Below are 57671 nucleotides of genomic sequence, written 5' to 3' on the forward strand. Positions count from 1 at the left end.
GGGGGGGTTTGGGTGGGGGGGGGGGGGGGGGGGTTGGGGGGGGCCGGGGGGGGGGGGCTGGGGGGGGGGGGGGGGGGGGGGGGGGGGGGGGGGGGGGGGGGCGCCGGCGGGGGGGGGGGGGGGGGGGGGGCCCCCCCCCACCCCTCGGCCGTTTTCTTTCTACGATGCGGACATGAGCGAAGAATCGGCGCAGGCCCGTTGGGAGCTGCGTACCCAGCGGCCCCTGCTCGTCCTCGCGATGGCGTTCGCCCTCGGGTACGCCGTGCCGATCGTGGACAGCGACGCCGGCCGTCCGGTGACGCTGACCTGCACGCTGGTGGAGTGGATCGTGTGGGGGGCCTTCGCCACGGACTATCTCGTCCGGCTCGCCCTCTCCCGGGAGCGGCGCGTCTTCGTCCGCGGCCACTGGCTGGACCTGTGCGCCGTGATCCTGCCGGTCCTGCAGCCGCTGCGGCTGCTGCGGCTCGTCTCCACGCTGATGCTGGTGGGGCGGCGCGCCCGGATGGCCTCGCAGATCCGGCTGACGACCTACGTCGTCGGTTCGGTCGTCGGCCTGCTGATGTTCGGTTCGCTCGCCGTGCTGTCGGTGGAGCGGGACTCGCCGAACGGGAACATCAGGACGCTGGGTGACGCGGTGTGGTGGTCGTTCACGACGATGACGACCGTGGGGTACGGCGACCACGCCCCGACGACGGGGATGGGCCGCGTGCTCGCGGTCGGCCTGATGCTCTCCGGGATCGCGCTCCTCGGTGTGGTCACCGCGAACATCGCCGCCTGGTTCATCTCGCGGTTCGAGAAGGACGACGTGGAGGAGCGGCGGCAGACCGCGGCGATCGAGGCGCTCACGGCGGAGGTACGGGCGCTGCGCGCCGAGGTCACCGCCCTGACCGGCGGCCCGGGAATCCTGCCGCACCCCTTGTCGCCGGGCGCGGAGGAACACTCCCCCACGTAGCCGGGGCCGAAGCGCGGCCCGAAACGGCGAAAGCCCGCCAGGGGAACCCGTACGGGTTCCCCTGGCGGGCTCGCACGGCCCTGGCGGGCTCGCACGGCGGTCGGACGGGTCGTCCGGCGTCCGTCAGATGTGACCGACCCCCGCGCCTGCCTCCGCGTTCTCGCCGCGCTTGGTCAGCAGCGCGACGAAGACGGCCACGACGGCGACACCCGCGGCGACGAGGCAAGCGAGGCTCATGCCGGAGATGAAGGTCTCGTGGGCGACGTCGGTGATCTGCGCGGCGATGGCGGCCGGAGTCTCCTTGGTGACCGGTGCGACACCGACCCGGACCGCCTCGGAGGCCTGGTCGAGCTGGGCCGGGGTGAGCGGCGGCAGCTTGGCACCGGTCCAGTTGCCCGCGAGGTCGCTGTCGACCTTGGAGGCCATCACGGCACCCAGGACGGCCGTACCGAGGCTGCCGCCGATCTGCATGGCGGCCTGCTGGAGACCGCCGGCGACGCCGGAGAGCTCCATCGGGGCGTTGCCGACGATGACCTCGGTGGCGCCGACCATGACCGGCGCGAGGCCGAAGCCGAGGAGGGCGAACCAGATGGACATCAGGCCGCTGGAGGTGTCGGCCTCCAGCGTCGACATGCCGTACATGGCGATCGCGGTGGCCGCCATGCCGCTGGCGAGCGGGATGCGCGGGCCGAGCTTGGTGATGGCCAGGCCCGCGAGCGGGGAGCCGACGATCATCATGCCGGTGAGCGGGAGCAGGTGCAGGCCCGCGTCGACCGGGCTCATGCCGTGCACGTTCTGGAGGTAGAACGTCACGAAGAACAGTCCGCCCATGAAGGCGATGGCCATGAGCACCATCAGCACCACACCCGCCGAGAGCGGGACGGAGCGGAAGAGGCCGAGCGGGATCAGCGGTTCCTTCACGCGCGTCTCCCAGAAGGAGAACAGCGCGAAGCCGAGGACCGACAGACCGATGAAGAGCCAGGTCTTGCCGTCGCCCCAGCCCCAGGTCGGAGCCTTGATCAGGGCCCACACCAGGCAGAACATCGCGCCGGACAGCAGCACGATGCCAAGGGCGTCGAAGGAGCGCGGGGCGTTCTCGGCACGGTGGTCCCGCAGGATCAGCAGGCCGAGCGTGAGGGCGATCAGGCCGACGGGCACGTTGATGAAGAACACCGACTGCCAGCTGACGTGCTGGACGAGCAGACCGCCGAGGATCGGGCCGCCCGCGGTGGAGGCGCCGATGACCATGCCCCAGATGCCGATCGCCATGTTCAGCTTCTCGGCCGGGAAGGTCGCCCGGAGCAGGCCGAGCGCGGCCGGCATGAGCAGCGCGCCGAACAGGCCCTGGAAGACGCGGAAGGTGACCACGAAGGCGATGCTGTGCGACAGGCCGATCGCGCCGGACGCGGCGGCGAAGCCGGTCACGCCGATCAGGAAGGTCTGCCGGTGGCCGAAGCGGTCGCCGAGCTTGCCCGCGGTGATGAGGGAGACCGCGAGGGCGAGGAAGTAGGCGTTGGTGATCCACTGGACGTCGGCGAAGGTCGCGCCGAGGTCCTTGGCGATGGCCGGGTTGGCGATGGCCACGATGGTGCCGTCGAGGGCCACCATCATGACCCCGACGGCCACGGTGATGAGGGTGAACCACGGATGGCCGCGCAGGCCCGTGGACGGAGCCTGGTCCGACGGGGAGAGAGGGGTCTCGTCCTCCGGGCCCGTCTTGTCGATGGTGGTCTGACTAGTCATTTTTCGAGGCTAGTGACAGTCGCTGACAATTGACAAACCGATTCACAAGTCGGTAACTGTCACGTCACTCACAGATAGGCTGAACTGGGCGAACAGTTCGGTTGGGAGAGATCGCGACACCATGACGGAAACGGTGGACACGGCCGGGACGGCCGGAACGACCGGGGCGGCCGGAACGACCGGGACAACCGGGGTGGCCGGCACGGCCGCGCCCGCGGAGCCGGTGGCGGCGCCGCGCCCCGGGCTGCGGGAGCGCAAGAAGCGGCGCACCCGGAACGCGCTGCTGCGGGCCGCCCTCGAACTGTTCACCTCGCAGGGGTACGAGCGGACCACCGTCGACGAGATCGCCGAGGCCGTCGACGTCTCCCAGCGCACCTTCTTCCGCTACTTCGCCGGCAAGGAGGACGCCGCCCTGTTCCTGCAGCGGCTCGCCGAGTCGCATTTCATCGCGGCGGTGCGTGAACGACCGGCCCACGAGGCCCCGTTGGAGGCACTGCGCCGCGCGGTCCTGGAGAGCTGGGACACCATCGGCGAGGCGATCGAGGAGGTGGTGCCGATCGAACTGCACATGCGCACCTACCAGTTGATCGAGTCGACGCCCGCTCTGCTCGCCGCGCACCTGCGCCGCTCGGAGGAGATCGAGGAGGAGATCGCACGGCTCATCGCCGAGCGCGAGGGCCTCGACGTGGACACGGACCCGCGCCCGCGCATCGCGGTCGCGGTGTTCGGCGGGGTGATGCGGGTCACGGGCCGGCTGTGGGGCGCCGGCGAGGACACCAGCGTCGAGGCGATCCGCGAGCTGACCGCGTCCTATCTCGACCATGTGGGGCCCGCGTTGGCTCAGAAGTGGGGCCCCGCGCCACGGTGACGGCCCGGTGATGCCTCGCGACGTCGCGCCGCCCGAGGAACCCCGGCGCGACACCCGGCACACACCTGCACACCCGCGCACCCGCACGCGGGACCGACACACCCCCGTGCAGGACCGGCACACACCCGCGCACGGAACCTCGCGCACGCTCGCGCTCGTTGTACGGACGACGCCCGCGCGCCGTTCCGTGGAGGCCCCGGGGGAATCACAACACCCTTATACGGAGCGTCACATATCGCACACGCGTCGCAGGGCAAGCGCGCACAGAGTGTCACCATTTAACTCAAACTGAACCCGGTTTGCCCTAATCGCCCCATGAGAAACGTGATCCCAGTCACTCGTTTAACGGGAGGCTCCTCACTTCTCCTAGGGTGTCCTCTCAGTGACTTCCTTCGACACCACCCCCCAACTCAACGTCTGGCGCGCACTGCTCGCGCTGGCCGTGGTCTTCGTGATGCTGGCCACCAGTGGCTGGACCGCGCTCCACAGCCATCGGGCAGCCTCGGCGCTCCAGGCGTCCCGCTCCGCGTGGGAGCACGGCAGCCTCGCCGGACACAAGCTGCCCGACCCGGACTCCGCTCCGGGTCTGCTGACCCACTTCTTCGGCACGCTCGACGCGCAGCAGCGCTCGGAGCTCGCCCACCGCTATCCGCTCGCGGTCGGCAACATGAACGGTGCGCCCGTGACCCTGCGTTACGCGGCGAACCGTCTGGCGCTGAAGCACGAGCGCGCGGTCGAGCGCAAGCGCATGCACGACAACCGGCTGTCCTCGGTCGGCCAGTACGACGCGGGCCGCCGCATGCACCGCTACGAAGCGCTGATGGACAAGGACCGCAAGATCCTCGCCTTCGACCCCAACGGCTCGGGCCGGGTCGCGGAGGTGTTCGGCGACCTCGACACGGCCCGCCGCGTCTCGGTCGTGGTCCCCGGTGTCGACACCGACCTGCTCACCTTCCAGCGCACGTACAAGCAGTACTCCGCGCCGGTCGGCATGGCGGGTTCGCTGTACCGGGCGGAGCGCGCGGCGGACCCGGGTACGCGTACGGCCGTGATCGCCTGGGCCGACTACACGACGCCCAGCGGACTCGGCATCGACTCGGCCACCGCCATGCGGGCCGAGGAGGGCGCGGTGCGGCTGAACGCCCTGGTGCGGGCGCTGCCGGGCAGCTCGGAGGTGGCGCTGTACTGCCACAGCTACGGCTCGGTCCTGTGCGGGGTCGCCGCTTCCTCGCTGCCCTCCCGGGTCTCCGACATAGCGGTGGCGGGCAGCCCCGGCATGCGGGCGGCGAAGGCGGCGAACCTGCACACCACCGCCCGCGTCTGGGCCATGCGCGACGCGGACGACTGGATCCAGGACGTGCCGCACGTGGAGGTCGGCGGTCTCGGGCACGGCGCGGACCCGGTGTCGAAGGGGTTCGGGGCGCGCGTCCTGTCCGCCGAGGGGGCGAAGGGTCACGCCGGCTACTTCGAGCCGGGCACGGAGAGTCTCCGCAACTTCGCGGAGATCGGGATCGGCGCGTACCGCGCCGTCAGCTGCGCGCGCGACGATGACGCATGCCGGACGGGTTTGTCCGCCGGTGCGTCGGTCTGACGCGCGTAGAGGACGAAGAACTGCGGTACGTCCAGAGAGGCGACGGAGGCTTGCGTGCCGCATACGATGGCCCGCATGGGTGACGTACTGGCCGGTTTTCATGCCGCCTGGGAGTTCGAGTCCGACTCCGTGCTCATCCGCTTCGAACGGGGGATCCGCACACCGAAGCTGTTCCAGGCGCTCGGTGAACGCCGTATCCCCCTGGAGGCGATCGCGGCGGTGACGCTGACGCCCGGGAAGCGAGGCACGGTCGTTCTGCGTGCGGTGCCGAGGCCCGGCGCCGATCCGCTGATGGAGGCGGCCGCGGGACAGCTCAAGGAAGGGTGCGACCCCTATCGGCTGGTGCTGCCGGCCGACCGCGAGACGCTAGCCGAGTACTACGCGGACGAGCTGCGCGGACGGCTCACCACGGACGAGGAGCCCGCCGAGCGCTTTCTCGTGAAGCCGCCCGAGGGACCGCTGACCTTCAAGGCCTACGACGGGAAGGCGTCCTTCGACGGCAAGACGGTGTCCTTCCGGTGGTTCTGGACGGGCGCGTCCTCGGCGAAGTGGAAGGCCGGCGACCAGACCTTCCCGGTCTCCGCGCTGTGCGGGGTCGAGTGGCGCTCCCCGGAGGTGTTCGAGGGTCACCTGCGGCTGCTGCGGCGGGAGCCCGCGCCGGCGCATCCCGCGCAGGCGGACCAGGACCCGGCGGCGGTCGTCTTCGGGCTCGGGTACGGGCCCGTCCACGAGTCGCTGCCGTTCGCGGCGGCCGTGCTCGCCGCCACCCGCTCCGGGAGTCCCGCGCCGGTGGTCGCGGCCCCGGCGCCGCACCGCGACCCGGCCGACATCGCCGACCGGATCCGCCATCTCGGGGAACTGCACGAGGCCGGGCTCGTCACGGACGAGGAGTTCTCGGTCAAGAAGGCCGAACTGCTCGCCCAGCTGTAGGGACGCGGCACGCCCTTCCGCCCGGGCCGGGCGGCACGCCCTGGGCGGCGAGCCCCGCCCGGCCCGCGACCGGGCCGGGCGCCGTCAGGACCGCTCCGGCGCGGGGGAACGGAACCGTCAGGAGTGCTCCGACGCGAGAGCGCGGCCCGCGTCCCCGTAGAAGGCGATCTTCCGGTCGAGCACGGCCAGGGTGTCCTGGAGCTCCGTGATCCGCTCCCGGACGTCCCGGCGGGTCGCCTCCAGGAGTTCGTAACGCTCCGTGTACGTGTGGTCGCCGGCGCGCACCATCTCCGCGTAGCGGACCATGTCGGCGACCGGCATCCCGGTGAGCCGGAGCTTGCCGACGAGGTCGAGCCAGTCCAGGTCGCCGTTGTTGTAGCGGCGCTGACCGGTGTGCGAGCGGTCGATGTGCGGCATCAGCCCGATGCGCTCGTACCAGCGCAGGGTGTGCGCGCTGAGGCCGGTGAAGGCGACGACCTCGCTGATCGTGTAGTTGTCCCGGCCGTCCGGACGCCGCTGCTCCCGCTCGGGAAGAGCGACGCAGGCGTCGGTCCCGGTGGCCTCGGCCGTGGTCTCCATCACCGTCATGCCTTCCACGCTAAAACGTTGGAGTGCACTCCAGGCAACCCGAACCGGCCGAAAATGCCAGGACGTGGCCGGGAGGCGACGGCTACCGTGCGGATCATGACTCTCGTACGCCGCGCCGTGCCCGAGGACGCCCCCGAAGTGCTGCGCCTGCGCCAGGTGATGATCGACTCGGTCTTCGAGGCCTCCTCCAGCACGTGGCACGCCGCGTCGCTGCCCACCGTCCGCGCGAAGCTCGCCGATTCCGGGGGCTCCTTCGCCGCCTTCGTGATCGACCACCCGGACCGGCCGGGCGCCCTCGCGGCGCTCGTCGCCGGGACGGTCGAGTACCGCATCGGGCGGGCCGGCAATCCGCACGGCCTGGTCGGGTACGTCTTCAGCGTCGCCACCGATCCGGACGCCCGGCACCGCGGCTACGCCCGCGCGTGCATGGAGACGCTCCTCGACTGGTTCCGTGAGCGCGGTGTCGCCCAGGTCGACCTCAACACGTCCGCCGAGGCCGAGCCGCTGTACGCGGCCCTCGGGTTCGTCCGCAAGCCCGACCCCTCGATGCGACTGACGTTCCAGTCCGCTTAGGCTCGGGGCATGTCCTTGCAGAGTCTGGCGCTGATCTCGAACTGGCCCGTTCCCACCGCGGCCGCCGCGGTCGTCCGCGCGGACGGCACCGTGGCCGGCTCGCACGGGCCGGGCGGGCACCGGTTCGCGCTGGCCTCCGTCACCAAGCCGCTCGCCGCGTACGCCGCGCTCGTCGCGTACGAGGAGGGGGCGATCGAGCTCGACGAACCCGCCGGACCCGCCGGTTCGACGGTCCGCCATCTGCTCGCGCACACCTCCGGTCTGGCCTTCGACGAGCACCGGGCGACCTTCACGCCCGGGCAGCGGCGGCTGTACTCCAACGCCGGGTTCGAGGTGCTCGGGGACCACATCGCCAAGGCGGCGGACATGCCCTTCGCGGAGTATCTGCGCCAGGCGGTCCTCGAACCGCTCGGCATGACCGCGACGACGCTGGACGGTTCGCCCGCGAAGGACGGTGTCTCGACCGTGGACGACCTCGTCCGCTTCGCCGCCGAGCTGCAGGCGCCGCGACTCCTCGACCCGCGGACGGTCGCGGAGGCGATGACCGTCCAGTACCCCGGCACCAAGGGCGTCCTGCCGGGCTACGGCCACCGGAACCCCAACGACTGGGGGCTCGGCTTCGAGATCCGCGACTCCAAGTCGCCCCACTGGACCGGGACTTCGTCCTCCGCGCGCACCTTCGGCCACTTCGGGCAGGCCGGTACGTTCCTGTGGGTCGACCCGGTCGCGGGCGCCGCCTGCGTCGCGCTGACCGACCGCCCCTTCGGCCCCTGGGCGATCGAGGCGTGGACCCCGTTCACGGACGCGGTGCTGGCCGAACTCGCCTCCTGACAGGGGCCGGCCGGGATCAGCCGGCCGCCATCTCCCACACCAGCAGCTCCGCCGGTGCCCCCGCGACCAGCTCCAGGTCCTTCGTGTCGGAGAGCCGGGCCGCGTCCCCCTCCCCCAGTTCCACGCCGTCCAGCCGGACCTCGCCGCGCACGACGTGGACGTAGACGTAGGGCGCGTCGGGGACGGCGGTGCGCTCGCCCGCCGTCAGCCGGCGCACATGGAGCATGGCCCCCGCCTCGGGGACGGCGTACGGGGTGGCGTCGGCGATGCCGCGGACGGTCTCGTACGCGGGGTCGCCGCCCGGCTCCATCGGCGCCAGCCACATCTGGACGAAGACCAGCGGCAGCTCGCCGTCGTTGCGCTCGACGTGGCGGACGCCGCCCGCCGAACTCAGCCGCTGGACGTCGCCGTGCCGCAGCACCGACTCGTTGCCCGCCGAGTCGCGGTGGGTCAGCTCGCCCTCCACCACCCAGGTGACGATCTCGGTGTGGCTGTGCGGGTGCTCGTCGAAGCCCGCGCCGGGGGCGAGCCGCTCCTCGTTGCAGGCGATCACCGCGCCGAAGCGGAGGTTGTCGGGGTCGTAGTGCGGGCCGAAGGAAAAAGCGTGGAGCGAGGAGATCCCGGCCGCCGGGTCCCCTCCGCGGTAGCGCTCGTCGGCGCGGCGGACGTCCATCACCTCACCACCGTAGCCCCGGCCCGGCGGCGGCCCCTCGCTTACTTGCGACCCACCGCCGCACAGCTCCGTCCGGATAAGGCAGTCTTGTCCCGTGCCCGAACCCGAATCCAGCAACACCGAGCGCCCAGCCCACGACGTCGACGCGCACACCGCGACCCTCAAGCGGCTGGAGAAGTCGGCCGGCAGTCTCGCCGCCCAGGCCATCACGCGGATGGACGAGACGCTGCCGTGGTACCGGGCCATGCCACCGGAGAACCGGTCGTGGATCGGACTGGTAGCCCAGGCCGGTATCGCGGCCTTCACGGAGTGGTTCCGGCACCCGGACGCGCCGCAGGCCATCTCCACCGATGTCTTCGGGACCGCGCCACGCGAGCTGACCAGGGCCATCACGCTGCGCCAGACGGTGGAGATGGTGCGGACGACAATCGAGGTCATGGAATCGGCCATCGACGAGGTGGCGGCACCCGGCGACGAGTCGGTGCTGCGCGAGGCGCTCCTGGTCTACGCCCGCGAGATCGCCTTCGCCACCGCCCAGGTGTACGCGCAGGCGGCGGAGGCACGCGGCGCCTGGGACGCCCGGCTCGAGTCGCTCGTGGTGAACGCGGTGCTCTCCGGCGAGGCCGACGAGGGCGCCGTCTCCCGGGCCGCCGCGCTCGGCTGGAACTCGCCCGACCATGTCTGCGTGGTGCTGGGCACGGCGCCCGACGGTGACAGCGAGCTGACGGTCGAGGCGATCCGGCGGGCCGCCCGGCACGCCAAGCTGCAGGTGCTGACGGGGGTGCTCGGGGACCGGCTGGTCGTCATCGCGGGCGGCAGCGACAACCCGCTCGCCGTCGCCAAGTCGCTGATCGGCCCGTACGCCGCCGGATCGGTCGTCGCCGGACCGATCGTGCCCGATCTGCTGGCCGCGACCCGGTCCGCACAGGCCGCGGCGGCCGGACTGAAGGCGTGTTTCGCCTGGCAGGACGCCCCGCGCCCGGTTCTGGCGGACGATCTGCTGCCGGAGCGCGCGATCGCAGGAGACCCGTCCGCCCGTGAGCAGTTGGTGGAGGAGATCTACAGACCGCTGGAGGAGGCGGGCTCGGCGCTCCTGGAGACGCTCAGCGTCTATCTGGAACAGGCGAGCAGCCTCGAGGGCGCGGCCCGGATGCTGTTCGTCCATCCCAACACCGTGCGCTACCGGCTCCGACGTGTGACTGACGTCACCGGCTGGTCGCCCTCGGATGTCCGGTCGGCGTTCACGCTGAGGATCGCGCTGATCCTGGGGCGTCTGGCCGATGGAGATCCACAAACATAGGCTTTTGTCGGGGACCTACAATTCCCCCTCGTGTTCTTCGTCCCTGTCCCCACGGGCGGCCGTGGCCGTCCACAAGAGAGAGTGTGAGAGTGCTCGTACTCGTCGCTCCCGGCCAGGGCGCTCAGACGCCCGGCTTCCTGACTCCTTGGCTCGACCTCCCCGGTGCCGCCGAACGCCTCGCCGCGTGGTCGGACGCCATCGGGCTGGACCTTGCCCACTACGGCACGCAGGCCGACGCGGACGCGATCCGTGACACGGCTGTCGCGCAGCCCCTCCTGGTCGCCGCCGGCCTCCTGTCCGCCGCGGCACTCGGTGACGTCACCCCCGGTGCCGTCGCCGGTCACAGCGTCGGCGAGATCACCGCCGCCGCGTTCGCGGGAGTGCTCGACGACACCGCGGCGCTGACCCTCGTACGCAAGCGCGGCCTCGCGATGGCCGACGCCGCCGCCATCACGCAGACCGGAATGTCGGCGCTGCTCGGCGGGGACCCGGACACGACGGTCGCGCACCTGGAGAAGCTGGGGCTGACCCCGGCGAACGTGAACGGCGCGGGCCAGATCGTGGCCGCCGGCACGCTGGAGCAGCTGGCCGCCCTGGAGGCGGACAAGCCCGAGGGTGTCCGGCGTGTCGTGGCCCTGAAGGTGGCGGGCGCGTTCCACACGCACCACATGGCCCCCGCGGTCGACGCGCTGGCGAAGGCCGCCGAGGACCTGACGCCGGCCGACCCCCGGGTCACGTACGTCTCGAACCGTGACGGCCGGGCCGTCGCCTCCGGTGCCGACGTCGTCTCCCGCCTGGTCGGCCAGGTCGCCAACCCGGTCCGCTGGGACCTGTGCATGGAGACCTTCCAGGAGCTCGGCGCGACCGCGCTGATCGAGGTGTGCCCCGGCGGCACGCTGACCGGTCTGGCCAAGCGCGCGCTGCCGGGCGTCACGACGCTGGCCCTGAAGACCCCCGACGACCTGGACGCGGCTCGCGAGCTCATCGCCGAGCACGGCGCGGCCTGAGGAGCCCGAGAGCATGTCGAAGATCAAGGCACCCAAGGGCGCTCCGTTCGCACGCATCCTCGGCGTCGGCGGTTACCGCCCCGTCCGGGTGGTGCCCAACGAGGTGATCCTGGAGACGATCGACTCGTCCGACGAGTGGATCCGTTCGCGTTCCGGCATCGAGACGCGGCACTGGGCCTCCGACGAGGAGACCGTCGCCGCGATGTCGATCGAGGCGTCCGGCAAGGCCATCGCCGACGCCGGGATCACCGCCGAGCAGATCGGCGCCGTGGTGGTCTCCACCGTGTCGCACTTCGCCCAGACCCCGGCCATCGCCACCGAGATCGCCGACAAGCTCGGCACGAACAAGGCCGCGGCCTTCGACATCTCGGCCGGCTGCGCGGGCTTCGGCTACGGCCTGACCCTCGCCAAGGGCATGATCGTCGAGGGTTCGGCGGAGTACGTCCTCGTCATCGGCGTGGAGCGGCTGTCCGACCTGACCGACCTGGAGGACCGTGCGACGGCCTTCCTGTTCGGCGACGGCGCGGGCGCGGTCGTCGTGGGCCCCTCCGAGGAGCCGCACATCGGCCCCACCGTCTGGGGCAGCGAGGGCGACAAGGCCGGCACGATCAAGCAGACCGTGCCGTGGGACCGCTTCAAGGTCGGCGACGTCTCCAATCTCCCGCTCGACTCCAAGGGCGAGATCAAGTTCCCTGCCATCACGCAGGAGGGCCAGGCGGTGTTCCGCTGGGCCGTGTTCGAGATGGCGAAGGTCGCACAGCAGGCGCTGGACGCGGCCGGGATCAGCTCGGACGACCTGGATGTCTTCATTCCCCACCAGGCCAACGAGCGGATCATCGACTCGATGGTGAAGACGCTGAAACTGCCGGGACACGTCACGGTCGCGCGTGACGTGCGCACCACCGGCAACACCTCGGCCGCCTCGATCCCGCTCGCGATGGAGCGGCTCCTGGCGACCGGTGAGGCGAAGAGCGGCGACACCGCGCTCGTCATCGGCTTCGGGGCGGGTCTCGTGTACGCCGCGACGGTCGTTACCCTCCCCTAGGCACTCCGTACCGGATCATCCGGTCCGTACGGATAATCGCCACCCCTCTGGAAACACACCGAAGGAGCGCCTGACATGGCCGCCACTCAGGAAGAGATCGTCGAAGGTCTCGCCGAGATCGTCAACGAGATCGCCGGGATCCCCACCGAGGACGTCCAGCTGGACAAGTCCTTCACCGACGACCTGGACGTCGACTCGCTGTCCATGGTCGAGGTCGTCGTCGCCGCCGAAGAGCGCTTCGACGTCAAGATCCCGGACGACGACGTCAAGAACCTCAAGACCGTCGGCGACGCGACCGACTACATCCTCAAGCACCAGGCCTGATCTTCCGATCACCTGGGCCGACCGTCCGGGTCCGCCGGGGCCGCGTGCCCTGGTTCCCCCGGGCTGATGCCCCGCCACCCGGCGGTGGCGCCGCTGAATCCTCGTATCCGTTGGAGAAAGAATTCCCGTGAGCCCGACCAATCGCACCGTGGTCGTCACCGGTATCGGCGCAACCACACCGCTGGGTGGCGACGCAGCCTCTACCTGGGAGGGCCTGATCGCCGGACGTTCCGGCGTCCGCCCTCTCGAGCAGGAGTGGGCCGCCGACCAGGCTGTCCGTATCGCGGCGCAGATCGCCGTGGAGCCGGGCGAGGTCATTCCCCGCCCGCAGGCCCGCCGACTGGACCGCTCGGCGCAGTTCGCGCTGATCGCGGCCAAGGAGGCCTGGGCCGACGCCGGTTTCACCGACAAGGCGGGCGAGGACCAGAGCGTCGACCCCGACCGGCTGGGCACGGTCATCGCCTCCGGCATCGGTGGTGTGACGACGCTGCTCGACCAGTACGACGTGCTGAAGGAGAAGGGCGTACGCCGTGTCTCCCCGCACACCGTTCCGATGCTGATGCCGAACGGTCCCTCCGCCAACGTGGGGCTCGCCGTGGGCGCCCGCGCCGGTGTGCACACCCCGGTCTCCGCCTGCGCCTCCGGCGCCGAGGCCATCGGCTACGCCATCGAGATGATCCGCACGGGCCGCGCCGACGTCGTCGTCGCCGGTGGCACCGAGGCGGCCATCCACCCGCTTCCCATCGCCGCGTTCGGCAACATGATGGCGATGTCCAAGAACAACGAGGACCCCGAGGGTGCCTCGCGCCCCTACGACGTCGCCCGTGACGGCTTCGTCCTCGGTGAAGGCGCCGGCGTTCTCGTCCTGGAGTCCGCCGAGCACGCCGCCAAGCGCGGTGCCCGGGTGTACGCCGAGGCGGTCGGCCAGGGCATCTCGGCCGACAGCCACGACATCGTGCAGCCGGAGCCGGAGGGCCGCGGCATCGCGCACGCCCTGCAGAGCCTGCTCGACAACACCGACCTGGACCCGGCCGAGATCGTGCACGTGAACGCGCACGCCACCTCGACGCCCGCCGGTGACGTGGCCGAACTGAAGGCGCTGCGCAAGGTGTTCGGCGACGACGCGGACCACTTCGCGGTCTCCGCCACCAAGTCGATGACCGGTCACCTCCTCGGTGGCGCCGGCGGTGTCGAGTCGGTCGCGGCCGTGCTCGCCCTGTACCACCGGCTCGCCCCGCCGACCATCAACGTCGAGAACCTCGACCCCGAGGCCGAGGCGGCCGCCGACATCGTCCGCGGCGAGGCGCGCAAGCTGCCCGTCGAGGGCCGTATCGCCGCGCTGAACGACTCGTTCGGCTTCGGTGGGCACAACGTGGTGCTGGCGTTCCGTTCCGTCTGACGCCGGTTCCTCCGCTCCGTACGGCATGTGGCCCGTACCCCCTGGTCAGGGGGTACGGGCCACATGCCGTGGTTCTTCGGCGGCGGTCCGGGCGCCGACGGGGCGTCGCACCGTGACGGTCACACGACCTGGTGCAGCCAGCGGACCGGGGCGCCCTCGCCCGCGTAGCGGAAGGGCTCCAGCTCGTCGTCCCAGGGCTTGCCGAGGAGTTTGGCGAGGTCGGCCTCCAGGTCGCTCTCGCCGCGCTGGGAGCGCAGCAGCGCGGCGCGCAGGCGGTCCTCGGGGATGAGGATGTCGCCGTGGATCCCGGTGACCGCGTGGAAGATGCCCAGCTCGGGGGTGCAGCTGTAGCGCTCGCCCTCGGCGGTGGGGCAGGGTTCGGCGGTGACCTCGAAGCGCAGCAGGTGCCAGCCGCGCAGCGCCGAGGCGAGCTTGGAGGCGGTGCCGACCTCGCCCTTCCAGGAGAACTCGGATCTCCAGGTGCCCGGTGCGGCGGGCTGCCGGATCCAGTCGAGGTTGACGCGCGTGCCGAGCACCCCCGCGACCGCCCACTCGACATGCGGACACAACGCGCGGGGCGCGGAGTGCACGTAGAGAACTCCACGTGTCGTCACTGGGGCCTCCGGACAGAGCGAGACATCTTGTAACTTAGCGGAACGGCAGTGGCAGGGCGGCCACGTGGCGAGGCTACCCTGCGGCGGCGCAAGGAGTGTGACGTACCGTCGGTCCAAGCGCCGTCGACCGCCGAGGTTTCACCCGGCGGGACGCGTCCGGACTCCCCTGCCGGGGGTCCGGGCCCGCCTCCCGGGTGAGGACGGCCGCATCGCGGGAACGCGGTGCGACCGGCCGTGTACGACGTGGTGCGACCCACCGCGCGGAAACGGGTGCCGACCAACCCTGTACAACGAGCGAGGAGACCAGGGGATGCGGAATCGCAGCCACCGTTCGCGGGCCGTCCTCGCCGTCGTCGCGGCGGCGGCCCTCCTCGGCACCGCCGCCTGCGACTCCTCGGCGCCCGGCGGGACCGCGAAGCTGCGGCCGTCGGCGAAGCCCGCCCCGGTCTGGGACCGCAGTCCGCACTCCATGGCCGCGGTCGGCGACTCCATCACGCGCGGTTTCGACGCCTGCAGCGTGCTGTCCGACTGCCCCGAGGTGTCGTGGGCGACCGGCAGCGATCCGCGGGTCGACTCTCTCGCGGTGCGGCTGCTCGGCTCGGCCGGCGCGGCCGAGCGCAGCTGGAACTACGCGGTGACCGGCGCGCGGATGGCCGACCTTCCCGGCCAGATGGCCCGGGCGGCGACGCGCAGGCCGGCGCTGGTCACGGTGATGGCGGGCGCCAACGACGCCTGCCGGTCCTCCGCTTCGGCGATGACGTCCGTCGCCGACTTCCGCGCCGGGTTCCAGGAGGCGATGAACACGCTGCGCGGCGCCCTGCCCAAGACCCAGGTGTACGTGTCGAGCGTGCCGGACCTGAAGCGGCTCTGGTCCGAGGGGCGCGGCAATCCGCTGGGCAGGCAGGTGTGGAAGCTGGGCATCTGTCCCTCGATGCTGGGGAACGCCGACTCGCTGAACTCCGCGGCGGTCCTCAGGCGCGGACGGGTGCAGGACCGGGTGAAGGCGTACAACGAGGTACTGCGCGAGGTGTGCGCCAAGGACCGGCGCTGCCGCTTCGACGGAAACGCGGTCTTCGACTGCCGGTTCGGGACGGACCAGCTGAGCCACTGGGACTGGTTCCACCCGAGCAGGGACGGACAGGCGCGACTCGCGGAGATCGCCTACCGGAGGGTCACGGCACGCGAACCCGTGACCTAGGGTTTCTCTCATGAGTGAACTTTTCGGCACACTTTCCGACGGCACCCGGGTCCACCGCTGGGCGCTGGAGCGCGCCGGGGTCCGGGTGCGTGTGCTCACGTACGGCGGGATCGTGCAGTCGGCCGAGGTGCCGGACCGGGACGGGCGGGCCGCCGACGTGACGCTGGGCTTTCCCGGTCTGGAGGGGTACACGGCCCACCCGGAGCCGTACCTCGGCGCGCTGGTCGGGCGGTACGCGAACCGCATCGGGGGTGCGCGCTTCCCGCTGGACGGGACGGTGTACCCCCTGGAGCCGAACAACGGGCCCAACTCGCTGCACGGCGGCGACGGCGGCTTCGACAAGCGCGTGTGGGACGCGGAGCCGCTCGAACACGGGGTCCGGCTCTCCCGGGTCAGCCCGGACGGCGAGGAGGGCTTCCCGGGCCGCCTGGAGGTCTCGGCGACGTACACGCTCGACGAGCGGGGCGCGCTGCGGATCGCCTACGAGGCGGTCACGGACGCGCCGACCGTGGTGAACCTGACGAACCACACGTACTGGAACCTCGGCGGCTCCGGCAGTGCGCTGGGGCACGAACTGCGGCTCGACGCATCACGGTTGACGCCGGTGGACGAGCACCTGATCCCGACCGGGGAGCTCGCCCCGGTCGAGGGCACCCGCTTCGACTTCCGCGAGCCCCGCAAGACCGGCGCGGGATACGACCACAACTACGTGCTCGACAAGGGGGTCACCGCCGCTCCCGTGGAGGTCGCCGAGCTGTACGACCCGGCGTCCGGGCGGGTGCTGACGGTCTCGACCACCGAACCGGGTCTGCAGTTCTACACCGCCGACCACCTGAGCGACCCCTTCGCCCCGAACGACGGCATCGCGCTGGAGACCCAGCACTTCCCCGACTCCCCGAACCGGCCGGAGTTCCCGAGCACCGAGCTGCGGCCGGGCGCGGTGTTCCGCTCCGAGACGGTGTACGGGTTCTCGGTACGGTCCTAGGGCCGGTCCGCGAAGCGAACGGCGGGCCCCGGTCCGGATGTCAGGTTCCGGGCCGGGGCCGGCCGAAGGGGGCGCGTCGTTCACGCCTCGATGATCGTGCTCAGACGGCGGTCCATGAGGGAACGACCTGCCTGAACCTCGTACAAACCCTTCACGAACACCCAGGCATCCGTGGCGGTGTCCCAGACCTCGAAGGCGCGGCGCGGGAGCTCCACGACGACCTCGACGCTCTCACCGGGTGCGGCCTCGGCCCCGGCGAAGCCGGCGAGTGCCCGGACGGGCCGCTCGGCGCCGGGTTCCGCGGGGGCGAGGTAGACCTGGACGACCTCGCGCCCGGCGCGCTCGCCGGAGTTGCGGACGCGGACGGTGACGGTCGTCCCCTCGGCCTCGATGGACTCGTACGTCCACTCGGTGTAGCCGAGGCCGTGCCCGAAGGCGTACGAGGGGGTCCTGCCCTCCTTCTCCCAGGCGCGGTAGCCGATGAAGATGTCCTCGGTGTACGGGAGTTCACCGTCCTCGGGGCGCACCCGCGTGACCGGGGCGTCGGCGAGGGAGCCCCAGGTGGTGGGGAGGCGGCCGCCGGGCTCGTGGGCGCCGGTGAGGACGTCGGCGAGGGCGGCACCGCCCTCCTGGCCCGGGAACCAGCTCAGGAGCACGGCGGCGACCTCGTCGCGCCACGGGAGGTCCACCGGGGAGCCCGAGTTGACGACCACGACGGTGTTCGGGTTGGCGGCGGCGACGGCGTGGACCAGTTCGTCCTGGCGGCCGGGGAGATCGAGGTCCGCGCGGTCGAAGCCCTCGGACTCGACGCGGTCGGTGGTGGCGACCACGACGACGGCGGTGTCGGCGGCGCGGGCCGCCGCGACCGCCTCGGCGATCAGTTCGTCGGCGTCGCGCACGGGTTCCTGGTGGGCGAACGAGAAGCCGACGACCTTCATCGGGACGTCCTCGGGGAACGTGACGACATGGGTGAGGGAGACCTCCACCGGCTCGCCCGCGGTGAGTTCGGCCCGGCCGCGGGGGACGGGGGCGCCGAAGAACGTCACGAAGGGGTCGTCCTTGGCGGCGCCCTGGACGTCGTCGAAGTACGTCGTGCCGTCGACGGTGAGGGTGAACGCGCCCAGGCCCTTGACGCCGAAGGTGTGCGGACCGCTGTCGCGCGGGGTGAGGGTGCCGGTGAGTTCGACGCTGTGCAGATGGTCGTGAGTGACTCCCTCGGGCAGGTCGTCACCCATCCACTGGATCTGGCCGTTCGGGGCGGAGGCGGTGGCGATGACCTCGCCGACGGCGTTCCGGCAGATCGCGCGCAGCTCGAACCCCTTGTCGGCGACGGGGAGTTCGACAGCGAGGTCGGCGCCCACGGCGTAGGTCACCGTGCCCTCGGGGAGAGCGGCGGTGAGGCCGTCGAGGGGCGAGACGGTCCGGGCGGGGAAGACGGTGGCCGAGCCGCCGCCGAGGACGCGGGCGTCGCGGGCGGCGGCGCCGATGAGGGCGACCCGGTGCCCTTCGGGGAGCGGCAGGGCGCCTTCGTTGCGGACGAGGACGAAGCCGCGGCGGGCCACCTCGCGGGCCAGCGCCCGTCCGTCCACGGCCGTCGGCGGCTCGGTCACGGCGGGTTCGGCGCCGTCCAGGGCTCCGACGCGGGCGGCGAGCCGGAGCACGTTGCGGACGGCCGCGTCGACCGCGGCCTCCGCCACCTCGCCGGCGCGCACGGCGGCGGCGAGCGGTTCCCCGTAGACGGTCCGGGGGCCGGGCATGGCGACGTCGAGACCGCCCTCGATCGCGGCCCGCGTGGAGCGGGCGGCCATCCAGTCGGAGACGTTGAAGCCGTCGAAGCCCCATTCGCCGCGCAGGACCTCGTTCACGAGACGGCGGTGCTCGCTCATCGTCGTGCCGTTGACGGAGTTGTAGGCGGTCATGACGCCCCACGGGCGGGCCTTCTCGACGATGGTCTCGAAGGGCGCCAGATACAGCTCGCGCAGGGCGCGTTCGGAGACGACGTTGTTCACGGTGAAGCGGTCGGTCTCGGCGTCGTTGGCGACGAAGTGCTTGACGGTGGTGGCGACACCGCCGGACTGCACGCCCCGGACGTAGCCGCTGCCGATCGCGCCGGTCAGGAGCGGGTCCTCGCTGTAGGCCTCGAAGTGACGGCCGCCGAGCGGTGAGCGGTGGAGGTTGACGGTGGGGGCGAGCAGGACGTGGACACCCTTGCGGCGGGCCTCCTGGGCGAGCAGCACGCCGGCGCGGCGGGCCAGTTCCGGATCCCAGGCCGCGGCGAGCGCGGTGGGCGAGGGGAGCGCGACGGAGGGGTCGTCGGCGCTCCAGCGGACACCGCGGACGCCGATGGGGCCGTCGGACATGACGAGGGAGCTCAGCCCGATCTCGGGGAGCGCGGGCAGGGTCCACATGTTCCGTCCGGACAGCAGCCGGGCCTTCGCGTCCAGGCCGAGCCGGGCCAGGGCCGCCTCGACGACGGCCTCGCGCGCCGCGTCCGCCTCCACGCCCTTCGAGTCACCCTTCGGGTCCTTCGAGTCGCCCTTCGGGTCCTTCGCCGTCCCCGCCGCGGTCTCCGCCATGGCGGCACCTCCTCGTTGAAAGCCGTCGGTTCCCCTCATCGTGCATCGGTCACCTCGAGAGCGGTACGGGACCGGTGGGACGCTCCGCCGGACGGGCGCCGACCGCCGCGACGACCTCGATCTCGACGAGGGCGTCCGGCTTGAACAGGCGCGCGGCCTCGAAGGTCATGCTGGTCGGCGCGGTCCCGGTGAGGAACTCCCGGCGTACGGCGCCGTATTCGCCCAGCCTGCCGATGTCGGTGAGATACGTACGGATGTTGATGATGTCGTCGAGGGTGGCGCCGTGCGCGTCGAGCAGCGCGGCGACGGTCTCGAAGACACCGCGGCTCTGGGTGGCGAGGTCCGGGCCGTCCGCGACCTGACCGGAGAGGTACAAGAGGGCGCTGCCGCCGGGGAGTTCGACACGGGCGACCTGGGAGTAGTAGGAGTTGGCGGGCTGCGGCGCGGAAGCCGGGCTGTCGAGTGTGACGCGCATGGTGACTCCTCAGGCCGGCCGGCGGATGCGGTCGACGGCTCGCGTGATGTCCTCGTCGGCCACGGCCGGGTCCTCGGCGGCGCGCCGGAAGTGCTCCAACGCCGCTTCCATGGCGGGGAGCCGGGCCGGGTCCGTGGCGAGCGCGAGGTCCTTGGCGGCGAGCGCGGTGCCGAAGTGGACGCCCTCGGCGAAGGCGCGGCCCACCACGCCGCCGAGCGGGCCGCCCGCCAGCGCGGTGCGTGCCGTGTCCTCGTCCAGGCCCAGGGTTTCGGCGAGGACCAGGGCCTCGGCGACCAGGGCCACGCCGCCGAGGACGGCGGCGTTGAGGACGAGCTTGAGCGCGGCGCCCGAGCCGGCCGGTCCCACCCGGGTCACGGTCCCGAGCCGGCTCAGCACGTGTTCGACGCGGGCGGCGTCACCGCCCGCGAGAACGCCGAGCCGGCCGGACTCCGCCCGGTCCGTGCTGCCCATGACCGGGGCGTCGACCAGGGTCACGCCCTCACCGAGGCGGGCGGCCAGCTCTCCGATCACGTCCGGGCCGACCGTCGACATCTCCACCCAGCAGGCGCCGGGGCGCAGTTCGGGGACGACGGCCGCGGCGACCGCGGCGAGTGCCGCGGGGCCGGTGAGCATCGTGATCACGACGTCCGCGTCCCGCACCGCCTCGGCGGGCGAGGCGGCGAGCACGGCGCCCGCCGCGACGAGCGGCTCCGCTTTCGCGGGAGTGCGGTTCCACACCGTCAACGAGTGCTGTGGGCCGAGGAGTCGGCGGGCCATGGCGGACCCCATGTGCCCCAGTCCGAGAAAGGCGATCTTTTCCATGCAGGGGACGCTAGGCGCGGTCCTGTGATGCGACAAGCGAATGTCTAGCATGCCTGCCATGCCGCATCAGCATGATGATCTCGCTCAGGACGGTACTCCGCGTGGCACCGCGCCCACGGCGCCGGACGCGCGCGCCCCGCACGATCCCGCCCCGCACGTTCCCGCCCCACGCGACCGCGCCCCTGATGAAGTGGACCGGGGTGAAGTGGGCTGCGGGAAAGCGGAGTTGTCCGGCGGAGGCGCGTCCGGCACGGACTCCTCCGCCGCTCCCGATCTGTCCACCGTCTGGCTGCGGGTCTTCCTCGACGTCGCGCGGCACGGTTCGTTCACCGTGGCCGGCCGGGCGCTCGGGTGGACGCAGTCCGCGGTCTCACGCCAGATCTCCGCGCTGGAGGCGGCACTCGGCGGGGCGCCGCTCTTCGACCGGCTGTCCCGGGGCGTACGGCTGACGGAGGCCGGCCGGGTCCTCCTGCCGCACGCCGAGGCGGTGGTGGAGCGGCTGCGCGGGGCGGGGCGCGAGCTGGCCGCGCTGCGGGAGGCGGCGGGCGGGCGGCTGCGGGTGGGCGCCTTCGCCACGGCGGACGCGGCACTGGTGCCCCGGGCGATCGCGGCGTTCCGGGCCCGGCACCCCGCCGTCCGGCTCACCCGCCTCCAGGAGTTCACCCCCGTCCTGCTGGACCTGCTGAGCGCCGACCGGCTCGATCTGGCGGTCGTCTCGACGACGGGCCGCGCCCCGCTGGAGGCCTACTCGCTGCACCACCTGCTCGACGAGTCCCTCTACGTCGCCGTCCCCGCCGCACACCCGCTCGCCGCCGAACCGTCCGTGCGCCTGCCGCAGCTCGCCGACGCCGACTGGATATCCGGCAGCGCGCGCCCCGAGGGCACGCTGCTCGACGCCGCGCTGCGACACGGGTTCCGGCCGCGGGTGGCGCATGTCGTCGCCGAGTGGACCGCCAAGCAGGGATTCGTGGCGGCCGGTCTCGGGGTGACCCTGATCCCCGCGCTCGCCGCCGAGTCCGTACGTCCGGACATCGCGCTCCTGCCCGTGCTCGACGAGGGGGCACCGGCCCGTGCGGTGTACGCGGCGACGGTGCGCGGGCGGTCCCTGACACCGGCGGCGGGGGCGTTCCTGGCCGCGCTGCGGGAGGCGGCGGCAAGGATTCCCGCCTGAAACGGGCGGGCGGGCTCCGGAGCGAGCGGGCGGGCTCCGGGGCCGGCGGGACGGTGACGGTGACGGTCACGGCCGCGGCGACGTCCACGGCGACGGCGACCACTGCCGGCGACCGGTGCCGGGGTCTCCGGTCAGGAAGTGGCGCTCTGCTCCTCGGACGCCCCGTCGACGGCCGGCTCGGAGTCCTCGTCCGCGTCGCCCTCGCGGATCTCCTCGCCGAGCAGGTCCCGGGCCATCAGGGTGGCGCCCGCGACGGCCCCCGGCATCAGGAACACCGCGACGAACGGTACGAGGAAGGCGAGGCCGAGCGGGGTGCCGAAGCCCCAGACCAGCGTCTTGCGGGAGCGGAGCAGCGCGAGGCGCGTGCGGAGGTCGACCTCGCGGCGCTGCAGGGCGACGGCGACGAGTTCCTCGGTGAGGAAGAAGCCCGTGACGAAGAAGCCGAGCACCGGGACGACGGTCTGGCCGACGAACGGGACGAAGCCGAGCGCGAAGAGGAGGACTCCCCAGACGAGGGCCCGCACGAGGATGCGGAGGCTGTCGCGTGCGGAGATCCACAGCTCGCGCCAGAGCGGCAGTCCGGACTCGGGGGCCGTGCCGTCCGGGGAGACGTCGCGGTCGACCTTCTCCGAGAGGCTCTCGTAGAAGGGCTGGCCCACGAGCAGGGTGACCGCGGTGAAGGTGAGGACGGCGAGGAGGAGGGCCAGGGCGAAGAGGACGGCGGTGAGGAAGCCGCGGAAGAGACCCGCCCAGGGGCTGGACCAGTCGTCCGCGAACGGCGTCGCCCAGGTGACGAAGCCCTCCCCGTACACACCGAGGGCGACGAGCGCCGCCGCGTAGAGGACGAGCGTGATGAGTCCCGGCAGCAGCCCGAACCCGAAACTCTTCCCGTGCCGGACCACCCACCGCTGGCCGCGCAGCAGATAGCCGAAACCCACCCCAAGATCGCGCATGGAGAGACTTTATCGGGGCCCCGCGCCGGACCACGAGACAGGAGACGGAGGACGCCTCCGCGGACCACGGGACACAGGCGGAGGCCGCCTCCCCGGATGTCGGGGGAGACGGCCTCCGCGACGGGCGAGCGGCAGGCGCCGCCGGGCAGGCGCCGCCCCTGCTTCGCCCGGGGTCAGAACTTGACGATCATCTTTCCGATGTTGTCGCCGCGCAGGACGCCGAAGAACGCCTCCAGGTTGTTCTCGATGCCCTCGACGATCGTCTCGGTGTACTTCAGCTCACCGGAGCGGATCCAGGCGCCGACCTCCTGGACGAACTCCGGCTGGAGGTCGTAGTGGTCGCCGACGAGGAGGCCCTGGATGCGGCCGCGGGTCTGGATCAGCCGGGCCAGGTTGCGCGGGCCGGGGGCGGGCTCGGTGTTGTTGTAGACGGAGATCATGCCGCAGATGGCGATGCGGCCGTCCCGGTTCAGCGAGCCGATGGCCGCCTCCAGGTGGTCGCCGCCCACGTTGTCGAAGTAGACGTCGATGCCGTCGGGCGCGGCCTCGCGCAGCTGCTGGGAGACCGGGCCGTTCTTGTAGTTGAAGGCCGCGTCGAAGCCGTACTCCTCCACGAGCAGCTTGACCTTCTCGTCGGAGCCGGCGGAGCCGATGACGCGGGAGGCGCCCTTGAGCCGGGCGATCTGGCCGACCTGGCTGCCGACGGCACCGGCGGCGCCGGACACGAAGACGGAGTCGCCCTCCTTGAAGGAGGCGGTGCGCAGGAGCCCGGCGTAGGCGGTGAGGCCGGTCATGCCGAGGACGCCGAGGTACGTCGACAGCGGCGCGGCCTCGGGGTCCACCTTGACGGCCTGCTTGGCGTCCACGACGGCGTACTCGCGCCAGCCGAGGAAGTGCAGCACGTGGTCGCCGGCCTCGATGCCCTCGGCGTTCGAGGCGATGACCTCGCCGACCGCGCCGCCCTGCATGGTCTTGCCGAGCTCGAAGGGGGCGACGTAGGACTTGGCGTCGCTCATCCGGCCGCGCATGTACGGGTCGACGGAGACGTAGGCGTTGCGCACCAGGACCTCGCCCGGACCCGGCTGCCGGACCTCGGCCTCGACCAGGGCGAAGTCGGAGGGCTGGGGAACGCCGACCGGGCGGCTGACCAGATGCCATTCGCGGCCGGTGGAGGGAAGCTGGGGGGTCTCGGACATGAGGGGGTGCCTTTCACGGTGGCCGGTGAGCGGTCCAAATACTTCAGGACCTGAAACAACCATGCTCCTGAATATTTCATGATGTCAAGTAACCCGGTAGACTCGTCGGCATGGCCACCCACAAGAGACCACGGATCGACCCCTTGACCGTGGAGGTCGTCGAACTGATCGGCACGGTCGTGGCCCGCTACCACGAGGAGTACGAGGAGGCGGCCGCCGAGCACGCCCTCACCGGCGCGCAGGCGCGGCTGCTGAGCCTGCTCTCACTGGAGCCGCTGCCGATGCGCCGTCTGGCGCAGCAGCTGAAGTGCGAGCCGTCGAACGTCACGGGGATCGTGGACCGGCTGGAGACACGGGGGCTGGTGGAGCGCCGCCCCGATCCGGCGGACCGCCGGGTGAAACTGGCCGCGGCGACGGCCGAGGGCCGCAGGATCGCCGGGGGGCTGCGCGATTCGCTCGACTTCGCCCGCGAACCCCTGGCGCAGCTCTCGGACCAGGAACGGCTGGCCCTGCGCGACCTGCTGCGCCGCATGCTGGGCGAGGACCGGCGCACCGGCTGCGCCTGACGGCCGGGAACCTCCCCCCGGCCGGCCGGCGCACGTCGCCCCGGGGACGGAATCGCCGAGGACGCCCCGGAAAGAGGTCACCCCGTGGCGGGCGGCACGCCTACGTGCACCACCACAGGAAGCGGTCGCAGCCGCTCGAGGACGAAGGAGCCGGCGCGGGAGCCGAGGCCGTCGGGGCCGTGGTGGCGGGGGCCGAGGTCCGGGGCGCCGGAGAGGCGGCCGCCGGGGCCGAGGCGGTCCGGCGCGGCAGGGTGCCGGCGGTCGAGGACCCGCCGTCCCCGGTGCTCCCCCCGTCCGTCGCCGTGGGCGTCGCGGAGCGGGAGGCGGAGGCCGGCCCGGAGGCCGACGGCGAGGGGCCGGACGTGCGGTCGGCCGAGGGGGACCCGGAGGGGGAGTGCTTCTTGAGCAGGGACGCCGCCGGCGAGGCCGAGCCGTCGGGCGACTCCGCGGCCGCCGGGCTCGGACCCAGACCGGGCGCGTCGACGCCGAGTTCGGCGAGGCTCAGACCGCCGGCCGCGAGGACGAAGCCCACGGCTATGTACAGGGTGCGGCGCCGCTTGCGGCGGTGTGCGGCGGCCTTGCGGTCGCGACGGCTGACGCCGGCCGGAGCCTCCTGGCCCCGTGGGTCGTCCTGCCCCCCGGCCCCGGCGTCCAGGACACGGCCTCCGCCGCGGCGTGCGGCCCGCCGGGAACGCCACTCGACGTCGCCGTCCGCACCGTGGCGCGCGTCGGCGCCGGCACCGGCCCGCGGGCGCGCGCCGGTCCCCTCGACGTCCGCGCCGAGTTCGTCGACCGGGGTGCCGCACCCGGGACAGGCGAGCGCGCCGTTGAGGTGCCTGCGGCACACGTGGCAGTAGTCCATGACGCGGGAAGACTAGGGTCACCGCCGGTAACGTTCCTAGGCGCAGTTGTGAAGATGTTGTGCGGAATCAAGTATTCCGGTCCGTCGGACCCGGTCACCCCCGAACATTCCCCGCCATCCTGCGCCCATCGCATCGAAACCGTTATGCGCGCGACCCATTGACACCCCCCGGGCGGCGTCCTTACTGTCACGCCAGCATTTCGAACGTGTGACGAAATTTCGAACAGAGCTGAAAGCACAGGGGGCATCTGCCGTGCGCATCACGGGAATCACCACACACGTGGTCGGGACACCCTGGCGGAACCTGACCTACGTCCAGGTGCACACCGACGAGGGCATCACCGGGGTCGGCGAGACCCGCATGCTGGGCCACACCGACGCGCTGATCGGCTACCTGCACGAGGCGCAGGCCAACCATATTCTCGGCTCCGACCCGTTCGCGGTCGAGGACCTGGTCCGCCGGATGAAGTACGGCGACTACGGACGCGCCGGCGAGATCGTGATGTCGGGCATCGCGGTCGTCGAGATGGCCTGCTGGGACATCAAGGGCAAGGCGCTCGGGGTGCCGGTCTGGCAGCTCCTCGGCGGCAAGGTCACCGACAGGGTCAAGGCCTACGCCAACGGCTGGTACACCACCGAACGCACCCCGGAGGCCTACCACAAGGCCGCCCAGGAGGTCGTCGCCCGGGGCTACAAGGCCCTGAAGATCGACCCCTTCGGCACCGGGCACTTCGAGCTGGACCACGAGGCCACGCTGTACTCGGTGTCGCTCATCGAGGCGGTGCGCGACGCGATCGGTCCCGAGACCGAGCTGATGCTGGAGATGCACGGCCGCTTCTCGCCGTCCACCGCCGTCCGTCTCGCCCACGAGCTCGCGCCCTTCAAGCCCGCGTGGCTGGAGGAGCCGGTGCCGCCGGAGAACCTCAAGGCGCTGGAGAAGGTGGCCGCCAAGGTCGACATGCCCCTCGCCACGGGCGAGCGGATCCACGACCGCATCGAGTTCCGCGAGCTCTTCGAGAGCCAGGCGGTCGACATCATCCAGCCCGACGTCGGCCACATCGGCGGCATCTGGGAGACCCGGAAACTGGCCGCGACCGCCGAGACCCACTACATGCTGGTCGCGCCGCACAACGTCGGCGGGCCGGTCCTGACCGCCGCCTCCCTCCAGGTCGGCTTCACCTCGCCGAACTTCAAGATCCTGGAGCACTTCAACGACTTCGCCGACGCGGAGATCAAGAAGGTCGTCAAGGGCGCCCCGCAGGTCGTGGACGGCTACTTCGAGCTGTCCCACGAGCCGGGGCTGGGCGTCGAACTGGACGTCGACGCGGCGGCCGAGTTCCCGCAGCAGCAGGCCCGCTTCGACCTGTGGGCCGACGGCTGGGAGCAGCGCAAGCCCAAGGGGGCGAAGTGAGCACCGCGGTCGTCGTCGAGGGTCCGGGCGAGCACCGGCTGGTCCCGCACGAGCCGGTCCGCCCGGCGGCGGGCGAGGCGCTCGTACGGGTGCACGCGGTCGGCATCTGCGGCAGCGACCGCGAGGTCTACCAGGGCAACCGGCCCGAGGGGTACGTCCGCTACCCGCTGACCCCGGGCCACGAGTGGTCCGGGACCGTCGAGGAGGTCGGCGCCGGCGTCCCGGCGACGCTCGTCGGCCGCAAGGTCGTCGGCGAGGGCTTCCGCAACTGCCAGGTCTGCGACCGTTGCCACGCGGGCGAGACAACGTTGTGCACGGCCGGGTACGAGGAGACGGGATTCACCGTCCCCGGGGCGATGGCGGGCACGCTGACGCTGCCGGCCCGGCTGCTGCACGTCCTGCCCGACGACGCCGACCTGAGCGCCGCCGCGCTGCTGGAGCCGGCCGCCTGCATCGCGGCCGCCGCGCTCAAGGCGAACGCGCGGCCCGGTGAGCGCGTGGCCGTGGTGGGCACCGGGACGCTCGGGATGTTCGCCGTGCAGTTCCTGAGGGCGGGATCGCCGGCCGAGCTGCTCGTGGTGGGCACCCGTCCCGACCGGGCCTCGCTGTCGAAGGACTTCGGTGCCACCGACTTCCGTACCCGGGACCAGGAGCTCCCCGACGACTTCGACGTCGTGATCGAGACCGCCGGGTCCGCGTCCGCCGCGCGCACCGCCGCCTCCCTGCTGCGGCGCGGCGGGCGCCTGGTCCTCACGGGGATCCCGGCGCCGGGTGCCGAGGGTCTGGACCCGACCGACCTCGTCGTACGGCAGCTGGAGGTGCACACCGTGTTCGGGGCGCCGCCCGAGGCCTGGGCGCACACGGTACGGGTCTTCGGCGCGGGTCTGCTGAACCCGTCCCCCCTGGTGACCCACGAACTGCCGCTCGCCGCGTTCCCGGAGGCCATCGAACTGGTGGGCTCCGGTGATCCCGAGGTCGGCAAGGTCCTGCTGAAGCCGTGACCCTCCGAACCGTACGCCGGTACGGGGTTCCTGACGGCCCCGTACCGGCGTACACCAAGGCCTCGCGCGCCCACCGTCGCGAACCATGCCCGAAATATCGAACAATGAAGGACAGCTCGTGACCGACGCCTCTCCCACGGCGCCCCGTCGACCCGGCGAGCCGGCCCTGGCCGCGCTCGGCCTGGCCGCGCCCGCCCTCTCCCCCGCCGACGCCTCGCCGCACACCTTCCCCGGAGGCGGTCGCTGGCGCACCGAGGTCCCCTCCGTGGAGGGACCCGAGGCGCTCGCCGTGGTCCTCAAGGAGGCCTCACGGCTCGACGTACCGATCCACCGGATCAGCCAGGGCAGCGGCATCTGGATGCTGACCGACGCCGAGATCACCGAGATGGTCGAGGCCACCGGCGAACGCGACATCGAACTCTGCCTGTTCACCGGCCCGCGCGGCACCTGGGACATCGGCGCCTCGACGCGCACCGACTCGCACGGCGCGGGGCTGCGCGCCCGCGGCCACGACGCGGTGGCCGGCTGCGTCGAGGACGCCGTCCGGGCGACGGAGCTGGGCGTCAAGTGCCTGCTCGTCGCCGACGAGGGCGTGCTGTGGACGCTGCACCGGGCGCGGGTCGCCGGGATCCTCCCGGCCGACACGACGTTCAAGGTCTCGGCGCTGATCGGCCCGGTCAACCCGGCCTCGTACGCCGTGTACGAGAACCTCGGCGCCGACTCGCTGAACGTGCCGAGCGACCTGACGCTCGATCACCTCACCGAGATCCGGCGGGTCTCCGCCGCCCCCATGGACATGTACATCGAGGCCCCCGACGATCTCGGCGGGTACATACGGATGTACGAGGTCGCCGAGCTGATCCGGCGCGGCGCACCGCTGTATCTGAAGTTCGGGCTGTCCAGGACCCCCGGCATCTACCCGTACGGACACCATCTGCGGGACCTGACCCTGAGCACGGCCCGGGAAAGGGTGCGCCGTGGCCGGCTCGCCCTTGACCTGCTGACACGGCACGGAGCGGGGGACGACATGGCGCCGCTCGGCTCCCGTCTGCCCGGGGTGCTCTCGCGATTCGACACTCCCTCATAACGTTCGCACAAACCCCCTTCACACAAGCAGACACAGTCGCGCACAATCCAACACACCTTCTCGGCCTCACCCGCAACGCTCCCGGAACGTCCCAGCTCCGTGAGACCCAGCCCGGTCCAAGACATCAAGGATGATGATCATGCGTAACCGCAGAGCCGCACTCGCCGCCATAGCCGGAGCCGCCTCCCTCGCCCTGACCCTCACCGCCTGTGGCCAGAGCGGCGAAGGCGGCAGCAAGGAGGACAAGGGCAGCAGCAAGGGCGGGACGATCGGCATCGCGATGCCGACCAAGTCCTCCGAGCGCTGGATCGCCGACGGCAACAACGTCGTCAAGAACCTGGAGTCCAAGGGCTACAAGACCAAGCTGGTCTACGGCGAGGACGACCCCCAGCAGCAGGTCTCGCAGATCGAGAACCTGATCACGCAGGGCGTCAAGGCGCTGATCGTGGCGGCCATCGACAACAAGTCCCTGGACAACGTGCTCCAGGAGGCCGCGGACGCCCACATCCCGGTCATCGCCTACGACCGTCTGATCCTCGGCACGAAGAACGTCGACTACTACGCGTCCTTCGACAACTCCAAGGTCGGCGAGCTCCAGGGCAACTACATCCTGCAGAAGCTCGGTCTCGCGGACGGCTCGAAGAAGGGCCCGTTCAACATCGAGCTCTTCGCCGGCTCGAACGACGACAACAACACGAAGTACTTCTTCGGCGGCGCGATGAAGGTGCTGCAGCCCTACATCGACAAGAAGCAGCTCGTCGTCCAGTCCGGCCAGACCGCGCTCAACCAGGTCACCACCCTGCGCTGGGACGGCGCGACCGCCCAGAAGCGCATGGACGACATCCTCACCAAGTCGTACGCCAGCAAGAAGGTCGACGCGGTCCTCTCGCCGTACGACGGCATCTCCATCGGCATCCTGTCGGCGCTGAAGTCGGACGACTACGGCTCCAAGAGCAAGCCGCTGCCGATCCTCACGGGCCAGGACGCCGAGCTGGCGTCGGTGAAGTCGATCATCGCGGGCGAGCAGACGCAGACCGTCTACAAGGACACCCGCGAGCTGGCCAAGATCGCCTCGACCATGGTCGACGACGCCCTCAAGGGCAAGAAGCCGCAGACCAACGACACCACGACCTACGACAACGGCTCGAAGGTCGTCCCCGCCTACCTCCTCCAGCCGGTGAGCGTCGACAAGTCCAACTACCAGTCGGTCCTGGTCGACGGCGGCTACTACACGGCGGACCAGCTCAAGTAAGCGTCGAACCTTACGGATTGGAAGGCACGACCATGGCGGGACCCGTCCTGGAAATGCGCTCGATCGTCAAGACCTTTCCCGGCGTCAAGGCGCTGTCGGACGTCACTCTGACCGTCCAGCAGGGCGAGGTCCACGCCATCTGCGGTGAGAACGGCGCCGGCAAGTCGACCTTGATGAAGGTCCTCTCCGGCGTCCACCCGCACGGGAGTTACGAGGGCGAGATCCTCTTCGAGGGAGAGGCCTGCGGCTTCAAGGACATCCGGGCGAGCGAGCACCACGGCATCGTCATCATCCACCAGGAACTGGCGCTGTCGCCCTACCTCTCCCTCGCGGAGAACATCTTCCTCGGCAACGAGCACGCCAAGCGCGGTTTCATCAACTGGAACACGACCCTGCGGCACGCCACCGAGCTGCTGCGCCGGGTCGGTCTGAGCGATCACCCCGAGACCCGCGTCGCCGACATCGGCGTGGGCAAGCAGCAGCTCGTGGAGATCGCCAAGGCGCTCTCGAAGAAGGTGAAGCTGCTCATCCTCGACGAGCCGACCGCGGCCCTCAACGACGAGGACAGCGACAAGCTCCTGGACCTGATCCTGGAGCTGAAGAAGCAGGGCATCACCTCGATCATCATCTCCCACAAGCTCAACGAGATCCGCAAGGTCGCCGACTCGGTGACGATCCTGCGGGACGGCCGGACCATCGAGACCCTCGATGTGAAGGCGCCGGAGACGACCGAGGACCGGATCATCAGCGGCATGGTCGGCCGGGACCTCGACCACCGCTTCCCCGAGCGCACCCCGCACCACCCGGAGGAGGGTGCCGCCCCGGCGCTGGAGATCCGCGACTGGACCGTGCACCACCCGATCGACCAGCAGCGCAAGGTGGCCGACGACGTGTCGCTGCAGGTGCGGCGCGGGGAGATCGTCGGTATCGCGGGCCTCATGGGCGCCGGCCGCACCGAGCTCGCGATGAGCGTCTTCGGGCGGTCGTACGGCCGCTACGCGGGCGGGACGGTCCTCAAGGACGGCAAGGAGATCCGTACCAGGACCGTCGCGGAGGCGGTCGGCCACGGCATCGCGTACGTCACCGAGGACCGCAAGCACTACGGGCTCAACCTCATCGACACCATCAACCGCAACATCTCGCTGACCGCCCTGGACAAGGTCGCCCACCGGGGCATGGTCGACGAGCACGAGGAGCGCCAGGTCGCCGAGCGCTACCGCACGTCGATGAACATCAAGGCGCCGACCGTCTTCGAGCCGGTGGGCAAGCTCTCCGGCGGCAACCAGCAGAAGGTCGTCCTCAGCAAGTGGATCTTCGCGGGTCCGGACGTGCTGATCCTGGACGAGCCGACCCGCGGCATCGACGTGGGGGCCAAGTTCGAGATCTACACGGTCATCGACAAACTGGCCGCCGAGGGCAAGGCGATCGTCTTCATCTCCTCCGAGCTGCCCGAACTGCTCGGCATGTGCGACCGCATCTACACCATGGCCGCCGGGCGGCTGACCGGTGAGTTCTCGCGGGCCGAGGCCACGCAGGAAGTGCTGATGCGTCAGATGACGAAGGACAAAGAGGTAACGCGATGAGCACCGATGTGACCAACACCCCGGCCGAGGCACCGCCGGGCAAGGACGGGAGCGGCGGCACCGGGGAGAACCTGGTACGGCTGATGCTCGACGGCATGCGCAGCAACATGCGCCAGTACGGCATGCTGATCGCCCTCGGCCTGATCGTCGTCCTCTTCGCGGTCTGGACCGACGGAAGCCTGCTGCTGCCGCACAACATCTCCAACCTGGTCCTGCAGAACAGCTACATCCTGATCCTCGCGATCGGCATGATGCTGGTGATCATCGCGGGCCACATCGACCTGTCGGTCGGTTCGCTGACGGCGTTCGTGGGCGCGTTCGCGGCCGTGCTGACGGTGCAGCACGGCGTGTCGTGGCCCATCGCCCTGGTGCTGAGCCTGGTGGTGGGCGCCGTGGCGGGCTCGGTCCAGGGATTCCTGATCGCCTATCTCGGCATACCGTCCTTCATCGTCACCCTCGCCGGGATGCTGATCTTCCGCGGTATGACCGAGATCCTGCTCAAGGGGCAGACCCTCGGCCCGTTCCCGGGCGGCCTGCAGAAGATGGGCAACGGCTTCCTGCCGGAGGTCGGCCCGACCACCAACTACCACAACATCACGCTGCTGCTGGGCCTGGCCGTGATCGTCTTCGTGGTGCTGCAGGAGATCCGTGACCGCAAGCGCCAGCAGGAGTTCTCGCTGGACGTGCTGCCGGCCAAGCTGTTCCTGCTCAAGCTGGTCGCGCTGGTCGCCGCCGTCCTCACCGTCACGATGATGCTCGCCAGCTACAAGGGCGCGCCGATCGTGCTGCTGATCCTCGGCGCGCTGGTCGTCGGCTACGGCTACGTCATGCGCAACGCCGTCTTCGGCCGTCACATCTACGCGATCGGCGGCAACCTCCCGGCGGCGAAGCTGTCGGGCGTCAAGGACAAGAAGGTCACCTTCTATGTCTTCCTGAACATGGGCATGCTCGCGGCCCTGGCGGGTCTGGTGGTAGCCGCCCGCCTGAACGCGGCCTCTCCGAAGGCCGGCCTGAGCTTCGAGCTGGAAGCGATCGCCTCGTCGTTCATCGGCGGCGCGTCCATGAGCGGCGGTGTCGGTACCGTCCTCGGCGCGATCGTCGGCGGTCTGGTCCTCGGCGTGCTGAACAACGGCATGAACCTCCTCAGTGTCGGCACCGACTGGCAACAGGTCATCAAGGGCCTGGCCCTGCTGGCCGCGGTCGGCTTCGACGTGTGGAACAAGCGCAAGGTCGGTTCGTAAGTCAGCCGGGGCCCCGCCAGAAGGCGGGGCCCCCTCCATTGGGCAGGAGCCGCAAAATGGAAACGAGCAGACGTACGGTCATCGCAGCGGCGGCGGCAGCGGGCTTAACCGCGGCCACCATCGGCACGGCGCACGCATCGGGCGGAAAGAAGCCCGTGAAGGAACTCTTCGGCAAGCTCGCCGACGGGACCAAGGTCCACCGGTGGTCGCTGGAGAACGGCGGCACACGGCTCAAGGTCCTGTCGTACGGCGGAATCGTCCAGTCCCTGGAGATCCCCGACCGGCACGGCAGGTACGAGAACGTCTCCCTGGGCTTCGACAACATCGAGGACTACGTCGCGAAGACGCCGTACTTCGGTGCTCTCATCGGCCGGTACGGCAACCGCATAGCCAAGGGCCAGTTCACCCTCGACGGCACGGGCCACCAGCTCTCCGTCAACGACGGCGTCAACAGCCTGCACGGCGGCGCCAAGGGCTTCGACAAGCGCGTCTGGGACGTGGAGGGCTTCACCTCCGGCTCCGACACGGGGCTCGTCCTGCACTACACCAGCATCGACGGCGAGATGGGCTACCCCGGCACGCTCCGGGCGAAGGTCACCTACACCCTGACCCGGCACGGCGACTGGCGCATCGACTACGAGGCCACCACCGACAAGGCCACCGTCGTCAACCTCACCAGCCATGTGTACTGGAACCTCGCCGGTGAGGGCAGCGGCTCGATCTACGACCACGAGCTCGAGATCGCGGCCTCCCGCTACACCCCCGTCGACTCGGGCCTGATCCCCACCGGGGAACTGGCGAAGGTCGCCGGCACCCCCTTCGACTTCCGTCGGACCAAGACCGTCGGCCGCGACATCCGGGTCGCGAACCAGCAGCTCCTGTACGGCAAGGGCATCGACCACAACTGGGTCCTCGACAAGGGCATCACGGCGAGGCCCGAGCATGTCGCCACGCTGCGCGACCCGTCCTCCGGCCGCACCCTGAGCATCGCGTCCAACGAACCCGGCCTGCAGTTCTACTCGGGCAACTTCCTGGACGGCACCCTGGTCGGCACCGGCGGTCGCATCTACCGCCAGGGCGACGCCCTGTGCCTGGAGACCCAGCACTTCCCGGACTCCCCGAACCATCCGTCGTTCCCCTCGACGGTGCTGCGGCCGGGGCAGACCTACCGGACCAGCACGGTCCACTCGTTCGGCGCGTGACCGTACCTCACAGCCGGTTCACAAAATCCGCACGACCTCACAACGATTGAACAGCGCCCCAGCCGTATCCGTATGAGAGGGCGGCCCGTGCTCCCCCGCACGGGCCACCCAGAGAACGGGGGCCCGTCCTCCCCAACGGGCTCGCCCTATACGGAGGTTCCATGGCCGGCAATGTCACCTCGCTCTTTCGCGGCACCGCGGCGCACAGCCCGTCGATGGCCGCACTGACGCGGGAGGGCGACGGAGCCGGCCCGGTGGACTTCTGCATCCCCTGCAACCCGTACTTCCCCACGCCCGCGATGTTCGACGAACTCGCGGGCCGGCTGCGCGAGATCATCACCTACTACCCGAGCAGCGCCGACACGATCACCAGCGAGCTGTGCTCGCTGCTCCAACTTCCGCCGCAGTGCGTCGCGATGGGCAACGGTTCGACCGAACTCATCACCTGGATAGACCACTTGCTGGTCCGTGAGTCCCTCGCGATCCCCGTCCCCACGTTCGGCCGCTGGACCGACCAGCCGATGGAGACCGGCAAGCGGGTCGACATGTTCCCGCTCCAGGAGTCCAACGGCTTCGCGCTCGACCTCGCCGCGTACGCCAAGTTCATCCGCTCGCGCGGCACCAAGGTCGCCGTCATCTGCAACCCGAACAACCCCGACGGCGGTTTCCTGCCGCGCCAGTCGGTCATCCAGTTCATGGACGCGATGGCCGACCTGGACCTGATCGTCATCGACGAGTCGTTCCTGGAGTTCGCCGACGCCGAGTCGGAGCCCAGCGTGGTCGAGGACGCGGTCATGAGACCCAACGTCATCGTGCTGCGCAGCCTCGGCAAGAACTTCGGGCTGCACGGCATCCGCTTCGGCTACATGGTCGCCAACCCCTCGCTGGCGGGCAGGGTCCGCTCGATGCTGCCGAAGTGGAACCTCAACTCCTTCGCGGAGACCGTGGTGTTCATGCTCAAGAACCACGGCAAGGAGTACATGGAGAGCCTGCACATGGTCCGCCGCGACCGGCTCGACATGGCCCGCCAGCTCTCCGCGCTGCCCGGCCTGACGATCTACCCCTCGCAGGGCAACTTCCTGTTCGTGCGTCTTCCCGTCGGCGCCGAGGGCACCGTGGTCCGGGACCGGCTGCTCACCGAGCACCGCATCCTGGTCCGCGAGTGCGGCAACAAGGTCGGCTCGTCCAGCCGCTTCCTGAGACTCGTGGTACGCCCGCAGACGGATGTACGCCGCCTGGTGGCCGGCCTGGAGCAGGTGCTGTTCGGGTCCCGGAAGGAGACCGCCGTACCCGAGCTGAGCAATGGGACCGGCTACGGCTCGGGTACGGCCATGGTGGACCGTCTCGTCGGCTCGACCAACGGGGCGGGGATGCAGGGGCTGGCCGCGCAGGCGAACGCCTGGCCCGGACAGCCCGTCCAGGCGCCGCAGCCGGTGGCCGCCGCCGCCCCGCAGCCCAGCCTGCCCTCCGTTCCGCAGCAGCCGCGTCCCGCCGCGGCCTCGCCCTACCCGGCCCAGCAGCCCGCCCCGGTCTACCCCTCCCCGCAGCAGCCCGCGGCAGCCCCGTCCTACCCCTCCCCGCAGCCCGCCAGCTGGCCGGCCGCGGCCCAGGCTCCCGGTGCGATGCCGGCCCAGATGCCGCCCGCGGCCATGCAGGCCCCGTCGCCCGGTCTCCAGCCGGCCGGCCAGACGGGCATGCCCGGGATGGCGGGCGCCGCCTCCATGGGCGCGCAGGGCGGTCTGACGGCGGCCCAGGTCCGCGGCCGGACACAGCCGGAACCTCCTCCCCCACCTCAGTCGTCGAGCAGCGGCAGCGGCTGGGGCGCCGTCGGCGCCCTGCTGTACAACCAGGCCGGTTAGGCCACTCCTGTACCACCGGGCGGATCTCCGCCCGGCCGGCCTCCCCACGGGCCGGGCGGGATCCCCGCGTGACCGGCCTCCCCACGGGCCGGCCGCGGGGGACCGCCCACGATCTGGGCCGCCGGGCGGCGGCAGAGGTATCCCCGCCCGACGCCCGAGGACCCCTCTTCCTTCGCTGGCGCCGCGTTCCCCGCGCCGGCCCCCACGGCGGAGCGCCGGGCGGACCGAGCCGCCGGCGTCTCCGCTCTTTCCCCGTCCCGCCCGGTCGCGCCTCCCGTACGACCGGGCGGGGTGCGACCGGAGCCCGTACGGCCGAAGTCCGTGCACCTCCCCCGGAGTCCGGGGCAACGTGTCCGACAAGGAACTTGACGGACTGTTACTTTACGGAACTGACAGCTTACCGACAGCACCCCTCCCTAAGGTGCCGTGCTCATGACAGACACCCCCACGAACGACACGTCAGAGGCCCCTGTCGGGCGCCGGACCGTACTGATCGCCACGGGCGCCTCCGCCGCGGCCCTGGCCGTGGCCGCGGCGGCACCCGTCGCCCCCTCCCCCGCACCCGTCACCGGCCCGGCCGACGCGGCTCCCGCCGCGGCGGCCGTCTGCACCCTCACCAAGGAGATGACCGAAGGCCCCTACTACCTCGACGGACAGCTCGTCCGCTCCGACGTCACCGAAGGCAAGGCGGGCGCCCCCCTCAAGCTCGTCCTCACCGTCGTCGACGCCGCCTGCGCGCCGGTCGGCAACGCCCTCGTGGAGATCTGGCACTGCGACGCGCTCGGCGAGTACTCCGGATACGTCGGCAACAACGGCCACAGCGAGGCGGACGACGGCACGTTCCTGCGCGGCGGCGTGCTGACGAACACCTCCGGCGTCGCGAACATCACCACGATCTACCCCGGCTGGTACCGGGGCCGCTGCGTGCACATCCACGTCAAGGTGCACACCGGCGTCACCCTCACCTCCGACGGCTCCTTCACCGGCGGACAGGAACTCCACACCGGCCAGCTCTTCTTCAGCGAGACGATCACCACGGCGATGGCCAAGGTGTCCCCGTACTCCACCAACAAGGTCACCCGCACCACCCTCACCCAGGATTCCGTCTACGACGGCGGAGGCGCCTCCTCCGGCCTCCTGACCCTGACGGCCCTGGGAAGCACCGCCTCCGCCGGCTACACCGGCACCCTGACGCTCGGCGTCGAGACGAGCTGACCCGGCCCTTTCCCCCCACGGAGGCCGGGGGCGGTCCGCGACCCGCGGGCCGCCCCCGGCCGCGCCCATACCGCGTAATCCCCCGCGCCGGGATCGTCGTACGACCATCGAATGACCTGCTCCTGTGGACAATGGCCGCACCTTCCCCCGGTTCCCGGGCCCGGCCCGAACGGGGAAAGCCCCCGTCGCCGTCCCCCGGGAGAACCCGCATGGTGTTGAGCAGACGTACCTTCAGCGCACTCGCCGGTACCGCCGCTCTCGGCCTCTCGCTCGGCGGCAGCGGCAGCGACCAGGCCTGCGCGGCCGGAAGGACGCTCCTCGCACCCACCGGACCCGCGCCCGCGCCGCCCGCCGCCGACGGCCGGAAGCACACCGTCGGCTTCGACCGCTACTCGATGCTGATCGACGGCAGGCGCCTGGTGATCTGGTCGGGCGAGTTCCACCCGTTCCGGCTGCCGAGCCCGTCCCTGTGGCGGGACGTCCTGCAGAAGATGCGCGCCCACGGCTACAACGCGGTCAGCATCTACGTCGCCTGGAACTACCACTCCCCCGCGCCCGGACAGCACGACTTCACCGGGGTCCGCGACCTCGGCCTGTTCCTGCGGACCGCCGCCGAGACCGGGCTGTACGTCATCCTGCGCCCCGGCCCGTACATCAACGCCGAGGTCGACGCGGGCGGCTTCCCCGGCTGGCTGACGGCCACACCGGGGGTGGCCCGCACCTCCGATCCCACCTATCTGGAGTACGTCGACCAGTGGCTGACCGCCGTCGACCTGATCGCCTCCCGGCACCTCTACACCGACGGCGGCGGCACGATCGTCCTGTACCAGCTGGAGAACGAGTACGACAACCATGTGACCGAGCCCGCGGGCCGCGACTACATGGCGCACCTGTACGCCAAGGTGCGGGCCGACGGCATCGACGTGCCCCTCTTCCACAACGACAAGGGCAGGAACGGCCATTGGGCCCCCGGCACCTTCGACACGGGCGGCGAGCGCGGGCGTTACCTGTACGGCTTCGACGGCTATCCCTCCCCGTTCAAGACCCCGCCGGACTGGGGCCGCTTCGGTCCCGGAGGCCCGCAGGGCGGCTCGACCGCCAGCCCGGACACCCCGGGGTTCATCCCCGAGTTCGGAGGCGGCTGGTTCGATCCCTGGGGCGGGGCGGAGTTCGACGGCCTCGGATACGCCGAGTCCCGCCGCACCCGGGACGCGGCCTACGAGCGGCGCTTCTACCTCACCAACCTCGCCAACGGCATCACCGTCCACAACGTCTACATGACCTTCGGCGGCACGTCCTGGGGCTGGCTGCCCGCGCCGATCGTCTACACGTCGTACGACTACGGGGCCGCCATCGACGAGGCACGGCAGCCGACCGGCAAGCTCGTCCCGATGCACCAGATCGGCCGGCTGCTGCAGTCGGTGCCCGACCTGGCCAAGCTCGACCGCGCCGATCCCCTCCCGGGGGACGGCACGGGAGCGGGCCCCGGCATCACCGCGTACCACCTGGTCAATCCGGACACCGGCGCCCGCTTCCACGTGCTGCGCAACGACACGCCTTCCGAGGCCGTCGCCACCGTGACGCTCGGCGGAGCGAGGGCCGAGGTGCCGGTGCCCGGCCTCGACGCGCGGCTGCTCGCCGCCGGAATCGCCCTGGGTCGGCGGAAGCTGAGCTGGTCCACCGCCCAGCCGATGCTGTGGCTGACCGCGGGACGGCAGGACATCGCCGTGTTCACGGGGCGGGCGGGCGAATCGACCCGCACCTGTCTGGAGGCCACGAGCGAGCCGAAGGTCACCGTGCTGGACGGGGACGCCGGGCACGGCTACGAGGACGGCGTCCTGCGGATCGACGCCGTGCTCGGCGGCATCACCCGGGTCCGGGTGGAGGGCGGCGGCGTCCCGGCTCCCCTGCTGCTGCTCTTCGCCGACGACGACGGCTCCCGCCTGCTGTGGCGCTACGACACCCCGTCGGGCCCGGTGCTGGTGCGCGGCCCCGCGCTGCTGCGCACGGCCGCCCTGCGCGGCACGACCGCGCATCTCACCGGCGACACGGTGGACGCGGCGGACCTGGAGGTGTGGGGGCCGCGCGGGACGAGCGGACTCGTCTGGAACGACGCCGCGCTGGCGTCCCGCGCCACTGCCTCCGGGAGTCTGCGGGCCGAGCGGCCGCTGGCCGGTGCGGGCCGGGTGCGGCTGCCCGCCCTGACCGGCTGGCGCCGGGCCGAGGGCGATCCCGAGGCGGCCGCCGATCACGACGACACCGAATGGCGGGTGACCGACCGGACGTCCTCCTGCAGCATCACTCCGGTACCGGCAGGACAGCCCGTGCTGTTCGCCGACGACTACGGCTTCCACTACGGGGACGTCTGGTACCGGGGGCACTTCGCGGACGCGGGCGGCGCGGACTCCGTGTCCCTGTCCTACGTCGCCGGCACCCAGGGGCTGTTGATGGCCTGGCTGGACGGTGAGCCGCTGGGCACCCACCGGATGCCGGTGCCGGACAAGAAGACCGTGCGCAGGGGGACCTGGACCGCCACCGCCACCTTCCCCGTCCGGCCGCGGGAACGGCGGTCCCATGTGCTGTCCGTCCTGGTCCGGCCCATGCAGCGCGACGAGGACGGCAGGGCCGACGACACGCACAAGGCGGCCCGGGGGCTGACGGCCGTCACCTTCACCGGGGCCGCTCCGGCCGTGCGCTGGCGCATCCGGGGCGCGACGGCCCCCGACCCGGTGCGCGGACCGCTCAACACCGGTGGTCTGCACGGGGAGCGGCACGGCTGGCACCTGCCGGGCTTCGCGGACGGCGGCTGGACGGCGGCCGGCTTCCCGCGCGCCGAACGGCGCCAGGGCGTCACCTGGTACCGCACCGGCTTCCGGCTCGCCGTGGACAGCGGGACGGACGCGTCGATCGGGCTCACCCTCACGGACGATCCGGCCCGCGCCTACCGCGTCCAGATCTTCCTGAACGGCTGGAACATGGGCCAGTACATCAACGACGTGGGCCCGCAGCACACGTTCGTCCTGCCCAACGGGGTGCTGCGCACGCGGGGGCACAACACCCTGGCCCTCGCGGTGCTGTCCGACGGGACCACCGCCGCGGGACCGGGCCGGGTGGAACTGACGCTGCTGGGCAGCGCGGCCGGAGGAGTACCGGTGACCCCGGTTCCCTCGCCCGGCCCGATCGACCGGCCTTCTTCGGAAGGCCGTTGATCCGGATCATGTCGACGTGCTCGTTGAACTGTCCGGTCCGGTGCTGCGTACCAGTCGACGGGGACGGCACCGTCCCGCTCGGCGTCCTGCCGGGGAAACGGGCCGGCGGGCACGCGCCTGCCGTGGGTCGCGTCGTGCAGTGGCCGCCGAGGTGTCGGCGGCGGCAGGGATGCACGGTGCTCGGAGAAGGGGTTGAACGATTTCCGTTGATTCGGACCGCCCGGACAGCAGTGCCCCCGGCTCAGCGGCCCCGGTGAGGCAGGGGACAAGGGGGGCCGCTCCGTCCGCCGGTCGGCAGGTGCCGGGTCTGGACGGCCTGCGCGGACTGGCAGCGTTGTACGTGGTCCTGTTCCACTGCTGGCTGTACACCTTCCCGGGGTATCCCGACAGTTCGGCGCCTGCGTGGCTGGGCGTGCTGATGTTCGGGCGTCTTGCCGTCGTCTTCTTCCTGGTGCTGTCCGGCTTCTCCCTGGCGATCGCCCCGGCGCGTCACGGTTGGCGATCGGGCGGGGTCGGCCGGTTCCTGCGACGCCGCGCCTGGCGCATCCTGCCTCCGTACTGGGCAGCACTGGCCATGAGTCTGATCATTTCCTGGTTCGTGGTGCCGGCTTCGCACTACGGGGAACCCACTGCCGCGTCGGTTCTGGTGTACGGCGTCGTCGCCCAGGACATTTTCACCGCCCCGACGCCGAACGGCGCATTCTGGTCGATCGGAGTGGAAAGCGAACTCTATCTTCTCTTTCCCCTTTTCCTGTTCGTCCGGCGCCGGCTGAGCGCGGCGGCCCTGGTCGCCCTGGTGACCGTTCCGGTGATCGCCCTGGGGCTGTCGGCGACCGGTGCGAATCCCGTGGAGGGCGCCAACGGGCTCGCTCCCCATCTCGCTCCCGTGTTCGTCATCGGCATGGCGGGGGCAGGCGTCGTCGTTGCGCCGGAGAGAATTCAACGCCTTCCCTGGGGATGGTTCGCCGTACTGGCCGCCGCGCCCGTCCTGGCTCTCGGCGTCGTCCAGGGGCCCGTCTGGACGGTGGAGCACTACTTCTGGATCGATCTCGCGGTCGCTCCGGCCATGGCGATGCTGCTTGCCGCCGTTGCCACCGGTGGATCCGTCACCCTCGTACGGTTCCTGACCACGCGACCCGTTCAGCATCTCGGCAACTTCTCCTACAGCCTCTATCTGATCCATCTGCCGATCGTCATGGCTGTCATCCGTCGAGCGGCTCCGCACTTCGTATCGCCCGGTCTGCCCACCTTCTGGTTCACACTCGTTCTGGCTCTGCCGATCTCGGTGCTCGGGGCATGGCTGTTCTCTCGGATCTTCGAGATGCCCTTCAAGCGGAGCAGATCCTGGAAATCCGTGATCGCGCAGGGGCGTTCCCGCCGGGCCGGCACGGACCCTCGAGAGATCGCGAGTGAGCCTGCGACTCTGTGAGCGTTTCCCCGGAGCGCGAGACGCCCCGGACCGGAGAGGTCCAGGGCGTCCAGGCGACTGATCGTCACGGGAGAACCGTTCGGGCCGACCCGGGGATCCGGCCCGCAGGCGGGACAGGGAGCGGCCCGGGTTTCCCGATGACCGTGCGGTCACTAGTCGACCAATGTCCAGTGCTGGTTGGCCGATCCGTCGCACTTGAACTGGGCGGCCGCGGCGCCACTGGCGGTGCTGGCACCCGAAATACCCAGGCACAGACCGCTCTTGCGGTTCACCAGCGCGAAGTAGTCCCCGTCCCAGTCCTTTTCCCAGTCCTGATTGAGATCGCTGGACCCGTTTGCCGTGATGGCCACCGAACCGACCGCGGTACTGGCACCATCGATTCCGAGGTTCAGACCCGACTGGTAATTCTCGAAGGAATACCAGGTGCCGGCTTCGGTCAGGACCGAGTACCAGCGCTGCAGATAGCTTCCGTTATCGGCCTGCTGGGTGACCTTGGCACCGTTGGCGGAGCTTGCAGCCGTCAGGTACTTTCCCGACTTGAGGTTTTTGATCAAACTGGTGGAACCGGAACCGAGGGCGCCGACGGACGGTGTCGGGGTGCCGCTCTGCAGCGATTCGGCCTGAGCGATCGCCGGGCTGACCACGGCCATCAGCGCCCCGGCCAGAACGGCCGCGACGGAATTCCTGATGCGTAATGCGCGCAAGGTGCCTCTCCCTGTTCTTGGTGCTTTCGGTGTCACCGGGAGCACTCAATCAGGGGGTCGATCGATTCGCCAGACCGTTCGAGGACTTCGGCCGAAAGAAGATCATCAACATGGTCGGCTTCACCGTTCGAGAGCCACGGGCGCCATGGCGGGACATCGCGCATTAAATCTGTTCCGGGCACCGTCGGCGTCGCGCCCACTCCTGTATCCGCAATTCCTATTTTTTACGCCATTGCCCAGAGCCGCGTTGCCGCCCTCGTCGGGACCTTCGGTGCGCGTCCGGATTTCGCCACGGTGTGCGGCCGAGGTGGCGGAGGGGTGCCGGTGCGCAGTCCGCGCCCGTGCCGCAGGAAGTACGGTCCGTCCGCGGGGCGGGTCCTACGCCAGCCGGATCACGTTCCAGGACAGCGGCTCCAGGACGGCGCCGAGCGCGCCGCCTCGGAGCGTGGTCCCCTCGACCGGGTGCGGGGTGACCCGCTCCGGTTCGCGCAGGCTGTTGACGGCCTCCGGATCGGCGTCGGCGAGCGCGCTGTGCCCGACGACCCGCGTCAGCCCCGTCCGCCCGAGGGCGACCTCGAGCGGCAGCGGCTCGGTCCGGCTGCGGTTGACGGCGAAGACGGTGACCGAGCCGTCCTCCGCGCGTACCGCGGTGGCGTGCAGCAGGTCCACCTCGCCGTACTTCCGGGTCGTGTACGTCGGCGAGTCCACCCGGACGTCGAGGACCTGCCCGCGCCCGTACGCCGAGGCCTGGGCGAACGGGTGGAAGGTCGTCTGCCGCCAGGCCGGGCCGCCCGGTTCGGTCATGATCGGCGCGATGACGTTGACGAGCTGGGCGAGACAGGCGACGGCCACCCGGTCCGCGTGCCGCAGCAGGGCGATGAGCAGCGAGCCGAGGACGACCGCGTCCGTGACGGTGTAGACGTCCTCCAGCAGGCGCGGGGCCTCCTGCCAGTCCTCGACCGGGTGCGGGTTCGGCCTGCTCTGGTACCAGACGTTCCACTCGTCGAAGGACAGGTTGATCTTCTTCTCGGACTTCAACCGGGCACCCACGTGGTCGCAGGTGGCGACCACGTTCTCGATGAACGACTCGGTGTCGACGGCGGAGGCGAGGAAGGAGTCCCGGTCGCCGTCGGTCTCCTCGTAGTAGGCGTGCAGGGAGATGTGGTCGACGAGGTCGTACGTCTCGGCCAGGACCGTCGCCTCCCACGCGGCGAAGGTCGCCATCCCCTGCCCGGACGAGCCGCACACGACGAGTTCGAGGCCGGGCTCGATCTGCCGCATCGCGCGGGCGGTCTCGGCGGCGAGCCGGCCGTACTCCCCGGCGGTCTTGTGGCCGGTCTGCCAGGGGCCGTCCATCTCGTTGCCGAGGCACCACAGCCTGATGCCGAACGGGTCCTTGTCGCCGTGCGCGATCCGCAGGTCGGAACGGGCGGTCCCCGAGGGGTGGTTGGCGTACTCCTGGAGCGCCAGGGCCTCGGCGACCCCGCGCGTGCCGAGGTTGACGGCCATCATCGGCTCGGCCTGCGGGCCGATCTTCCGCACGAAACCGATGTACTCGCCGAGCCCGAAGCGGTTGGTCTCGGTGGAGCGCCAGGCGAGGTCCAGCCTGCGGGGCCGGTCCTCGGCGGGGCCCACCGAGTCCTCCCAGGCGTAGCCGGAGACGAAGTTGCCGCCGGGGTAGCGCACGGCGGTGACACCGAGTTCGCGGACGAGCTCCAGCACGTCGGTGCGCAGGCCCTCGGCGTCGGCCGAGGGATGGTCCGGTTCGAAGATGCCGGTGTAGACGCAGCGGCCGAGGTGCTCGACGAAGGAACCGAAGAGACGGGGGCCGGCCTCACCGACGGTGAAGGCGGGGTCGAGGACGAAGCGGGCGGTACGCATGGTGTCCTTTCGGGGCGCCGGAGGTGGGATCTCACCGATCGTTCGACATTTCGGAGGACGGTCGCAGCTCCGAACGGAAACGTAGGCAGGAAGCGCTTGCTCGTCAACGGTTCACGCAAGCGGCGAGCCCGACGGGCGGTGGGCCGGGACGTGGTGGGCGCGAAACAGCGATTCCCCACCCGGCGGTCGTCAACCGGGCGGGGAATCGCGCGCATTCGGACCGGAGATCGCCGACTGGGCGGCGCATCACTTGTGTCCGGACCTGAGATCGCCGACCGGGTGGCACATGGCTCGCGTTCGGGCCTGCGATCACCGACCGGGCGTGGAACCACCTGCGTTCGGACCGGTGACCGTCAGCCGGGCCGGCGATCCAGGACGTCCGGCTATCCGGCGAACTCCGGCTGCGGCAGCCCCTTGCCCGCGCCCGGGACGACGAGCAGGGAACCGGACATCGGGTGCGGCGCCGTGAGGCCCGTACGCGCGGTGGTGATGTACAGGTCGGTGAGGTCCGCACCGCCGAACGCGCAGGCGGTGGGGCGGCGCACCGGGAGCGCGAGAACCCGGTCCAGGGCGCCGTCCGGCGTGTAGCGGTGGACCGCTCCGCCGTCCCAGAGGGCCGCCCAGACACCGCCCTCCGCGTCCACCGTCAGGCCGTCGGGGAATCCGTTCTCCACGACGGCGAACGGACGCCTGCCGAAGGGCAGTCGATCGTCCCCGATGTCGAACACGTCGATGCGGCGGGTCGGCGAGTCGACGTAGTAGACCCGGCGGCCGTCGGGGCTCCAGCCCGTGCCGTTGCTGACGCTCACGTCGTCGAGGATCACGCGGACCGTTCCGTCCGGGGCGATCCGCGACAGGGTGCCCCCGCCTGGCGCCTCGTCGTAGCGCATGGTGCCGCACCACAGCGAGCCGTCGGGCGCGACGGCCGCGTCGTTGGCGCGCCGGCCGGGTACGGGCTCCCGGTGCAGCCAGCGGAACGAACCGCCGACCACGGCGGCCCCTGTGGCTCCCCCCGACGCCACGGGGGACTCGCCGGAGCCGGCCGGCCCGTAAAGGCCCACGCCGTCACGGAGGTTGACGACCAGTCCGCCGCCCGCGCGGGGCTTGGCCGCACCGACGTGCTGCTCGGTGGCCATCACCGTGCGGCGGCCGGAGACGGGGTCGTAGGTGTGGATCCGGGAGCCGAGGACGTCGACCCAGACGAGCCGCCCGGCCCGGGCGTCCCAGGTCGGGCCCTCGCCGAGCGCCGCGTGCGCGGGGACCGCGACCTCGACGGCGGTCACCGCGCGTTCCGGTGGCCGAGCCGCTCGGACAGCTCCGCGGCGCCCTTCACCGCGAGCTGCTCCAGCTCGGCGCGGCGCTCGTCGCTCCAGCGGATCATCGGTACGGAGATCGAGAGCGCGGCGACGACCTGTCCGGCGCGGTCGCGCACCGGGGCGGCGACGCAGCTGACGTCCGGGTTGGACTCACGGCTCTCGACGGCGATCCCGCGACGGCGGATCTCGGCGAGGGCCTCGCGCAGGGCGCCCGGCTCGGTGATGCTGTTGGGGGTCATCGCCACGAGGTCGGCGTCGTCGGGGACGCGTGAGGTCAGCTCCGGCTCGGAGAGGGAGGCGAGCAGCATCTTGCCGACGGAGGTGCAGTGCGCGGGAAGGCGGCGGCCGGCCGCCGAGACCATGCGCACGGCGTGCGTGGAGTCGACCTTCGCGATGTAGATGACGTCGGTGCCCTCGAGGATCGCCACGTGCACGGTCTCGTCGCAGGTCTCGGCGACGGAACGGGCGACCTGCTGGCCCTCGGCCGCGAGGTCGAGCTGCTCGGCGTAGCGGCTGCCGAGCTGGTACGGGCGCACGCCGAGCCGGTAGCGTCCCGGCTGACCGGGCACCTGCACGATGTACGACCGGGCGGCGAGCGTGGTCACCAGTTCGTGCACGGTCGTGCGCGGGAGCTGGAGCCGGCGCACGATGTCGGGGGCGGAGAGAGTCCCGTCCCCGTCGAGAAAGAGCTCCAGTATGTCCAGAGCCCGGGTCACGGCAGGTACGAGGCGTCCCACAACCGGCCCCCTCTCTTTTGTTCGAAATTTCAACAGACGATCGGGATGACGAACACAGGCTAGTCATTCGCCCTGGGGCGGGCAATGGTTTGCGGGGCCCCGTACCGGCAGGCCTCCGCGCCGCCCGACGACGGGCCGCGCCCAGGAGGGTACGAAAGGCTCGTGCCGGACTCCCCGCGGCCCGCACGACTCCGGGTTCACCGGCCGACCGCCCGCCCGGCGAGGGCCTGGTGCGCGAGCATGGACCCCATGCCGGCCGAACGCCCCACCTCCCCCTTCACCCCGCTCGACTTCCAGCTGGTCCTGCTGCGCCGCATGGCCGACCACAACCCCGGACCGGTCGAGGACGCCCGTCACGAACTGGGGGTGTCCATCGCGGACATGCGCGAGGCCAACCGGCGCTGGCAGGCGATGCTGCGCGCCCCGCGCGCCCGCTCCGCCGCCTCGCGCTACCGCTCGGTCCTCGGTGCCCCCGAGTCCGCGTGCGAGCGCCGGATCGGCGATCTGACCTGCGAGGCCCTGCAATGGCCGGTGCCGCTGTGGCCCGGTCTGCGCTTCGAGGTCCTGCTCGCCCCGAACGGCGTCGCCTGGAACGAATGGCTCGTACGGGCCCCGGGCGCCCCCGCCCCGGCGCTGGAGACCCTGGAGGACCTGGGCCCCTGGTCCTGCACGGTCGACGAGGCGGCCCGCGCCTTCGCCCCCGCCCGGCCCCTGGAGGGCACGGCCCCGACCCGGTGGGGTCTGGCGTTCACGGCGCCCGACGCGGCGGGCGTGCCGCACGCGTGCGTGGCGGAGTTCACCTGGGGGCTGCTGCAGCGGGTGGGCGTCAGGGGGCCCGCGTCCGGGCCCCCCGGAGATCCCGGCCGGTAGTCCGCGGCCGGGACCGCACACGGGACCGCGCGCAGAACCACCGACGGACCGGGCACGGGACCGCCGACGGACCGGGCACGGGGCCCACCCACGGCACCGGGCACGGGACCGCCCCCGCGACCGCGGCCCGGCCCGACGGGCTCCGCGCCGCACCCCTCAGCGGGCGGCGGCCTCGATGATCCGGTCCACGACGACGGGGAGCGACCCGGGGTGGAGCCACAGGAAGAGGTTCGGCTCGACGAGTTCCAGTTCCATCACCCGGGGCCCGCCGTCGTCGCCGTCGACGAGGTCGACCCGGGCGTAGAACACACGGTCAGCGCCTCCCGGGACGGCGGCCAACGCCTTTTCCGCGACGGCCAGTTCGGCCGCGGTCGGCTCCCAGGCCTCCAGCCTCGGGTGGGGCGTCTTGTCCGCGTCGTAGGGCGTCCCCGGCTCCAGCACGGCTCCCTTGCGGCTGGCGTGCAGCAACTGTCCGCCGAAGAACTGGAGCGCCCGCTCGCCCCGGGTGTCGATGTCCGCCAGATACGGCTGGACCATGGCGGTCAGCCCTTCCGCGTGCATCCGCGCGAGCTGGCGAAGGGCCGTCTCCCGCTCCTTCGGCGCGTACCGGGCGGCGTAACGCGCCCCGGCCCCGGCGGTGGGCTTCACGACGAACTCGTGCTCGCCGGGCAGTTCGACCGGGTCCCCCGGCGCGAGATACCGGGTCGGCACGACCGGCACCCCCGCGTCCGCCAGGTCCCCGAGGTACCGCTTGTCCGTGTTCCAGCGCACGACCGGCGCCGGATTCATCAGCCGGGTGAGCCCCGCGCACCGCTCGGCCCACTCCACGAACTCGGCCACACGAAGGCTGTAGTCCCAGGTCGACCGGATCAGCGCCAGGTCGAACCGCGCCCAGTCGATCGCGGGATCGTCCCAGTGCACGATCTCCGCCGCCGCCCCGGCGGCCTCCAGGGCTCCCCTCAGCACGGGCAGATCCCGGTCCGCGCCGGGCTCCTCGCCCGGGTCGTACGTGACGAGCGCCATACGGGCCACGACGGACTCCCTCCTCCTACGGCATCGGTGCACGGCACCGGAGGCAGGCCTCGGACGCACCCCACCGGTACGCCGTCCCGGCACCACCCCGCCGCAGGCTAACAACCGCCCGCGCTCCCGGGCCGGGCCACACTTGACCCTCACCAAGGGGCAGGGCCCAGCATCGGTGACGGAACGAGGAACGAGGACCAGGAGCGGGTACGGCCTGGGCACGGGAGTGACGGGGTGGACGTGTGGACATGCTGACGATCGGGGCCTTCGCGAAGGCCTCCCGGCTGTCGCCGAAGGCGCTGCGGCTCTACGACGAGCTGGAACTGCTGCGCCCCGCCCGGGTGGACCCCGGGACCGGGTACCGCTACTACGCGGCGGACCAGCTCGAACAGGCCCGGCTGGTGGCGTGGCTGCGACGGCTCGGCATGCCGCTCGCCCGGATCCGGCAGGTGTGCGCCCTGGACCCGGGACCGGCCGCGCGGGAGATCGGCGCGTACTGGGCCGGGGTCGAGGCCGAGACGGCCGCCCGCCGGGACCTGGCGGCGTTCCTCGTGAACCATCTGTCACCGTCCCGAGGAAAGGACACCAGCATGCTGGAACTCCGTTGCTCCGCCCTGTCCGACACCGGTCTGGTCCGTGAGGCGAACCAGGACAGCGTCCACGCGGGGGCCCGTGTCCTCGCGGTCGCCGACGGCTGCGGTCCGGGCGGGGCGCCCGCGAGCACGGCGGCGGTACGGGCCCTGACGTTCCTGGACGACGAGCCGCTGTCGGCCGGGGGCGTCCTCAACCTGCTGGAGGACGCCGTGGAGGGCGCGGCCCGGGCCGTGGCGGACCTGGTGCCGAGCCCCGGGACGGCAGGGGCCCCGGACGGGGACGGCACCGGCAGCACGCTCACGGCCCTGGTGTGGACCGGCTCCCAGTTGGCGCTCGTCCACATCGGGGACTCGCGGGCCTATGTGCTCCGCGACGGCGGGCTGTTCCGGATCACCCACGACCACACGGTGGTCCAGTCGATGATCGACGAGGGCCGTCTCACCCCGGAGGAGGCGACCACGCATCCGCAGCGCTCCCTCCTGCTCAAGGCGCTGGGCACCGCCACCGCCCCCGTACCGGATCTGCGGCTGCAGGACGTCCGGCCGGGCGACCGCTACCTGCTCTGCTCCGACGGACTGTCCACCGTCGTGCCGGACGAGGGGATCGAGCGGCTGCTCGCGTCGGCCCCCGGCCCCGACGCGGCCGTCCGGGCCCTGGTCGGGGCGGCGAACGACGCCGGCGGGCCGGACAACGTCAGCTGCGTGGTCGCGGACGTGGTCGAGGCGGCCCCTCCGGCCGGATACCGGTCCGCTTAGCGGGCGCACGGGCCGGCCCTTCGGTCCACGGGCCGGCCCTTCGGCGCGCGGCTCGGCCCTCCCGGTCCTCGGGGCAGCTCTTCGCCGGGCGCGGGCCGGCCCTTCGGCCCTCGGAGAAGCCCTTCGGTCCCGCTCGGGTCAGGCCTTCGGACCGCGGCCGGTCCCGGTCCCGATACCGCGCGGGCCGTTCCCGGTCGCCGCGGGCGGGACCGGGCGCGCGGACCGGTCCGGGGGCCTGCGGTAGCCGAGGGAGGTCTCGATGGCGCGGCCGACCGGGTCGACGGCGGCGTTGTCGCCGGAGCCGGTCACCCAGGAGCGGAAGACACTGGCCAGCTGCAGCCCGAAGGCCTCGGCCTGCGCCTCGTCCGCCTGACGCGATCCGTCGCGGGCGGCGACGGCACGGGCGACCTCCTGCCGGAACGGCGCCCGCGGTCCGGGACCGCCCCAGCCGGAGCGGTCCGAGAGGGCCGCCCGGGCGACAGCGGTGGCACCGTCCACGTGGTGGTCGCGATGGCCTTCCTTCATGTGCCACAACTCGTGTCCGAGGATGACGAGTTGCTGCACCGTCTCGGCGCGCTCCTCGACCACGACGAGGTCGAAGTCGCTGAACTCCATCCACAGACCGGTGACTTCGATCTCGTCCGGGAAGCGCTCGAAACGGAGCTGGACCGGGCGCCCGCCCCGGAGCCGGCTCATCTCCTCGCAGAGGGCCTCGGCCAACTCCCGCATGTCGACGGGCGTATCGATCCTTCTCCGCAGCACCCGGCCGAGTTCCACCGCCAGCGCCCGCATCTCGGAGCGGACTCCGCGCGGACGCAGCGCCGCCACGAGCCTTCCGACGGAACCGGCCAGCCTCGTCGTCATCGCTCGGCCTCCCCGCCGTACAGGACGTGCTGGAGACCGGGCCGCCTCCCGCTCTTCGCGAGGTACGCCCCGTACGGGCCCCGCACACGCCCCCGGACGGGGGCAAGGCGCTCGCGTCTCTCGGGGAGGTGCGGCGGGGACTGACTCACCAAAGGTCTCCCGGCAGTTGACTCATCAAGTTGTGACGCGAGCCCGACACTACGTGTCCGGGTCCGTCCACGCCACGGTTCCCGAACGATCGTTCCCGGTTTCCGGACGATCCTCACGGCGCCTGCTCTCCCCCTCCACCTCCTCGGCGCGATCGTGCGGCCGACCCCCCGGTCCTCGATCCCGATCGTGTAGGAAGAAGCCTGTCCGTCCCGGTGAAGTCCTCTCGGCAAGGAGTCCTCGTGTTCTCCCTCTTCCCGGCCCTGTTGGGCGGTTCGGTCGCGGACCGGTCCGCGCTCCGCTTCGGCGACCGGTCCCTGACGTACGCGGAACTGGCCGCCCGCGCGGGAGCGCTGGCCGCACGGCTCGACGGCGCCGGAAGGGTCGCCGTCTGGGCGACGCCGACCCTGGAGACGGCCGTCGGTGTCGTCGCCGCGCTGCTCGCCGGGGTGCCGGCCGTGCCGCTGAACCCGAAGTCCGGGGAGAGCGAACTCGGCCACATCCTGGGCGACAGCGCGCCGTCCCTCGTGCTCGCGGCCCCGGGGGACCTGCTCCCCGCCCCGCTCGGTGCGCTGGACCGCATCGACGTCGAGGTGACGACGGAGACAGGAGCGAAGACAGGGGACGAGGCGGAGGAAGAAGCAGGAGCGGGAGGACGGGCGGGGGAAGAGGCGGACGGCGGGACCGAGGCGGTGGTGACCGTGACGGCGGCGGTCCGCGACCCCGGCTCGCCCGCCCTGGTCGTCTACACCTCCGGCACCACCGGTCCGCCCAAGGGCGCGGTCGTCCCGCGCCGGGCGATCGCCGCGACCCTGGACGCCCTGGCCGACGCCTGGCAGTGGACCGGCGACGACGTGCTGGTGCACGCCCTGCCCCTGTTCCACGTCCACGGGCTGATCATCGGCATCCTGGGCCCGCTGCGGCGCGGCGGGTCCGTACGGCATCTGGGCCGGTTCAGCGCCGAGGGCGTGGCGCGGGAGCTGGACGCCGGGGCGACCATGCTGTTCGGGGTGCCGACGATGTACCACCGGCTCGCCGAGGCGCTCGGCGAGGAGCCCGGGCTGGCCAAGGCGCTGGGCCGGGCGCGGCTGCTCGTGTCGGGCTCCGCCGCGCTGCCCCTGCACGACCACGAGCGGATCACGGCCGCGACCGGGCGCGGGGTCGTCGAGCGGTACGGCATGACGGAGACCCTGATGAACACGAGCGTGCGGGCGGACGGCCCGGCCCGTCCCGGCACGGTCGGTGTGCCGCTGCCCGGCGTCGACCTGCGGCTCGTCGAGGAGGACGGGACGACGATCGCCGGGTACGAGGCGGACGGCACCCCGGCCGGTGCGCACGACGGCGAGAGCGTCGGCGAGATCCAGGTACGCGGACCGAACCTGTTCACCGAGTACCTGAACCGGCCCGACGCCACCGCCGCCGCGTACACCGCCGACGGCTGGTTCCGCACCGGCGACATGGCGGTGCTCGAACCCGACGGCTCGGTCCGTATCGTCGGCCGCAAGGCCACCGACCTGATCAAGAGCGGTGGGTACAAGATCGGCGCGGGTGAGATCGAGAACGCGCTCCTCGAACACCCCGGGGTGCGGGAGGCCGCCGTCGCCGGGGAGAGCGACGCCGACCTCGGTGAGCGGGTCGCGGCCTGGATCGTCCCGTTCGACCCCCAGGCCCCGCCGTCCGCCGAGGAACTGGCCGACCATGTGGCCCGCAGCCTCGCCCCGCACAAGCGGCCCCGCACCGTGCGCTTCGTCGAGGCGCTGCCCCGCAACGACATGGGCAAGATCCTCAAGCGGGAGCTGCCGCGTGACTGAACGGATCTCCGCCCGCGAGACCATCGCCCTGATCACCGACAGCTTCGCCGAACTCCCGTCTCCCGCAGGAGAGTTCCCGCCCGACGGCCCGCTCTCCTGGCAGGGGTACGGCGACGCTCGGGCGCGCGCGGCGGCCCGCACCGGCGAGGAGGAGTCCGTCGTCTGCGGCACCGCGACCTTCGGGACGGCGAGTTTCGGCACGACGATCGACGGCAGGGCCCCGCTCGGCCCGGTCACCGCCGTCCTCGTCGCCTTCGAGTTCGGCTTCCTCGGCGGTTCCCTCGGCGAACGCACCGGCGACCGGCTGGAGGCGGCCTACGACCATGCCCGTACGCACCGGCTGCCCGTCGTCTCGCTCGTCGCCACGGGCGGCAGCCGGATGCAGGAGGGCATGCTCGCGCTGACCCAGCTCCAGCGGGTGGCGCGGCAGTCGGCGCTCACCAGGGAGGCCGGGCTCGCGCAGGTCGCGGTCCTGCGGGACCCGACGACGGGCGGCGGCTGGGCCACGCTCGGTGCGGGCGCCGACGTGACCCTGGCGCTGCCGGGCGCCCAGGTCGCCTTCGCGGGGTCCCGGGTCCGCCCGCGGGACGCGGACCCGGCCGCGTACACGGCCGAGGCGCAGGTCGCGGCGGGCTCGGTCGACGCCCTCGTACCGAGGGACGGGCTGCGGGAGGCGCTCGCCCTGTGGCTGGACCTGCTCACCCGGCCGGCCGCCGGGGCGGCACCGGTCCCGGCCGCGCTGGGCGAGGCGACCGACCTGCCCGCGACCGGCTGGGACGCGGTGCGGCGCGCCCGGGCCGGCGGACGCCCGCGCGCCGAGGCCTACTTGGACGCGTACTTCACCCGCCGGGCGGCGATCGGCGGCGACCGCTGCGGCGGCACCGACGACGGCGTGCTGTGCGGCTTCGGCCGTGCGCACGACGGACGGACCGTCGCGTACGCGGCCCAGCGCGGGACGGCGACCCGTCCCGCCGGATACCGCACGGCCGCCCGGCTGGTCCGGATGGCGGGGCGGCTCGGCATCCCGGTCCTGACGCTGGTGGACACCCCGGGCGCCGCGAACGACGCGGACGCCGAGCGGCAGGGGGCCGGAGCGGCGATCGCGGACCTGTTCGCGGCGGTCGCCACCGCGCGGACGCCCGTCACCACGCTGGTGATCGGCGAGGGCGGCTCGGGCGGTGCGCTGGCGCTGGCCGCTCCCGGCAACACCTGGGCCACGCCGGACAGTTACTTCTCCGTCATCGCGCCGGAGTCGGCGGCCGCGATCCTCAAGCGGCCCGCCGACGAGGTCCGGGCGACCGCGGACCAGCTCCGGCTGCGGCCGCAGGACCTGCTGGACCTGGGGGTGATCCGGGGCATCTCGCCGCACCGCCCCGGAAGCTGAACGGACGGCGGCCGCCGGCTCTCCCCCCGTCCGGAGGACCCGGCGGCCGCCTGTTCCACGCGGGCGCCACGAGGGTGGCCGCCCGCTCTCCGGCACGCCGCCACAGCGGTGGCGGTGTACCGGAGGGAACGGACCGGGCGGCGGGCTCCCGCCCCGGGCGGCCCGCCACCCGGCGGCCGGTCAGCGCACGCCCACCGCCCGGATGATCTCCTGGCCGACCGAGCCGCCCCGGTCGTCGTGGGCGGAGGCGCGCAGCGACACGAACGAGGCGCCGCGCGGAACGGTCAGCGTGCCCTTCCAGCGGGCCGGGCCGCCGGTCAGCGGGACCGTCTTCCAGGTGGCCCCGTCGTCGTAGGACACCTCCAGCTTTCCGCCGCCGAGGGTGCCGGTGTCCGGCGCGCCCTTCACGTACTCGGCGTGGATGCTCACCGGCACCCGGCCGCCGCGCACGTCGCCCGCGAGGTCGGTGCCGATGTCGTAGCCGAGGTTGATGAGCGGGAGGAAGGTCCACCGGTCGTCCGGGGTGGCCGCCGAGCGGACGGTCCACTCGGTGCGGCCCTCGGTGGAGAGCTTCCAGCGCCCGGGGTCGAGGGTGGTGTCCGTGACGACCTTGTAGGTGTGCTCGTCGGCGGGCGCGTCCCAGACGTATCCCGCGGAGCTCTGCCGCCGGGCGAGCAGGACACCGTCCTGGTAGACCGCGGTGAACTGGGTCATCCCGGTGTCCTCGCTCCACACGTCGCCGAAGCCGGTGTGGTCGGGCCCGGAGTCGCCCCAGCCGGGCGTGTTGAACTGGATGACGTTGCCCGCGCGCTGCTGGCCCCAGCCGAGTCCGGTACCGAGCCAGGGGTGCCAGACGGGCTTGAACCAGTTCAGGGTCCGGTGGGTGCCGCCCTTGTAGGCGACCAGGCCGCTGCGTTCCTCCAGCGCGCCCGTCCCGACGTTCACGGACTCCATCCAGGTCTGTCCGGTGCCGGTGGAGACGTAGTCGGTGCGCTCGGCCGGGTAGTCGATCCGCTCCTGGAATCCGAGGCCGATCGGGAAGGGGTCGGCGATCGAGTAGCGGTACTCGCTGCCCGGGACGGGCTTCACCGCGTGGAACCTGGTGTCCAGCACGGCCAGTTCACCGCGGCCGGGCTCATAGGTGAGACCGTGGTCCGGGACGGCGTCCTTGTAGCCGTGCGAAAGGTCGTACACGTACGGCGAGTTGCGGGTGCCGGTCATGTCGACGGTCCGCTGCGCGCGCAGCCGTGCCGCGTCCGCCATGTCGACCGTGGCGACCTGCAGCGGCCGGTCCTCGTAGGAGTCGGTGCCGAACCAGGCGTTGAGGCGGCCCGGAGCGTCGTCGGTGACGAACAGGGCCTTGGCGCCCGCGTCCTGGGCCGCCTGGGCGAGCGCGGCCGGTGAGACGCCGTCGGTGAGCTTCGCGAGCACGGCCTTGCCGCTCACCCCGGTGAACGGCCCGTCCCCGACGTCGACCAGCGGAAGCCTCGTGCGGCCCTCGGTCAACGTGGTGCCCGGCTGGACGACCGTCTCCTTGACGCCCGCGACCTCCAGGAGCGGCTTCCCCAGCCGCCACACGGTCCGGTAGTCGAAGGTGCCCTCGGTGACCTTCTCGGTCGGGGCGGCGAACACGCTGTCGTACTTGACGGGAAGCTGGACCGCGTCGAACAGGTCGGAGCCGCCGCCGGCACGGTCGTACTCCATGATCAGTTGCCGGGTCTCGGTGCGCCGGTCGACCTTGGCGCCGATCTCCCGCAACGTCCTTCCGTCCAGGGTGACTTCGCGGTCCTGGTCGAGGGCGACCTGGGGTGCGGCGAGGAAGCCGAGGCCGAGGGAGTCGGCGCCGTGGCTGCCGCGCACGTCGAGGAACGACGTGAGGCTGTACGTGCCGGGGCGCAGCCGCAGCTTCAGTGTTCCGGAGTCGTCGACGGCCGCGGAGTAGGCGTCGACGTCCTTCGCCAGCTGCTGCACGACGAGGTAGGCCGCGGCCGGAGCGCCGTCCCGGTCCTTCACATGGACGGTGAGCGTGTACCGCTCCTCCTCCTTGACCAGCCCGAACGCGGTGTGCGCGACGGGGGTGCCGTCCACCGACGCCACGATCCGCCCGGAGGTCTGGCCCACGGGCGCCTTCCGGCCGTCGCCGGTGAGCGCGGTGGAGGCGGTGCCGTGCGCGGGCACCGTGAGTGTGGTGTCGGCGAGGGTGGCGACACCCTCGCCGGCCCCCTCCGCGGCGAGCGTCAACCGCACCGCCGCGTCGGAGGAGTTGGAGTAGGTGATCGTCCTGGTGACGGGCTTGTCGTCGTCGTAGGGCCAGCCGACGAAGCCGAGGTCGACACTGCCGGTGGCGGTGACCTTCGCGTCGACCGCGTCCGGGACGCTCACCCGGCCCGCACCCAACTGGTACACGGAGGCGTCGAGTTCCTTCGAGGTGGACATCAGCGCGTCCTTGAGCTGTGCGCCGGCCCAGTCGGGGTGTTCCTGGGCGAGCAGCGCGGCCACGCCCGCGACGTGCGGCGTCGCCATCGACGTACCGCTCATGGAGGTGTAGTAACCACTGCCGCCGACGAGCTGGGAGCGGGCGGCGAGGATGTCGACGCCGGGCGCGGAGAGGTCGGGCTTGAGCGCGTTGTCGCCGTAGCGGGGACCGGCGCTGGTGAAGTAGGCGGCCTGGTCGGAGGAGTCGACCGCGCCGACGGTCAGGGCGGAGTCGGCGGCGCCGGGCGAGCCGATGGAGGAGGGGGCGCCGGTGTTGCCCGCCGCGATGACGAAGAGGGCGCCGGTCTCCTTCGAGAGGGTGTCGACGGCCGCGGCCATGGGGTCGGTGCCGTCGCTCGGCTCGGTCGAGCCGAGGCTCATCGAGATCACCTTGGCGTGCACGTCCCGCGCGGCCCACTCCATGCCGGCGATGATCTGCGACTCGCTGCCCGAGCCCTGGTCGCTGAGCACCTTGCCGACGGCGAGCGTGGCCTCGGGGGCGACGCCCTTCTCCTTGCCGTCGGAGGCGGCGCCGCTGCCGCCGACGGTGGAGGTGACGTGCGTGCCGTGCCCGTTGCGGTCGGCGACGTCCTCCCCGTCGATGAAGCTCTTGGTCTGCCCGACCCGGCCGGCCAGGTCGGGGTGGCTCGTGTCGACGCCGGTGTCGAGGACGGCGACGGTCACGCCCTTGCCGGTGAGCCCGGCCTCCCAGGCCTTCGGGGTGCCGATCTGCGCGTTGCTCTCGGCCATGTCGGCCTTGACGCGTCCGTCGAGCCAGACCTTGCCGATCCCCGTCGGCCCGGTCATCTGCCGGGTCATCGCCTTCCAGAAGGTCCGGCCCTTGTCCGCGTCGAGGGCCGCGCCGCGGATGCTCGGCAGCGACCGGGTGCGTTCGGCGCCGCCCGGGACGGCCGCGCGGGCCTTCGGGTCGTACGTCACGATCAGCGGCAGCTCACCGGTCTGCCGGTCGGTGAGCCCCTGCCGTACCAGCTCGCTCACGTCGAACAGCCGCCGGTCGAGGGTGCCGGCCCGCAGATACGGCAGTGCCTCGTCCGGTACGACGGTGACGGTCCCGTTCGCGACCTGGGTGCGCACGGCCCCGAAGGCGCCTCGGGGACGTACGACGGAGACGGTCTTCTTCCCGCCGCCGACGTCGGTGACGGTCACCTTGTCGCCGGTCACGAGGGTGACGGTGTGCGCGGTGCCGGCGGCCTTCGCCGCGGCCGGGGTGCGAGTGGTGTCCGCGGTGCCGGCCGCGGCGAGCGCGCCGGCCCGCCCCGCGGGCAGCAGGGCGAACACGAGCCCGGCCGACAGCAGCGCCGCCGGTCGTATCAGTGGTCCTCTGGTCATTCATGGCCTCTTTTCGTCGGCCGTGCGCG

General features: G+C 71.9%; 47 protein-coding genes. 30 read left to right on the forward strand and 17 right to left on the reverse strand.

Annotation, left to right across the window (positions count from 1 at the left end; genetic code table 11):
- Nucleotides 1-172: 172 nt before the first annotated feature.
- A complete protein-coding gene (locus tag ACH4S8_RS10940; protein WP_398392408.1) occupies nt 173-952 on the forward strand; it encodes a potassium channel family protein in 780 nt (259 codons plus the stop codon).
- Between the two features lie 123 nt (nt 953-1075).
- Here ACH4S8_RS10940 and ACH4S8_RS10945 read toward each other — a convergent pair whose 3' ends face one another.
- Nucleotides 1076-2695 (reverse strand): MFS transporter, encoded by a 1620-nt coding sequence (locus tag ACH4S8_RS10945; protein WP_398392409.1) that lies wholly within the window; start codon nt 2693-2695, stop codon nt 1076-1078.
- A gap of 121 nt (nt 2696-2816) precedes the next feature.
- Here ACH4S8_RS10945 and ACH4S8_RS10950 point away from each other — a divergent pair, with 121 nt between their 5' ends.
- The 3 genes from ACH4S8_RS10950 (at nt 2817) to ACH4S8_RS10960 (ending at nt 6084) form a co-directional block, all read left to right on the forward strand.
- The gene (locus ACH4S8_RS10950) at nt 2817-3563 is read left to right on the forward strand and encodes a TetR family transcriptional regulator (protein ID WP_398392410.1); all 747 of its coding nucleotides are present in this window, start codon (nt 2817-2819) and stop codon (nt 3561-3563) included.
- 382 nt (nt 3564-3945) lie between these two features.
- On the forward strand, nt 3946-5154 hold the full coding sequence (locus tag ACH4S8_RS10955; RefSeq protein ID WP_398392411.1) for an alpha/beta hydrolase: 1209 nt from the start codon (nt 3946-3948) through the stop codon (nt 5152-5154).
- 66 nt (nt 5155-5220) lie between these two features.
- Nucleotides 5221-6084 (forward strand): DUF4429 domain-containing protein, encoded by an 864-nt coding sequence (locus ACH4S8_RS10960; protein ID WP_398393142.1) that lies wholly within the window; start codon nt 5221-5223, stop codon nt 6082-6084.
- Nucleotides 6085-6201: 117 nt separating this feature from the next.
- On the opposite strand, the gene ACH4S8_RS10965 is transcribed toward ACH4S8_RS10960, so the two are convergent.
- On the reverse strand, nt 6202-6672 hold the full coding sequence (locus ACH4S8_RS10965) for a MerR family transcriptional regulator (RefSeq protein WP_398392412.1): 471 nt from the start codon (nt 6670-6672) through the stop codon (nt 6202-6204).
- 96 nt (nt 6673-6768) lie between these two features.
- Here ACH4S8_RS10965 and ACH4S8_RS10970 point away from each other — a divergent pair, with 96 nt between their 5' ends.
- Nucleotides 6769-7245: a GNAT family N-acetyltransferase gene (locus ACH4S8_RS10970; protein ID WP_398392413.1), complete on the forward strand. Its 477-nt coding sequence runs from the start codon at nt 6769-6771 to the stop codon at nt 7243-7245.
- Between the two features lie 9 nt (nt 7246-7254).
- The gene (locus tag ACH4S8_RS10975) at nt 7255-8076 is read left to right on the forward strand and encodes a serine hydrolase domain-containing protein (RefSeq protein ID WP_398392414.1); all 822 of its coding nucleotides are present in this window, start codon (nt 7255-7257) and stop codon (nt 8074-8076) included.
- Nucleotides 8077-8092: 16 nt separating this feature from the next.
- Here ACH4S8_RS10975 and ACH4S8_RS10980 read toward each other — a convergent pair whose 3' ends face one another.
- On the reverse strand, nt 8093-8749 hold the full coding sequence (locus ACH4S8_RS10980) for a pirin family protein (RefSeq protein ID WP_398393144.1): 657 nt from the start codon (nt 8747-8749) through the stop codon (nt 8093-8095).
- Nucleotides 8750-8843: 94 nt separating this feature from the next.
- On the opposite strand from ACH4S8_RS10980, the gene ACH4S8_RS10985 reads away from it, so the two are divergent.
- The 5 genes from ACH4S8_RS10985 to fabF all read left to right on the forward strand — a co-directional run bounded on the left by ACH4S8_RS10985 (nt 8844) and on the right by fabF (nt 13824).
- Complete coding sequence (locus tag ACH4S8_RS10985) at nt 8844-10049, forward strand: PucR family transcriptional regulator (protein WP_398392415.1); 1206 nt, start codon at nt 8844-8846, stop codon at nt 10047-10049.
- An 89-nt stretch (nt 10050-10138) separates the two neighbouring features.
- Complete coding sequence (locus tag ACH4S8_RS10990; RefSeq protein ID WP_398392416.1) at nt 10139-11056, forward strand: ACP S-malonyltransferase; 918 nt, start codon at nt 10139-10141, stop codon at nt 11054-11056.
- Between the two features lie 13 nt (nt 11057-11069).
- A complete protein-coding gene (locus ACH4S8_RS10995; protein WP_398392417.1) occupies nt 11070-12101 on the forward strand; it encodes a ketoacyl-ACP synthase III in 1032 nt (343 codons plus the stop codon).
- Between the two features lie 75 nt (nt 12102-12176).
- Nucleotides 12177-12425 (forward strand): acyl carrier protein, encoded by a 249-nt coding sequence (locus tag ACH4S8_RS11000; protein WP_028800941.1) that lies wholly within the window; start codon nt 12177-12179, stop codon nt 12423-12425.
- A 127-nt stretch (nt 12426-12552) separates the two neighbouring features.
- Nucleotides 12553-13824, forward strand: coding sequence for a beta-ketoacyl-ACP synthase II (fabF, locus tag ACH4S8_RS11005; RefSeq protein ID WP_398392418.1), 1272 nt, complete (start codon nt 12553-12555; stop codon nt 13822-13824).
- Between the two features lie 119 nt (nt 13825-13943).
- Here fabF and ACH4S8_RS11010 read toward each other — a convergent pair whose 3' ends face one another.
- Entirely contained in the window at nt 13944-14438 is a 495-nt protein-coding gene (locus ACH4S8_RS11010) for a DUF3145 domain-containing protein (protein WP_261702513.1), read from the reverse strand.
- A 310-nt stretch (nt 14439-14748) separates the two neighbouring features.
- Between ACH4S8_RS11010 and ACH4S8_RS11015 the strand changes: the two genes are divergently transcribed.
- Complete coding sequence (locus ACH4S8_RS11015) at nt 14749-15636, forward strand: SGNH/GDSL hydrolase family protein (protein ID WP_398392419.1); 888 nt, start codon at nt 14749-14751, stop codon at nt 15634-15636.
- A gap of 10 nt (nt 15637-15646) precedes the next feature.
- Nucleotides 15647-16621, forward strand: a complete 975-nt coding sequence (locus tag ACH4S8_RS11020) for an aldose epimerase family protein (protein WP_398392420.1) — start codon at nt 15647-15649, stop codon at nt 16619-16621.
- 80 nt (nt 16622-16701) lie between these two features.
- Here the strand turns inward: ACH4S8_RS11020 and ACH4S8_RS11025 are convergent, their stop codons facing one another.
- Genes ACH4S8_RS11025 through ACH4S8_RS11035 form a run of 3 tightly spaced genes read right to left on the reverse strand, consistent with a single transcriptional unit; the run spans nt 16702 to nt 20494 of the window.
- On the reverse strand, nt 16702-19197 hold the full coding sequence (locus ACH4S8_RS11025) for a beta-glucosidase H (RefSeq protein ID WP_398392421.1): 2496 nt from the start codon (nt 19195-19197) through the stop codon (nt 16702-16704).
- 49 nt (nt 19198-19246) lie between these two features.
- Nucleotides 19247-19672, reverse strand: coding sequence for a RidA family protein (locus tag ACH4S8_RS11030; protein WP_398392422.1), 426 nt, complete (start codon nt 19670-19672; stop codon nt 19247-19249).
- A gap of 9 nt (nt 19673-19681) precedes the next feature.
- The gene (locus ACH4S8_RS11035) at nt 19682-20494 is read right to left on the reverse strand and encodes an NAD(P)-dependent oxidoreductase (RefSeq protein WP_398392423.1); all 813 of its coding nucleotides are present in this window, start codon (nt 20492-20494) and stop codon (nt 19682-19684) included.
- A 274-nt stretch (nt 20495-20768) separates the two neighbouring features.
- On the opposite strand from ACH4S8_RS11035, the gene ACH4S8_RS11040 reads away from it, so the two are divergent.
- The gene (locus ACH4S8_RS11040) at nt 20769-21665 is read left to right on the forward strand and encodes a LysR family transcriptional regulator (RefSeq protein ID WP_398393146.1); all 897 of its coding nucleotides are present in this window, start codon (nt 20769-20771) and stop codon (nt 21663-21665) included.
- Nucleotides 21666-21796: 131 nt separating this feature from the next.
- Here ACH4S8_RS11040 and ACH4S8_RS11045 read toward each other — a convergent pair whose 3' ends face one another.
- Together ACH4S8_RS11045 and ACH4S8_RS11050 are read right to left on the reverse strand one after the other, a co-directional pair.
- Nucleotides 21797-22618, reverse strand: coding sequence for an EI24 domain-containing protein (locus ACH4S8_RS11045; RefSeq protein WP_398392424.1), 822 nt, complete (start codon nt 22616-22618; stop codon nt 21797-21799).
- A 173-nt stretch (nt 22619-22791) separates the two neighbouring features.
- Entirely contained in the window at nt 22792-23814 is a 1023-nt protein-coding gene (locus ACH4S8_RS11050) for an NADP-dependent oxidoreductase (protein WP_398392425.1), read from the reverse strand.
- A 110-nt stretch (nt 23815-23924) separates the two neighbouring features.
- On the opposite strand from ACH4S8_RS11050, the gene ACH4S8_RS11055 reads away from it, so the two are divergent.
- Nucleotides 23925-24380, forward strand: a complete 456-nt coding sequence (locus ACH4S8_RS11055; protein ID WP_398392426.1) for a MarR family winged helix-turn-helix transcriptional regulator — start codon at nt 23925-23927, stop codon at nt 24378-24380.
- 100 nt (nt 24381-24480) lie between these two features.
- Here the strand turns inward: ACH4S8_RS11055 and ACH4S8_RS11060 are convergent, their stop codons facing one another.
- The gene (locus tag ACH4S8_RS11060) at nt 24481-25242 is read right to left on the reverse strand and encodes a hypothetical protein (protein ID WP_398392427.1); all 762 of its coding nucleotides are present in this window, start codon (nt 25240-25242) and stop codon (nt 24481-24483) included.
- A gap of 253 nt (nt 25243-25495) precedes the next feature.
- On the opposite strand from ACH4S8_RS11060, the gene ACH4S8_RS11065 reads away from it, so the two are divergent.
- The 11 genes from ACH4S8_RS11065 to ACH4S8_RS11115 all read left to right on the forward strand — a co-directional run bounded on the left by ACH4S8_RS11065 (nt 25496) and on the right by ACH4S8_RS11115 (nt 41731).
- Nucleotides 25496-26653, forward strand: coding sequence for a mandelate racemase/muconate lactonizing enzyme family protein (locus ACH4S8_RS11065; RefSeq protein WP_398392428.1), 1158 nt, complete (start codon nt 25496-25498; stop codon nt 26651-26653).
- Nucleotides 26650-27654, forward strand: a complete 1005-nt coding sequence (locus ACH4S8_RS11070; RefSeq protein ID WP_398392429.1) for a zinc-binding dehydrogenase — start codon at nt 26650-26652, stop codon at nt 27652-27654. The genes ACH4S8_RS11065 and ACH4S8_RS11070 overlap by 4 nt, the downstream gene beginning before the upstream one ends.
- Nucleotides 27655-27772: 118 nt before the next feature.
- Entirely contained in the window at nt 27773-28741 is a 969-nt protein-coding gene (locus ACH4S8_RS11075) for a hypothetical protein (protein WP_398392430.1), read from the forward strand.
- Between the two features lie 139 nt (nt 28742-28880).
- Nucleotides 28881-29993 carry a multiple monosaccharide ABC transporter substrate-binding protein gene (chvE, locus tag ACH4S8_RS11080; RefSeq protein WP_398392431.1) on the forward strand — a complete coding sequence of 371 codons (1113 nt, stop codon included), beginning with the start codon at nt 28881-28883 and terminating at the stop codon, nt 29991-29993.
- Between the two features lie 32 nt (nt 29994-30025).
- Nucleotides 30026-31576, forward strand: coding sequence for a multiple monosaccharide ABC transporter ATP-binding protein (mmsA, locus tag ACH4S8_RS11085; RefSeq protein ID WP_398392432.1), 1551 nt, complete (start codon nt 30026-30028; stop codon nt 31574-31576).
- The gene (gene mmsB / locus ACH4S8_RS11090) at nt 31573-32817 is read left to right on the forward strand and encodes a multiple monosaccharide ABC transporter permease (RefSeq protein ID WP_398392433.1); all 1245 of its coding nucleotides are present in this window, start codon (nt 31573-31575) and stop codon (nt 32815-32817) included. Before mmsA ends, mmsB begins: the two co-directional genes overlap by 4 nt.
- A 56-nt stretch (nt 32818-32873) precedes the next feature.
- Nucleotides 32874-34019, forward strand: a complete 1146-nt coding sequence (locus ACH4S8_RS11095) for an aldose epimerase family protein (RefSeq protein WP_398392434.1) — start codon at nt 32874-32876, stop codon at nt 34017-34019.
- Between the two features lie 161 nt (nt 34020-34180).
- On the forward strand, nt 34181-35878 hold the full coding sequence (locus tag ACH4S8_RS11100; RefSeq protein ID WP_398392435.1) for an aminotransferase class I/II-fold pyridoxal phosphate-dependent enzyme: 1698 nt from the start codon (nt 34181-34183) through the stop codon (nt 35876-35878).
- Nucleotides 35879-36310: 432 nt separating this feature from the next.
- Entirely contained in the window at nt 36311-37093 is a 783-nt protein-coding gene (locus tag ACH4S8_RS11105) for an intradiol ring-cleavage dioxygenase (RefSeq protein ID WP_398392436.1), read from the forward strand.
- A 209-nt stretch (nt 37094-37302) separates the two neighbouring features.
- Nucleotides 37303-40302, forward strand: coding sequence for a beta-galactosidase (locus ACH4S8_RS11110; protein ID WP_398392437.1), 3000 nt, complete (start codon nt 37303-37305; stop codon nt 40300-40302).
- 298 nt (nt 40303-40600) lie between these two features.
- Nucleotides 40601-41731 carry an acyltransferase family protein gene (locus tag ACH4S8_RS11115; RefSeq protein WP_398392438.1) on the forward strand — a complete coding sequence of 377 codons (1131 nt, stop codon included), beginning with the start codon at nt 40601-40603 and terminating at the stop codon, nt 41729-41731.
- Nucleotides 41732-41883: 152 nt separating this feature from the next.
- Here ACH4S8_RS11115 and ACH4S8_RS11120 read toward each other — a convergent pair whose 3' ends face one another.
- The 4 genes from ACH4S8_RS11120 to ACH4S8_RS11135 all read right to left on the reverse strand — a co-directional run bounded on the left by ACH4S8_RS11120 (nt 41884) and on the right by ACH4S8_RS11135 (nt 46369).
- A complete protein-coding gene (locus ACH4S8_RS11120; protein ID WP_398392439.1) occupies nt 41884-42435 on the reverse strand; it encodes an RICIN domain-containing protein in 552 nt (183 codons plus the stop codon).
- A 378-nt stretch (nt 42436-42813) separates the two neighbouring features.
- Entirely contained in the window at nt 42814-44316 is a 1503-nt protein-coding gene (locus ACH4S8_RS11125; protein WP_398392440.1) for an alpha-N-arabinofuranosidase, read from the reverse strand.
- Between the two features lie 383 nt (nt 44317-44699).
- Nucleotides 44700-45599 carry an SMP-30/gluconolactonase/LRE family protein gene (locus ACH4S8_RS11130; RefSeq protein WP_398392441.1) on the reverse strand — a complete coding sequence of 300 codons (900 nt, stop codon included), beginning with the start codon at nt 45597-45599 and terminating at the stop codon, nt 44700-44702.
- Nucleotides 45596-46369, reverse strand: coding sequence for an IclR family transcriptional regulator (locus tag ACH4S8_RS11135; protein ID WP_398392442.1), 774 nt, complete (start codon nt 46367-46369; stop codon nt 45596-45598). The genes ACH4S8_RS11130 and ACH4S8_RS11135 overlap by 4 nt, the downstream gene beginning before the upstream one ends.
- 240 nt (nt 46370-46609) lie before the next feature.
- Here ACH4S8_RS11135 and ACH4S8_RS11140 point away from each other — a divergent pair, with 240 nt between their 5' ends.
- Nucleotides 46610-47239: a hypothetical protein gene (locus ACH4S8_RS11140; RefSeq protein WP_398392443.1), complete on the forward strand. Its 630-nt coding sequence runs from the start codon at nt 46610-46612 to the stop codon at nt 47237-47239.
- A 156-nt stretch (nt 47240-47395) separates the two neighbouring features.
- Here ACH4S8_RS11140 and ACH4S8_RS11145 read toward each other — a convergent pair whose 3' ends face one another.
- On the reverse strand, nt 47396-48271 hold the full coding sequence (locus tag ACH4S8_RS11145) for a RimK family alpha-L-glutamate ligase (RefSeq protein ID WP_398392444.1): 876 nt from the start codon (nt 48269-48271) through the stop codon (nt 47396-47398).
- Between the two features lie 233 nt (nt 48272-48504).
- Here ACH4S8_RS11145 and ACH4S8_RS11150 point away from each other — a divergent pair, with 233 nt between their 5' ends.
- A complete protein-coding gene (locus ACH4S8_RS11150) occupies nt 48505-49611 on the forward strand; it encodes a MerR family transcriptional regulator (RefSeq protein WP_398392445.1) in 1107 nt (368 codons plus the stop codon).
- Between the two features lie 138 nt (nt 49612-49749).
- Here ACH4S8_RS11150 and ACH4S8_RS11155 read toward each other — a convergent pair whose 3' ends face one another.
- Nucleotides 49750-50475: a toxin-antitoxin system, toxin component gene (locus ACH4S8_RS11155; protein WP_398392446.1), complete on the reverse strand. Its 726-nt coding sequence runs from the start codon at nt 50473-50475 to the stop codon at nt 49750-49752.
- Between the two features lie 389 nt (nt 50476-50864).
- Here ACH4S8_RS11155 and ACH4S8_RS11160 point away from each other — a divergent pair, with 389 nt between their 5' ends.
- Together ACH4S8_RS11160 and ACH4S8_RS11165 are read left to right on the forward strand one after the other, a co-directional pair.
- Complete coding sequence (locus tag ACH4S8_RS11160; RefSeq protein ID WP_398392447.1) at nt 50865-52433, forward strand: acyl-CoA synthetase; 1569 nt, start codon at nt 50865-50867, stop codon at nt 52431-52433.
- On the forward strand, nt 52426-53817 hold the full coding sequence (locus ACH4S8_RS11165) for a carboxyl transferase domain-containing protein (protein WP_398392448.1): 1392 nt from the start codon (nt 52426-52428) through the stop codon (nt 53815-53817). Before ACH4S8_RS11160 ends, ACH4S8_RS11165 begins: the two co-directional genes overlap by 8 nt.
- A 180-nt stretch (nt 53818-53997) precedes the next feature.
- Here ACH4S8_RS11165 and ACH4S8_RS11170 read toward each other — a convergent pair whose 3' ends face one another.
- Nucleotides 53998-57642 (reverse strand): S8 family serine peptidase, encoded by a 3645-nt coding sequence (locus ACH4S8_RS11170; protein WP_398392449.1) that lies wholly within the window; start codon nt 57640-57642, stop codon nt 53998-54000.
- Nucleotides 57643-57671 lie beyond the last annotated feature (29 nt).

This window comes from Streptomyces sp. NPDC021080, assembly GCF_044333225.1.
Lineage (GTDB): Bacteria > Actinomycetota > Actinomycetes > Streptomycetales > Streptomycetaceae > Streptomyces.

Coding starts and splice junctions, on each gene's coding strand:
- ACH4S8_RS11025 (WP_398392421.1), bottom strand. CDS start 19,197: ATGGCGGAGACCGCGGCGGGGACGGCGAAGGACCCGAAGGGCGACTCG.
- ACH4S8_RS11155 (WP_398392446.1), bottom strand. CDS start 50,475: ATGACGACGAGGCTGGCCGGTTCCGTCGGAAGGCTCGTGGCGGCGCTG.
- ACH4S8_RS11170 (WP_398392449.1), bottom strand. CDS start 57,642: ATGACCAGAGGACCACTGATACGACCGGCGGCGCTGCTGTCGGCCGGG.
- ACH4S8_RS10965 (WP_398392412.1), bottom strand. CDS start 6,672: ATGACGGTGATGGAGACCACGGCCGAGGCCACCGGGACCGACGCCTGC.
- chvE (WP_398392431.1), top strand. CDS start 28,881: ATGCGTAACCGCAGAGCCGCACTCGCCGCCATAGCCGGAGCCGCCTCC.
- ACH4S8_RS11035 (WP_398392423.1), bottom strand. CDS start 20,494: ATGGAAAAGATCGCCTTTCTCGGACTGGGGCACATGGGGTCCGCCATG.
- ACH4S8_RS10960 (WP_398393142.1), top strand. CDS start 5,221: ATGGCCCGCATGGGTGACGTACTGGCCGGTTTTCATGCCGCCTGGGAG.
- ACH4S8_RS10975 (WP_398392414.1), top strand. CDS start 7,255: ATGTCCTTGCAGAGTCTGGCGCTGATCTCGAACTGGCCCGTTCCCACC.
- ACH4S8_RS10995 (WP_398392417.1), top strand. CDS start 11,070: ATGTCGAAGATCAAGGCACCCAAGGGCGCTCCGTTCGCACGCATCCTC.
- ACH4S8_RS10950 (WP_398392410.1), top strand. CDS start 2,817: ATGACGGAAACGGTGGACACGGCCGGGACGGCCGGAACGACCGGGGCG.
- ACH4S8_RS11100 (WP_398392435.1), top strand. CDS start 34,181: ATGGCCGGCAATGTCACCTCGCTCTTTCGCGGCACCGCGGCGCACAGC.
- ACH4S8_RS11050 (WP_398392425.1), bottom strand. CDS start 23,814: ATGTCCGAGACCCCCCAGCTTCCCTCCACCGGCCGCGAATGGCATCTG.
- ACH4S8_RS11055 (WP_398392426.1), top strand. CDS start 23,925: ATGGCCACCCACAAGAGACCACGGATCGACCCCTTGACCGTGGAGGTC.
- ACH4S8_RS10945 (WP_398392409.1), bottom strand. CDS start 2,695: ATGACTAGTCAGACCACCATCGACAAGACGGGCCCGGAGGACGAGACC.
- ACH4S8_RS11095 (WP_398392434.1), top strand. CDS start 32,874: ATGGAAACGAGCAGACGTACGGTCATCGCAGCGGCGGCGGCAGCGGGC.
- ACH4S8_RS11045 (WP_398392424.1), bottom strand. CDS start 22,618: ATGCGCGATCTTGGGGTGGGTTTCGGCTATCTGCTGCGCGGCCAGCGG.
- ACH4S8_RS11105 (WP_398392436.1), top strand. CDS start 36,311: ATGACAGACACCCCCACGAACGACACGTCAGAGGCCCCTGTCGGGCGC.
- ACH4S8_RS11030 (WP_398392422.1), bottom strand. CDS start 19,672: ATGCGCGTCACACTCGACAGCCCGGCTTCCGCGCCGCAGCCCGCCAAC.
- ACH4S8_RS11000 (WP_028800941.1), top strand. CDS start 12,177: ATGGCCGCCACTCAGGAAGAGATCGTCGAAGGTCTCGCCGAGATCGTC.
- ACH4S8_RS10970 (WP_398392413.1), top strand. CDS start 6,769: ATGACTCTCGTACGCCGCGCCGTGCCCGAGGACGCCCCCGAAGTGCTG.
- ACH4S8_RS11060 (WP_398392427.1), bottom strand. CDS start 25,242: ATGGACTACTGCCACGTGTGCCGCAGGCACCTCAACGGCGCGCTCGCC.
- ACH4S8_RS11110 (WP_398392437.1), top strand. CDS start 37,303: ATGGTGTTGAGCAGACGTACCTTCAGCGCACTCGCCGGTACCGCCGCT.
- ACH4S8_RS10980 (WP_398393144.1), bottom strand. CDS start 8,749: ATGGACGTCCGCCGCGCCGACGAGCGCTACCGCGGAGGGGACCCGGCG.
- ACH4S8_RS11125 (WP_398392440.1), bottom strand. CDS start 44,316: ATGCGTACCGCCCGCTTCGTCCTCGACCCCGCCTTCACCGTCGGTGAG.
- ACH4S8_RS10940 (WP_398392408.1), top strand. CDS start 173: ATGAGCGAAGAATCGGCGCAGGCCCGTTGGGAGCTGCGTACCCAGCGG.
- mmsA (WP_398392432.1), top strand. CDS start 30,026: ATGGCGGGACCCGTCCTGGAAATGCGCTCGATCGTCAAGACCTTTCCC.
- mmsB (WP_398392433.1), top strand. CDS start 31,573: ATGAGCACCGATGTGACCAACACCCCGGCCGAGGCACCGCCGGGCAAG.
- ACH4S8_RS11140 (WP_398392443.1), top strand. CDS start 46,610: ATGGACCCCATGCCGGCCGAACGCCCCACCTCCCCCTTCACCCCGCTC.
- ACH4S8_RS11015 (WP_398392419.1), top strand. CDS start 14,749: ATGCGGAATCGCAGCCACCGTTCGCGGGCCGTCCTCGCCGTCGTCGCG.
- ACH4S8_RS11020 (WP_398392420.1), top strand. CDS start 15,647: ATGAGTGAACTTTTCGGCACACTTTCCGACGGCACCCGGGTCCACCGC.